Here is a 57671-nt window from a genome sequence, read left to right on the forward strand (position 1 = left end):
AAAACCCCGCTCAGACAGCGGGGTTTTTTGTATTTAGAATCCGGCGGTTTTACTTCGCGTAGAGTAGTACAGTGAAGCCGGGGTTTAGAGAAGCCAACAATTTGGCTTCGCTCCGGCTGAGCACACCCGAAGCTCTGCGAGGGTGCAGACTCAAACGAAGCCACCCGCACCTCCTCGCAAATTTCAAAAAGTTAAAATTCGTCCTCACTCCTCGACAAACCCAGCTTCGCCGTTAACACTCAAAAGTCTAATCTGGAGAGTATGATCGTGATGGAATTGCTGAAGAACTGGTTAACTCGCCGCCCATTTGCCCAGTCTATGGCGCTGTTATTGCTTTTTGCGAACGGCGGATTGGCGATCATGCTGCTGCTTGCTGTCCAGGTATTACCCGTTCCTTTTAAAACCTTTATGTCTGTTGGCATTCCAGCATGCCTGATGCTCAATCTTGTCTCAGCTGTTTTATGGTATTTCGTTTACGAACACAGTGCTCAGCAGCATAGCCAACAGCATATGATCACTGAGTTAACCAGCAGAGTAGATGATTTACTGCAGGACGCCTATTTACCGGTCAGTCGCGATACCAGCTTACCGGACCGGTTAACGTTGCTGCGCCAGAGCCTGCAACATCAGGTGCGACGCGAGCAGGAAATTCGTCAGTTGGTGCGGGTGCAGGGCTTGGTTGACCATGAGCTGGCCATCGGCAATCGCATCTATTTTGAAAGCAAACTCCAGCATTATTTGTTAGATCCGGCTGAACCTCAGTCCGGCGCGTTATTTTTGATCCAGCTGAGTCACCCGGAGCTCAGTGTCGGTCCCAATGACGCGGTGCAGCGGCTTGCCGGTAGCGCCGACTTAGTCCAGCAGTTGGTGAATCACTTACCACTCATAGTGTTAGCCCGGGTGGCCGACGCCGATCTCGCGTTATTGGTTCCGGGTATGGAACAAAAAGATGCTGAACAGCTGGGGGACCGGCTGGCGATGGTCTTAAGTCGCGCCAGCTTTTTTGCCGGTTATGAAGATTTTGATTTGGTACATCTGGGATATGTAATTTATCAGCAAGGCCAAACTGGCTATCAAGTCATGTCCGAAGCAGATATGGCGCTGAAAACCGCGCAGTTGCAGGGGCCTAATGCCGCCTTTGGTTTTTATCCTGAGCACAAGCCAAAGATTAAAGGCTCGGTCTGGTGGCGGACAGAACTGGCCAATGCGTTGAAAGAACAGCGGTTTCTACTCAGTTTTCAGCCGGTTTTTTCCTGGCAACAACACGATATTATCCAACATGAAGTGTTAGTCCGCTTACAGACCAGCGATGGCGATAAGTTAGCGGCTGCGGTATTTTTGCCGATGGCGGTGAACTGTGGTTTAACGGCTCAGCTTGATCAATATGTGCTGACTAAAGCGGCGCGGTTATGCCAGCTGGAACAAAAAAACGGTCTGCGCTGTAGTGTGAACCTGACAGTTGAATCATTGTTAAATCAGGATTTTATGCATTGGTTACAGCAAAGCCTGCAAAATGGCCAGCTACAGGCATCACAGCTGGCGCTGGAAGTGGATGAATACCATCTGATTAAACAGTATAAAAAGCTCAAACCGAAGCTGCTCAAGCTGCAGCAACAAGGTTTTAGTCTGATCATTGACCATGTAGGTTTGAATATCAGCCCTTGTCAGTATTTGACAGAACTGCCGGTTGATGCGGTGAAGCTGCATGCCTCTGTGGTCAGGCACATTGAACGACAGCTGGAGCAACAGTTGTTTATCCGCGGTTTGGTTGCAAGCCATCAGAGTAAAGGCGTCAAGGTCATAGCCACCGGCGTTGAGTGTCAGGAAGAATGGCTTTGTTTGCAGAAATTAGGCGTCAGTGGGGCGCAAGGGTATTTCTTCAGTCAACCGCTCGCCGAACTGATGCCACAGGCGCAGCTCAGCTGATTTAAGCTGTTGATATTGCTCTGATGAAATGAGCTGTTGTTGCTGCAAACCATCCAGTCCCTGTAACCCGCCGGTATGAAAAAATACTATGCGCTGGCCGGGCGCAATCTGCTGTTGTTCCAGTTGTTGCAACAATGTGCGGAAAGCTTTGCCGGTATAAACCGGCTCTAACGGCAAATTCTGCCTGCTCAGTTCCAGACAAAGCCCGAGCGTGGCCTGATCGAAGCGACCATAACGGCAGCCGCTGCAATCTGGCAGCAGTTGCCAGTTATGTTGCTGTGGCACCAAAGCGGTGATCTGAGCCGCAAGCCCCGGATCCTGCACCACACTGACGCCGAGTACCGGCAGGTGCGGATGCCCCAGCGCCAGACCAGCAACAGTGCCGCCACTGCCGGTGGCGCAACAAATCAGCTTTGCAGGACCATTTGGGGTTTGCGCCAACTGCAGTTCAGCGACACCTTGTAAACCCAAAGCGCTGGTGCCACCTTCCGGCACTATCAGCCAATTCGGAAATTGTTGCTGTAATGTCGCCAGATATTCAGGCTGCTGGCGTTGCCGGTACACTTGCCGGTTAACGAAGCTGAGTTGCATGTCATGCGCCTGACATGCGGCTAAAGTCGGGTTGGTCACCACGCTGTCGTGTCGTACTATCGCATGCGTTTGAAAGCCAAAGGCTTTTCCTGCAGCAGCGACGGCTGCCAGGTGGTTGGAGAAAGCCCCGCCGAAGGTCAGAATTCCCGTTTTTTCATATTGTTGTATATGCTGGATATGGTACTTTAGTTTTAACCATTTATTACCCGCGATCGCAGGGACCAGACAGTGCAGGTGGCAGACCCACAGCTCGGTCTGAAATTGCTCCAGCAATGGCAGAGAAATCCGTTGCCAGTGTTGACGATAAAACGGTGAATTCACAAATGCAGCCAGACCCGGCAAAACCAGATCAATAAGGTGTCAGAGTGTTTGCATGATACAGAAATTTGCGTTTAAGTTCCGCAGTTCAGCCGGCCGCCCGCGTCAGGCAACGCAGATCGCCGCGATTTATCTGCAGGCTGAGCAGCTAAAGCTGGTGTTGGTCCGAAGCATCGATCAGGTGGTATTAAAAACCGAAACTGTGCGTCTGGTGGATAGCCAGCAACGCGTCAGTGCCTGCAGTCAGCTGGCCCGTGAATTACCGAAAAATACCGCGCTGTGTCTGGTACTAAGTGCCGACAGTTATCAGCTGGTGCAGCTGGATAAACCGCCATTGGCCGAAGCCGAAATGCGCCATGCTTTACCCTGGCAAATCCGTGATTTGGTCAGCATCCCGACCGATGATTTAATCGTTGATTACTGTGACGTGGCAGAGCCCGCCAGTCAGCAACAAGCCAAAATTCAGGTGGTTGCCAGTTCACGCAGCCTGCTGGCGCCTTTGTGTAAAGTGTTGCAGCAAAGCCCGGCGCAGCTGATGAATATTCAACCGGATGAATGGCTGGCCCGAAATTTATTACCTGTTCAACCGCAAGCGGTGTTGTTACTGAGCCATCAGCCGGGCCAGGAACTGAGTATCCAGATTGTGCGAAACGGCACCTTGTATGTCAGCCGGAAACTGCGCGGTTTTAATCGTATTGATCAAATGAGTTACAGCGACCTGAGCCTGGGCTTGCTCGACAATCTGCTACTCGAAGTACAACGTTCACTGGACTTTTTCGAAGGGCAGATGCGACAAGCACCGGTCAAAGAGATTCTGTTTTTATTACCGAGCCCGGAGTTACCGGCGATCCTGCAGTATTTTGTGCAAAATGGTTTCACTCAGGTGCGGGCTCTGGATGTATCCGCCTACATGCCGGGTAGCAGCCTGGCCGAACAGGCGGATTATTGGTTGCCGCTGGCCGGCGCTTTGGAGTTATTGCTGAGCGCGGAGACATCCATTGAAACAACGCATTAATCTGTATCAGGCTGGGTTACAGCCGGTGCCGCAGCGCTTCGCGTTGCCAACATTATTGCGTAGCTGCGCTCTGGTGCTGCTGGTGATTGCCGCTACCGCAGGAACTTTGCAATATCAATTGCAGCAGCAACAACTGCAAACCAACAAAATCCAGGCCGCGGTGCAGCAAAAGTCGGAAGAGTTAGCCAATTTACAACAAGCGCTGGATAACCGGCAGCCTGAGCAGGCGCTGTTGCAGCAGGTGGAACAACTCAACACTGAGATCGGACAAAAACAACAACTGTTGCAGTATTTAACTGCCGACCAACAAGCGCAGCCGCCGCAATACGCCGCCGTACTGCAACAACTCAGTGCACAGGATTTACCGCAGTTCTGGTTGCGCAGCTTCCGCCTCGGCAAAGCGGGCGTTGAATTTGATGGCGTGACCCGGGATGCGGCACTGGTACCACAGTGGTTACGCCAGTTAGGGCAAAGCCCGCAGTTTAGTGGCCAGCAATTCTCTGCCGTGTCTTTTCAGCCGTTGGCGCAGGATTATCTGCAATTCCGGGTCAGCAGCAGCGATGTTGCTGTGGCTGCGGAGGGCATGCGATGAGTCAGTGGCAACAACTGTGTGAACAGTATATGCAGCTGCAACTGCGCGAGCGTCGGCTGATTTTTTTCGCCGCGCTGGTCATGTTGCTATGGGTCGGTACTATCTCTGTGGCTGAACCTTTGTGGCGGTCGCTGCAGACCAGCAAACAACAGCAAAAAATGACGCTGGGCCAGATGGCGCAACTACAACAGCAGGTTGATGCGGTCTTGCAGGTGCTGAACAGCGACCCCAATGAACAAGTGCGCAGCCAAATTAGCGAACGGCAGCAACAGCGGGAACAGTTAAACCGTCAGATTAAACAGCTGACGGGTCGTTATGTCAGCCCAGAGCAAATGTTACCGCTGCTACAGGACGTGCTGAAAAGCAGCCCCGGCGTGAAACTAACCCTGCTGCGCAGCCTGAAACCCGAAGTGCTGCAAATCGGCGCCGCAATTCTAACTCAAACTTCAACACCAACTTCGACTCCGGCGCCTGTGGCGCAGGCCAATACCGCGCCGGCCGCTGCAACACCTCAGCTGTATCTGCATAAAACCGAAATCATTTTCAGCGGCCAGTACGCGCAGTTACAACAACTGCTGCAACAGCTGGAACGCTTGCCCTGGCAGCTACACTGGCATCAGTTAGAGTACAAAGTATCAGAACACCCTCAGGCGGAATTGCGGCTGGAATTGGAGACTATCAGTGAACAAGCTGAATATCTGCGGATTTAGTCTGCTCTGTAGCAGTATGCTCAGCCTGCCGCTGTGGGCGGCGGATCCGACCGCGCCGGAAGCCGTGTTGAGCGATAGCACTGGCGTCAAAACAGAGGCACAGCAGGTCCCGAAACTAAGCCTGATCCGGCTGGAAGGCAAAGAACGGCTGGCGATTTTAGACGGACAGCCGCGCCGGGTTGGCGCTATGCATGGCAGTTATAAAGTGGTTTCTATCGGGGCAGGTCGGGTGATCTTAGCGCAGGGGCAACGTCAGCTGACGCTGCAATTATTTCCTTCAATGACAAAGTAGCGGATTTTATGGCGAAACCCTTTTCACTGATCGCAGCGCTGGTGCTGCTGCAGGGCTGTAGCATCACGTCAGAATCTGATGTGCTGGCGCGATCGCAGGCTGAACTGAATAAAGCGCAACAAGCGCCGGCCAAACCTAAACCGCTGCAAATTCCGGCGGCGGTCAGCGCGGATGTGTTAAGTGCCAGCGCCATGCCGCTACAAAACGCGCCGGTGTTGCCGCGCTTTAATCTGGCAGCTGCTGCGGTGCCGGCGGCGGACTTTTTCGCGTCCTTGGTGACAGACTCGGATTTTAGTATCGTGGTGCATCCGGATGTGCGCGGCACCGTCAGCCTGCAGCTGAAGCAGGTCACACTGCCGGAAGTGATGGCGGTGGTGCAGCAGATCTATGGTTTTGATATCCGCCAGTCCGGGCTGATTTATCAGGTCTACCCGGCAGGGCTTCGCACTGAAACCATTCCGGTCAATTATTTGCTGATGCAGCGCAATGGTTTATCGTCGATTGCAGTGAACTCCGGTGGCGTGTCGCAGGACCAGCAAAATAACAATCGCAACGGCAATCAAAATAACCAAAACAACAATCAGCAGAATCAGAATATGGACGGCCAGAATGGCCTCGGCGGCAATAATCAGCAGCAATTTAACGGCAGCATGATCCAAAGCAGCAGCAAAACTGATTTCTGGAAAGATTTACAGGAAGCGGTGCGCGGTATTTTAGGCACTCTGCCGCAGCGTTCTGTGGTGGTGTCACCACAGGCTGGTCTTGTGACTGTGCGCGGCATGCCGGATGAAATCGCCGCGGTGCGGGCCTTTTTGCAACAAACCGAACAACATCTGCAGCGGCAGGTGATCCTCGAAGCCAAAATCATTGAAGTCACATTAAGCGATGACTACCAGCAAGGCATTAACTGGCAAAGCGCGCTCGCCAACATCGATTCCACCAATCTGACGCTGAGTAATACCGCCGGCAGTTTTGGCAATAAAATCAGTGGCAGTCTTGGCGGATTAACTTCCATCGCCTTTGAAAATGCCGATTTTGACGGCGTGATTAGTTTGTTGTCGACCCAGGGCGATGCGCAGGTGCTGTCGAGCCCGCGCGTCACGGCGGTGAATAACCAAAAAGCGGTGATTAAAGTCGGGCAGGACGAATACTTTGTCACTGATGTATCCAGCAATACCACCACCGCAACCAACGGTGTGCAAAACACCACACCGAGCATCACTTTGCAGCCGTTTTTCTCTGGCATTGCTTTAGATGTGACGCCGCAAATTGATGCCAATGGTCAGGTGATTTTGCATGTGCATCCGTCGGTAACCGAAACCGCCGAGCAGGTCAAAACCATTCGTTTGTCGGAAGAAGAAGTGGTGTTACCGCTGGCGCAAAGTAATATCCGCGAGTCTGACACTATTATCAAAGCCAGTAACGGCGAAATTGTGGTGATTGGCGGCCTGATGCAGACCGTGATCAGCGACCAGGAAAGCGGCGTGCCGGGGCTGCGTTCGTTACCGCTGCTCGGCAATTTATTTAAGTCGACCAGCAAATCAGAGAAGAAAAAAGAGCTGGTGATTTTGCTCAAACCGACGGTCACCGGTGCTGAAGTCTGGCAACAACAAATTCAGCAGTCCAGCCTGCAAATGCAGGTCTGGCAACAACGGCGCTGATGATGTATCTGGCACACTTTCAGTTGCAGCAGTACCCGTTCAGCCTGACGCCGAATACCGGTTTTTATGTCGGGTTGCAGGGGCACCAGCAAGCCATGGAAGTGCTGCAAACCGCGTTAAATCATGGTGAAGGGTTTATCAAAGTGACCGGCGAAGTCGGGACCGGTAAAACCTTGCTGTGCCGCAAGTTGTTAAATGAAGCGCCGGCGCACTGGAGCCAGGCTTATATTCCCGACCCTAATCTGAACCCGCAGCAGCTACGCTGGGCTTTAGCGCTGGAGCTGGGGCTGAAGCAATCCGACAATATCGACCAGCTGCAGCTGGCACATTTGTTACAGCGCCAGTTATTGTTGCTGGCCAGCGCCGGCCGACAGGTGGTGCTGCTGATTGATGAAGCGCAGGCGCTGCCGGACGACACACTGGAAGCACTGCGGCTTTTGACCAATCTGGAAACTGAACAACGCAAACTGGTGCAGGTCGTGTTGTTTGGCCAGCCAGAGCTGGATAGACGCCTGGCGCAGCCGGGGTTTCGGCAGTTGCGTCAACGTATCAGTTTCTCTTATCAGCTGGCGCAGTTACAGCAACCGGAAGTAGCGGCTTATCTGCGTCAGCGTCTGCAAATCGCCGGTAGTGCGCTGATGTTATTCAGCCCGCTTGCCGTCCGGTTACTCAGTTATTACAGCAGAGGCATTCCGCGGCTGATTAATGTGCTGGCGCACAAAGCGCTGTTGCTGGCCTATGGCGCCGGGCTGCCGCGCGCCGGCTGGAAGCAAATGTATCTGGCGGCAGCCGACACCGAAGATGTGCAGCATCCGGCGTTGCACTGGCTGTTGGTCGCTACGGCGACGCTGGCGCTGTTATGGTATCTGGCACCATCGGCTTTGCTGAGCTGGAGTCTGCGATGAGTGTGATCAACCAGATGCTGCGCGATTTAGACAAACGCCAGGCGGCAGATCAGGCGCTTTTGCGCACACCGGCGCTGACGGTCTCACAGCAGCGGCGTTGGTATTGGGCGCTGTTGTTGTTACCGGCTTTATGGCTGGGCGTTGAGATTGGCCAGTTTGGGCAGAAACCGGCACCAGAGGTTGCTACTGCAAAGCCGCAAGCTGAACCCGAAGCTGCGGCCGTGAGCCCCACCTCCGGGGTTGCACCAGCGACGGCGGTCGCAGCCAGTCCAGAACCTGTCCGCACAGCACCAGACAGCAATGAAGTTGCGTCTGCCGCTGAAATCAAAGTTCCAACGAAATCAGACAGCACACCTCCGCAGCGCGAGGCGGTCGTGCCAATAGCGCAACAGCCACACACTGCTGAGCAACACGAACCTGAACCGGTCAAGACTGAAATTGTCGCCGGGTCTGATGCCGTCGCTGAGGCCTATGCGCTGGCAGACTCTGATGCGGCGTTTTTGGCCGAGTCTGAGACAGTAGCAGAGCCTTTAGCAGAATCACAGTCAGCCGCGCCAACGGTAAAACCACACATGACCATCTCCGCAGCAGATCCACAGCGCGTCGCACAGCAGCAACAGCGCGATTTGGCCGCGTTGCAATGGGCCCATATTCAGCAGCTTGCCGGCATGCAGCAGTGGCAAGCGCTGTTAGATGCGTTGACGCCGGCCTTAGCACAACAATATCCACAGCAGGTGCTGGCGCTGGAAGCGCACGCCGCGCAGCAAACCGGTCAGACGGAGCGGGCGCTGCAGGCGTATCAGCGCTGGAGCCAGTTAATGCCAGAGGACAGCAGGCCCTGGCTTGGGCTCGGTACTATGCTGGACCAGCGCGGTCAGTGGCCTGAAGCGCAACAGGCTTATCAGCAGGCCTTGCAACTGGGCGGCTTGAGTCCGGTCAGCCGGCAATTTATTCAACAGCGCCTTGCCAGCGCCACCGGACAATAATATGCAAAGACCCCGTTTAAAAATGCGTCTGGGTGACCTGCTGGTGCATGAAGGCATCGTCAGCGACCAGCAACTGAACAACGCCCTGGCGGCGCAAAAACAAAATGGCCGTAAACTTGGCGCCACCTTAATTGAGCTGGGTTACCTGACTGAAGACCAGTTGCTGCAATTCCTCTCGCAGCAGCTGAATGTGCAGTTTCTCGATATCGCGCAGCGCCGCATCGAACCGCGCGTGGCACAAATGCTGCCGGAAGTGCATGCCCGCCGGTTGCGCGCTTTAGTGCTGGAAGACCGCGGCGAATCTGTATTGCTCGGCATGAGCGACCCGGCGGATTTATCCAGCCTGGACCAAATCGCGCCGCTGCTCGAACCCAAGCTGATTGAGATCGCCGTAGTGCGCGAAAGTCAGCTGATTGAAGCCTTTAATAACCTGTATCGCCGTACCCAGGAAATTCAGAGTTTTGCCCACCAGCTACAGGAAGAATACGAAGAAACCGAAACCATCGACTTCGCCGCGCTCAGCACCGAAGGCGAGCAGGACAACACTATAGCGCGGCTGCTGCAGTCGTTATTTGAAGACGCGGTGCAAGTGCGCGCTTCGGATATCCATATCGAACCGGACGAAAAAGTGCTGCGCATTCGCCAGCGCGTCGACGGCGTGCTGCAGGAAAGTGTGTTGCAGGAAACCGGCATTGCGCCGGCGCTGGTGCTGCGGCTGAAATTGATGGCGAGCCTGGATATCTCGGAAAAACGCTTGCCGCAGGATGGTCGTTTTCAGATGAAAATCAAAGGCCGCACTATCGATGTGCGGATGTCGACGATGCCGGTGCAACACGGCGAATCTGTAGTGATGCGTCTGCTGGACCAAAGCGCCGGTTTACTCAGTCTGGAAGAAACCGGCATGCCGCCGGCCATCGCTGCGCGCTTGCGCCGTATTATCCAAAGCCCACATGGTATGGTGCTGGTCACAGGCCCGACCGGTTCCGGTAAGACCACCACGCTGTATGGTGTGTTGTCGGAGCTGAATCAGCCGGGCGTCAAAATCATCACAGTGGAAGATCCGGTGGAATACCGGCTGCCGCGGATTAATCAGGTGCAAATCAACCACAAAATCGGCCTCGATTTTGCCGGTGTGCTGCGCACCAGCTTACGGCAGGACCCGGATATTCTGATGGTCGGTGAAATGCGCGACCAGGAAACCGCCGAAATGGGCCTGCGCGGCGCCTTAACCGGTCACCTGGTATTGTCGACGCTGCACACCAATGATGCCGTCACCAGTACGCTGCGGCTGATTGATATGGGGGCGGCGCCTTATCTGGTGGCCAGTGCGCTTAGGGCTATTCTGGCGCAGCGGCTGGTGCGACGCGTTTGTCTGCATTGCAAACAGCCATATCAGCCCGATGAGCTGGAACAAACCTGGCTGAAACATTTCCGCGCGCCGGCCGGCTTGCAGTTCTGGCGTGGCCGCGGCTGTCAGTCCTGTCATTACTCCGGTTATAAAGGCCGGATTGGTGTGTTTGAATTACTGGTGCTGGACAAACCGCTGGCGGATGCGCTGCGGCGTAACGACACTGAAGAATTCGCCCGTATCGCTTACAGCTCGGAGAATTTCAGCACGCTCGGCACTATGGCGCTGGATTATGCCCAGCAGGGTATCACCAGCCTGGATGAAGTGATCCGGGTGTCGGAATATGTTGATTTAGACGCTATGGCAGGCTCTGTCTGATGGCCAGTTTTCGCTATAGCGCCCGTGATCCGCAGGGCCGGCTTCAGTCCGGTGAGATTGACGCGCCAAGTGAAAGTGCAGTAGCCGACCAGCTGCAGCGCCGGCAACTGATCCCGCTGAATATCAGCGAAATCGCGCCAGAACGGCAGCTAAAGCTGGACTTGTCCGGCTGGTTTGGTCCTGTGGTGCGGCTGCCGGAACTGATAGTGTTTGCCCGGCAAATGTATTCGCTGATGAAAGCCGGTATTCCGATCATCCGCGCCATTCGCGGCCTGGCTGAAAGTACCAGTTCGAAAGCGCTGAACACTGTGTTGCTGGATTTAGCCGAGCAGCTGGAAAAAGGCCGTAGTTTGTCGGTGGCGATGGCCAGTCACCCGAAAGTGTTTAACCGGCTGATTGTCAGTATTGTGCATGTCGGCGAGAACACCGGCCGGCTCGATGATGCTTTTGCCCAGTTGTCGGATTATTTTGAACAGGAAATGGAAACCCGCCGCCAGATTAAACAGGCGACGCGGTATCCGTCTTTTGTGCTGCTGGCAATTGTGGTGGCGATGGTGATCCTGAATATCTTTGTTATTCCGCAGTTTGCCGCCATGTTCGCCCGCTTTCATGCCGAATTACCCTGGACCACGCAAGTGCTGATTAGTACCTCGGCGTTTTTCGTTAACTATTGGCCCTGGTTATTGTTGGGTCTGACGGCGGCCGGTTTTGCGCTGTACCGCTATCTGCAAACCGAGCAGGGCCGCTATCGCTGGAGCCGTTACAAACTGCGTTTGCCGCTGATGGGCGACATTATCAACCGCGCCACTTTAGGCCGTTATGCCCGCAGTTTCGCGCTGATGCTGCGCGCCGGCGTGCCACTGACCACTGCGCTGAGCTTGGTAGCGGAAGCGGTCGACAACGATTTTATGGCGGACAAAATCCGCGAGATGCGGCGCAATATTGAACGCGGCGAAAGCCTGGTGCGTGTATCGGCGCAAAGCGGTTTGTTTACGCCGTTGGTGATGCAAATGCTGGCGGTCGGTGAAGAAACCGGCCAGATGGATGACATGTTGCAGGAAGTAGCATTGTTTTATGAACGGGAAGTCGCTTTTGATCTGAAGTCGCTGACAGCGAAAATCGAGCCTATTCTGATCACTGTAGTCGCAGTGATGGTGCTGTTATTGGCCCTGGGGATATTTACCCCGATGTGGGACATGCTCAGTGCTTATCAAAAAGGCAAGTAGGTGAGCTTGGCAATCGCCAGAAAAGCTGTCATTAATTAGTGTAATCAAAACTATAAACTATTGATTTAAGCCCCGGAGAACTGAGTATGCGTACTATCTCAAGACAGCAACAAGGCTTTACCTTAATCGAATTAGTCATTGTCATTATTATCTTAGGTTTATTGGCCGCCACGGCGTTACCAAGATTCCTTAATGTCACTGAGCGCGCGGAAGATGTTTCAGTGGAAGCAACGGCCGGCGGTTTTGCCTCGGCAGTGGGTTTAGTGCGTGCGGGCTGGGAAATTGCCGGCCGGCCGAATAACAACGTCGCCGCCAACCAAACCCGAGTCGAATACGACAATGTATTTATAGGTGTCGATGGCGCTATCGGTTTTCCTTCTGGCGACCCAACAGCTGATACCCGAGCTACGGCAGTAGACGCCGCAGATTGTGTGTTTTTGTTTAATAACCTGTTTCAACAAGCCGGTGCCGCCACTGTCGATGCGACTTTTGATGCGACAGACGATTTCTTTGCCCGGGCAACGGCCAACGTTTGTGAGTACCACCAGACTGCAGGTTTAGCTGCGGCGCCAGCAGCGGGCGTCGGTGCGACGAATGGCTTTACCTATGCCCCTGCAACAGGTAACGTATTGTCTTTCCTGAATAAACCTAATTAATCGAGTGATGTGATGCAAAAGAGTAAAGGTTTTACCTTAGTTGAACTGGTCATTGTGATTGTGATACTCGGCATTCTGGCCGTCACGGCCGCGCCGAAGTTTTTAAACCTGAGCAGTGATGCAAAAATCAGCACTGTGAATGGCGTGAAAGGCGCGCTGCAATCGGCTAACGCGGTGCTGTACAGCAAAGCGGTGCTGGCGGGCGAGCATAAAAAAGCGTCAGGTTCCGTCACGGTTGATGGTGTGGCGATTGCGCTGGTCAATGGTTATGTTGCTGCAACTAAAGCCGAAGTGGATAAAGTGCTGGACCTGGAAGGTGGTTTTACCGTGGTTCAGGGGACTGCAAACGCGACAATCGGCGTTGCAGCGACAGATGTTGTAGTTTATACCGGTACTGCACCAACAGGCAGCTCAGCGCTGACAGATGTATGTTTGTTTATCTACACCGCAGCTGCAAACAACACGTCTAAACCAACCTATACGTTAAAAACTGACGGTTGTTAACAACCATGCAGCTCTGCCGCCGGGCCGGTTTTACCCTGATAGAACTGCTGGTGGTGATCCTGCTGATTAGTATTCTGGCGGCTACGGCCGCCAGTCGTTTTTTTACTACCGACGAATTCCAGCCGCAGCAGCAACGCGATGCGGTGATTAATTTACTGCGCCAGGTGCAGATGCAAAGTATGCAGGACAGCGCGGTCATAGATGCCGACGGTAACTACACCCGCTGCGCCACTGTGTTATTGCAAGCTAACGTCGCCGGCATCGCCCGGCAAAATGCCTGTGATGCTACTGCCAGTTTTACTGTAGACAGCAGTGATCTCAGTCAAATCGACCTCAACGGCAGTGCTGTCAGTAGCAGTTCCGACAGCCTGCCTTTGTATTTACGCTTTGACAGCTGGGGCAAGCCACGCAGCAGTTGCAACAGCGGCTGCACTATCAGCTTTGCTGCTGGCGGCGTGACCAGCCGCCTCTGTATTGAAGCCAGCGGTTATATCGGGGCCTGCTAAATGATGAAAAGCCCAGGCCCATTCCACCGCCGCCAAAATTGCCGTTCTCAGTCCGCAGCCATGCTGCAGCGTGGTTTTACTCTGGTTGAACTGGTGATTGGCATGGTGGTGCTGGCGATTGCACTGACACTGCTGACCGGCGTGTTGGCGCCGCTACACCGCGATTCCGGCGCTATCTGGTTACAGGTCAGAAGTGCTGAACTGGCGCAAAGCCTGCTCAGTGAAGTGATGGCGCGCTCCTTTGATGAAAATTCCAGCCGCAGTGGCAGTCCGCTGCGCTGCGGTGAAGCCGGCGCCGGCAGTTGTGCCGCCAGTCTGCCGGCTTGTCCGGTCAGCGGTATGTCTGCAGTGACCGAAGAAGCCAACCGGCAGGATTATGACGACGTCGATGATTTTCATTGTCTGCGTGCTGATGCCGCGACCTTAACCGATGTGCTTGGCACCAGCCTGGCCAGCCGTTACGCCAATTATCAGTTGGCGATTAATGTCAGCTACGACGGCGTTAACGCAGGCGCGGCCAGCAATAATCTGGTTAAACGCATCACGCTCAATATCACCGCGCCGGACGGCACTGTGCTGACGTTCAGCGCCTTAAAGGGTAACTGGTAATGCGCCGCCGTCCTGCTAATTCCCGTGGCTTCACTTTGGTGGAACTGATCACTGTGCTGGTATTGCTGGGTATTAGCGTGGTTGGCTTGTCGACTTTGCTCGGCAATATGTCCGGAATTTATCTGCAATCGGCGCAGCGTGAACAGTTGCTGGGGCAAAGCCGCTTTGTACTGGAGCGACTGAACCGGGAACTGCGTGATGCGGTGCCAAACAGCTTGCGGGTCAGCAACAGCAACAGCTGGTCTTGTCTCGAATTTGTGCCTTTTAGCGCTGTAGTGCGGTATCGCACTATAGCGCTGCAGCCGGATACGCAGACAACTATGGATGTGGTGAGCCTTGAGCCGAATTTTGCTTTAGCCGTCAGCGCCGGACAGTGGCTGTTGGTCTATCCAACCAGCCCGGCGGATATTTACGCGGCGTCAGCGCAACCAGCGCAAAAAGTACAGCTGCGTAACACACCACAGCCTGATGACGGTGATAACAATAGCGCCACCCGACGTTTGCAGTTCAGTCAGGCCTTTGGGTTTGGCACCGCATCGCCGGCCAGTCGGGCTTATTTGTTAAACAGCCCCGTCAGTTTTTGTGCGCTCGGCAATGAAATTCGCCGTTATGAAGGCTATGGGCTACAAAGCAGTCAGCCACTGCCCGGCAGCGGGCTCAGTAATGGCGCGCTGATGGCGCGTCAAATCAGCAATGATCTGGCAACGCGGCCGGTGTTTGAGCTGGCGCCGGATGCGCTGACCCGCAATTCTCTAGTGCAAATACAACTGGAGCTGACGTCGGAGCAAGACAGCGGTACCGTGCTCAGTTACAGCCATTTAGTGCAGGTGAGTAATGTCCCTTAAGCTGCATCTTTTACCACAAAGCGCCAAACATCGCCGCCAGTCTGGCAGTGCGCTGGTGATCGCCGTATTTGTGCTGTTATTCGGCAGTCTGATTTTGCTGGCATTGGCCCGGCTTAGTACGGCGTCCGGCACCTCACTGATTTATGAAGTACAGGGCCAGCGCAGCTATTGGCTGGCAAAATCGACGCTGGAATTAGGTTTAGTGCAGCTGTTTCCGCTTAATCAGACCGCACAAAGCTGTGCCGCCGTGAACACCGGCATGCGCAACTGGAACAGCAGTGACTGGGTGGGTTGCCAGAGCCAGCTTTCCTGTCGCGAAGATACCATAGACAGCAAAAAATGGTTCCGTTTGGTCAGCACTGCGCAGTGCGGCGACGGCGACTTGCTGACCAGCCGGGTGCTTAGTGCGGAGGCCAGCGAATGAAGTGTGGCAATATGTCTGCCTGCCTCTTAAGCCTGTTGCTGATATTCAGCGCCGGGGTTTGGGCGGTTGATCCGCAATGTGATACCAGCTGGACGAAAACGGCGACCACTTGGACTTGTACCGGTAATGGTCGGGTTAAGTTTGATAAAGGCACCAGTTTTGTCCCGGCGTCGAATCTGACACTGATCGCAAACAACGGCTTTGAAGTGCGCGAAGTGACGGTGGGCAGTGCCAGCGTGCGGGTCAATTTTCAGTCAGATTATGGCGCCTACGACATTCGGGATAGCCGGGTGTTTGGTGATTTATCAGCCTCAAGCGCTGTGTTTGACGTTCGCACCAGCACTATCAACGGCACCATCAATACCGGCGGGAATATTGCGTTAGACACATCAACAGTCACGGGCCTGGTGACCAGCAGCAGTAATACCATCACAGCAACCAACACTAATCTGCAGGGCGGCCTGACTTCGCGCTCTGGTATTACGCTCAGTGGCGGCACCGTCAATGGCGCTATTACCATGACAGCACTGAATATTGTCCGGTTGACCGGTGTGACTATGCCAACCGGCAGTATCAGCGGGGCCAGCCATGTTTATCTGGATAACTCGGACCTTGGCAGCGCGTCATCGAAAGTCAATGTCACCACCGGCAGTAACGATATTTATGTGCAGAACGGTTCGGTGATTTATGGTGATCTGTCGGCGGCGGTGAATTCCAATGGTACTGTTCAGGTGCAAAGTGGGTCTGTCTATGGCCAGTGCCTGCCCAAATCTAATCCAGTCAACGCCTGTAATGCCACACCACCAGCCACTGTGCATCATTATGAACTCAGTTACGCCAGCCCCGGAGTCACCTGTGAAGCGGAGCCCGTGACCATAAAAGCCTGTACCAACGCAGCTTGTACCACGCTCTATAGCGGCACGACATCAGTGACGCTGGCGGCCAGCAATAGTGGCAGCTGGAGTAACAGCAGCCCGACCTTTAGCGCCGGTAGCGCCAGCAGTGCTTTGCGTAAAACCAGCACCGGCAGTTCTGTCATCAGTTTAACTGCGGCCAGTCCAACAGCCAGTAACGCGCTGGAGTGTAAAAATAGCGGCGTGATCGACAGCAGCTGCAGCATCAGTTTTGCTGATACCGGGCTGAAAATAGTCGCCACTGATGGCGCCAATCAAATTGCCGGCCAGGGTTTTAACGCTGAGCTGCGGGCCATCCGTACGAATACCAATACTGGTGCCTGTGAGGCCAGAGTGCAGGGCAGCCGGCCGGTCAATCTGGCTTATCGCTGCGTAGATCCGACCAGTTGCGTCAGCTTGCAGCGGCTTAATATCAATGGCACTAATGGCGCTGGCGGTACTAACCTGGATGGCACTGCAGCGGCAAGCTCGCTGGTCTACAAAAGTGTCACTTTGACCTTTGATGCGTCCGGCAGCGCGCCACTTGGGCTGTATTACCCTGATGTCGGCCGGATTGAACTGAATGCAAATCTTAGTCTGGCGGCCAGCGGCACTGAGCCGGCTATCACATTGACGGCGCCAGTCAGCGCTTTTGTCATCAGGCCTTATGAGATCCGGGTCAGTGCAGTGACCCAGGCCACCGGCACCGCTGCGAATCCAGCCACCACCAACGCAGGCCAGGGGTTTCTGGTGGCAGGTTCCCCGTTTAAGGTCCGGCTGGACGTGCTGAACAAAGCGGGCAACTTCACCCCCAACTTTAATAAAGAAATCACCGCAGAAACCCTCAGCGTGGAGTTTGTCAGCCTGGTGTACCCGTCCGGTGGCGCCGGCAATAGCAGCAGTCTGTTGGTCAATGGTGGCAATTTTACCGCGGTCAGCGGGACTCCCGGCCAATTTGAAAATCTGCAACTGCGCTGGCAGGAAGCCGGCAGTATTAAACTCAGAGGCAAGCTCAGTGATAACAGTTATCTGGGCTCCGGCGATGTCAGCGCCAAGCCGGACAGCGCCATTATAGGTCGGTTTTATCCGCGGCATTTTGTACTGAGTAACCCCAGCAGCGGCAATTTGTGTGGCAGCGGCAGTGCTGCGTTTAGCTATATGAGCCAACCGGGCGTGCCGCTGAATTTCACTCTGGAAGCAGTGAATCTTGATAACTCACGGTTGCTGAACTACCACAGTTCCAGTGACAGCGCTAATTATGTCGGCGCTGCCGGGATTGGTCTGGTGGCGGAAAACAATGGCAGCAGCCATACAGCAAGTCTGGAAGGCCGGCTGAAAGGCCAACCGAGTCCGACCTGGCAACAAGGCCGTTATCAGTTCAGCGCCAGCATTTTGCAGTTGGAGCGGGGCAGTAGCACCGATGGCCCTTTCCTGAATTTTCAACCAGGCGTTAAAGTGTTGGCAGAAAGAGATAGCCGCAATCTGCAAAGCACAGACTTGACGATGAACGCTGCGACCAGCGGCACTTGTGCCGGCACCGCCTGCGATGCTGCAAAACTTGGCAATGAGCTGAAATTTTATTATGGCCGCCACCGGCTGGAAAACGCCTATGCCAATGCTTTTCAGGCGGCTTCTGTGGTGCTGAAAGCCGAAGTCTGGAATGGCAGTCAGTTTGTACTGCATAGCGCCGACAGCTGCAGTGATGTACTGCCCGCAGCATTAACAGCAACAGGGTCGCCAGCGCTGACCGTCACCGGCAGCAATACCAAGCTTGCGAGTGGTGTCAATCCAATCAACACCCTGTTGCTGTCCGCGCCGGGGCAAAATGGCAGCTGGGGCCTGCAATATCAGGCGCCGGTTTGGCTGAAATACGACTGGAAAACCAGCACTGCAGGTGATGAGGATCCGTCAGCCACCGCGTTATTTGGCCGCTATCGGGGCAACGACCGGCTGATTTATCAGCGCGAACAATAACACCGCGTTTACAGCAGCGCTTATCCCCTTACGCTTAGCGCAATTGCAGCTTGGTTTCAGTGGCGAAAAGTGTAAGATAAAGCTATCCACCCGGCGCATTGTTACTTAAAATGTGCGCAAAATTTTGTCGAGTAAGAACCGGAGCCTCAATCGCGCAGGCGCAGCCGGTTTTTGCTGTTGTTGGCGCCCCATTCAGAAGGATTAACACTGTTCATGTTAAAAAAATTACGTGGTTTATTTTCCAACGATCTGTCGATTGACCTGGGCACGGCCAACACCCTGATTTATGTCAAAGACCAAGGCATAGTGTTGAATGAACCTTCAGTGGTTGCGATCCGGCAGGAACGCGCTGGCGGTCCTAAAAGTGTCGCCGCCGTAGGCCACGCCGCCAAACGCATGTTAGGCCGCACCCCGGGCAATATCAAAGCCATCCGCCCGATGAAAGACGGTGTGATCGCCGATTTCTACGTCACCGAAAAAATGCTGCAGCATTTTATCAAACAAGCCCACAGCAACAGCTTCCTGCGGCCAAGCCCACGCGTATTGGTCTGTGTGCCTTGTGGTTCTACCCAGGTGGAACGCCGTGCTATTCGTGAATCTGCGCAGGGCGCCGGTGCCCGTGAAGTGTATCTGATTGACGAGCCAATGGCCGCCGCCATCGGCGCTGGTTTACCGGTCTCAGAAGCCACCGGTTCTATGGTGGTCGATATCGGTGGTGGTACCACAGAAGTTGCGCTGATTTCGTTAAACGGCGTGGTGTATTCCTCTTCTGTGCGCATCGGTGGCGACAAATTCGACGACGCCATCATCAACTACATCCGCCGTAACTACGGCATCCTGATTGGTGAAGCTACCGCTGAGCGCATCAAGATGGAAATCGGTTCTGCTTACCCAAGCGATGAAATCCTCGAAATCGAAGTGCGCGGCCGTAATCTGGCCGAAGGCGTGCCACGCAGCTTCACCATGACCAGCAACGAAATCCTCGAAGCGCTGCAGGAACCTTTGGCCGGTATCGTCTCGGCCGTGATGGTGGCGCTGGAACAATCGCCGCCAGAGCTGGCGTCAGATATTTCTGAGCGCGGCATGGTACTGACCGGCGGTGGCGCTTTATTACGTGATTTAGACCGCCTGTTAATGGAAGAAACCGGCATTCCGGTGGTGGTCGCTGAAGATCCGCTGACCTGCGTCGCCCGTGGCGGTGGTAAAGCGCTGGAAATGATCGATGTACATGGCGGTGACGTGTTCAGTTACGACTAACTGAACCTGTCCGGCGGCCGAGTACATGAAACCTATTTTTGATCGCGGACCCTCACTGCCGCTGCGCTTATTTTTTGCGCTGCTGGCCAGTGTGGGTCTTATCACATTAGATCACTACACCAGCAGTTCAGCCCAGCTGCGCAGTTATCTGACCGCAGCCGTCAGCCCTTTGTTTTACCTCGCGAATTTACCGCAAGACCTGATGTTCGGTGCCTCCGAACAGTTTAAGTCGCAACAAAAAATCCTCGAAGAAAACCAGACCTTAAAAGACACTTTGCTGCTGCAAAACGGCCAGCTGCAACGGCTGCAGTTTTTACAGCAGGAAAACGACAAGCTGCGGGCTTTGCTGGGCGCCAGTCCGGTCACCGAAGGCAAACGGCTCATCGCTGAAGTGCTGGCGGTGTACAGCCATCCGTTCAGCCACCAGATTGTGCTGAACAAAGGCAGTAAAGACGGCGTCACTATCGGTCAGCCGCTGATTGATGATTTAGGTGTTTTGGGGCAGGTGGTCAGCGTAGGGCCAACCTCGAGCCGGGCTATTTTAATTGCCGACAACACCCATGCCATTTCTGGCCGGATTGAACGCACCGGTTTAAGTGTGGTGGCCGAAGGCATAGGTCAGGCCAACGCGCTGCGTTTAATCCATTTGCCACATAGTACAGATGTGGTCGAGGGTGATCGCTTACTGACGTCGGGCCTCGACGGTGTATTCCCGGAAGGCTATCCGATTGGCCGTATCAGCAAAGTCTATCGCGACGCGCGTTTGCCGTTTTTACAGGTCACCGCTGAACCTTACGCCAAGCTGGACCGCATCCGTTATGTGCTGTTGGTGTGGCCACATCAGGGCACCACCGCTGCTGACCCGGAAATCGTCAACCCACCGGAAGCCACAGAGCCGGAGCAGAAATAATGCAGTCAAACTGGCGTTTTTTATGGATCCATTTAACGCTGCTATTGGCGTTATTGCTGGCGGTAATGCCGTTACCGGCCGAAGTAAAACTATTCCGGCCGGACTGGCCATTGTTGGTGTTGTGTTATTGGATACTGGCACTGCCGCACCGTGCCAGTATTGGCACTGCTTTTGTCATGGGTTTTCTGGTTGATGTGATGGTCGGCACAGTGCTGGGTGTCAATGCGCTGGGTTATTCAGTGGTGACTTTTATCGTCGCAGCCAATTATCTGAAGATCCGGAACTTTTCTATTCTGCAGCAAGCCTTATTAATCGGCATGTTGCTGGCGTTGTACCACTTATTGCTGTTCTGGCTCAGTCATTTCCTGACCGGTGTGTACTTCCGCGCAGCATATTTATGGCCTGTGCTGACCGGTATGTTAGTCTGGCCATATATTTTCCTGTTTTTGCGCCGGATGCGCCGCCAACTGAAGATCCAATAATATGACCCGCATTGCGCTTGCTTCCGCTTCACCGCGTCGCCGTGAATTGTTATCTCAGCTTGAGGTGGATTTTGTCGTGGTGCAGGCGCCGATTGACGAAGCGGTGTTGCCAGGCGAGGCGGCAGCAGATTATGTATTGCGGCTGGCCAAAGCCAAAGCTTTGGCCGGTTATCTGGCGCAGCCGCAGCCATTGCCGACTTTGGGCGCGGATACCATTGTCGTCGTTGACGGCGAAATCCTCGGCAAACCGCTGGATCAAGCTGATTTCCTGCGCATGATGCGGTTACTGCGTGGCCGTGGCCATCAGGTCTATACCGCAGTGGCGCTGTGTCGCGCAGCGGCTTGCGAGCCACAGGCCGTGACAGTGGCCACCGACGTCTGGTTTGGCCCTATGACTGAAGCGCAGATGCTGGCTTACTGGCACAGCGGCGAGCCGGCCGACAAAGCCGGTGGTTATGGCATTCAGGGCCTCGGTGGTCGTTTTATTGAAAAAATTCATGGCAGTTATTTTGCCGTCGTCGGTTTGCCATTATTTGAAACTGCCGCATTGCTGGCGGACTTGCCGGAGGCTGTATGAGTGCCGAACTGCTGATTAACGTCACGCCCAGTGAAACCCGGGTGGCGCTGATTGAAAATGGCGTGTTGCAGGAAGTCCATATCGAGCGTCAGGCGCGGCATGGTCTGGTCGGCAATATTTATATCGGTAAAGTCAGCCGGGTATTGCCGGGCATGCAAGCGGCCTTTGTCGATATTGGCCTGGATAAAGCGGCATTTTTGCATGCGTCTGACATTATCCAGCGCGATGCCAATGATTTAGAAGTGAAAGTCGCCGCGGTCAAAGACATCCGCCTGCTGGTGCACGAAGGCCAGTATTTGCTGGTGCAGGTGGTGAAAGATCCACTCGGCACTAAAGGCGCGCGGCTGACCACTGACATCACTTTGCCTTCGCGTTATCTGGTATTTATGCCGGGTTCGCCGCATGTCGGCGTGTCGCAACGCATTGAATCCGATGAAGAACGTCAGCGCTTAAAAGACATCGTCTCGACTTGTCTTGATGACGACAACGGCGGTTTTATCGTCCGCACTGCGGCCGACGGTGCCTGCGAAGTCGAGCTGCTGCAGGATGCGCGGTTTTTGAAAAAACTCTGGGCGAAAATCCAGAAGCGCAAACAAAAACACCGCAAAGAAGCGATGTTGTACGAAGATTTGACGCTGGCGTTTCGCATTCTGCGTGACTTTGTCGGCAGCGATTTAGAGCGGGTGCGGGTCGATTCCAAACTGACCTGGCAGGCGCTGCACGCCTTCACCGAAGAATTTATTCCGCAGATGACCGAGAAGCTGGAGTATTACCCTGGTGAGCGGCCGGTGTTTGACCTGTTTGACGTCGAAAATGAAATTCAGCGCGCGCTGGACCGTAAAGTACCGCTGAAAAGCGGTGGGTATCTCATCATCGATCAGACTGAAGCGATGACGACTATTGACGTCAATACCGGCGCTTTTGTCGGCCACCGCAACCTCGAAGAAACCATTTTTAATACCAATATCGAAGCGACGCAGGCGATCGCCCGTCAACTCAGATTGCGTAACCTCGGTGGCATTATCATTATTGATTTCATCGACATGCAAAGCGAAGAGCATCAGCGTCGTGTGTTGCATAGTCTCGAAATCGCCTTATCGCGCGACAAAACCAAAACCAATATTCATGGTTTTTCCGCGCTTGGTCTGGTCGAAATGACGCGTAAACGCACCCGCGAAAGTCTGGAGCATGTGCTGTGTACTGAATGCCCGGTCTGCGCCGGCCGTGGCTCGCTGAAAACCGTTGAGACCGTCTGTTTTGAAATTATGCGCGAAATTGTCCGGGTCAACCGTGCATATGCGGCCGACAAGTTTGTCGTGTATGCGTCACCAGCGGTTAAGGATGCTTTAATCAACGACGAATACCATAACCTGGCTGAGCTGGAAGTCTTTATCAGCAAGCAGATTAGTGTCGTGATTGAACCGCAATATACCCAGGAACAATTTGACGTGGTGATGATGTAGTGGCGCGGCTTCAGCGTGCCGGTTGGTTTTGTCTGCACAAACTCTGGCTGCTGTTTGCGGTCGGTGTGGTGCTGCTTGCCACGCTGGTGACGCTGCTGCGGGTGGGCTTGCCTTATGCCACCGGCTACAAAACCGATATCGAACAACTTATCGCCAGCCAATATGGCGCGCCGGTACGCATCGGTCAGCTCAGCGCGGCCTGGCAAAGTACCGGACCGGCTTTGTTGCTGCAGCAAGTGGCGGTGCAATCGCCGGCCGGTGACACCTTATTGCAAGTCGCCGAACTGCGGGTGCGTCTCGATTTCTGGGCCAGCCTGCGTAGCCTGCAACTCAAAGCCGATGATTTTGAATTATCCGGCCTGCACCTGACCATCGACAGCCAGCGCCTGCTGCAACAAAACGCCGAGATGCCGGCGACAGATCCGGAACCGCTGTTCAGCGCGGTGGAACAACTGCTGTTTCAGCAACTGAAAAACTTCACGCTGGTCGACAGCAAACTGACGTTGCGTTCGCAATATACCCCGCCGATTGAGATGCAAATCCGCCGGTTGGCCTGGCTCAACGCCGGCGAGCGCCATCAGGGCTCCGGTGAAGTGGAAATTGCTGGCGTCACCGGTAATGCGCTGGCGTTTGTACTGGATTTAACCGGCGACAGCCTGGCCAAAAGCCGTGGCCAGCTGTATCTGTCCAGTAACGATTTAAACGTGTTGCCCTGGTTTGAAACCCTGTTGCCGGAAAGCCGCAAACTGGCGCGCGCCGATATTAATTTCCAGGCCTGGGGCGATATTGCCGGTGGCACTTTGCAGCAGATTCAAATTGCGCTGGCAGAAAACCGGCTGATGTGGCGCCAGGACGACCAGACGCAACAACTGAGCCTCGGCAAAGGCCAGTTATTGTGGCAACCGACCCAAGACGGCTGGCAGCTGTTATCCAGCCAGCTGACGCTGACATCGGGTACACAAAGCTGGCACGACTTCCAACTGCAGCTGGTCAGTCAGCAAGGTGTTTATTCCGGCTCACTGCAACAACTGCAACTGCAGGCGGCGGTGCCGTTGGCGCAGTTATTTGCCGAAGACTCGGCAGCGCTGCGGAAAATTCTGTCATTTCAGACGGATGCGCGTATTACTCAGCTCGGCATGCAACTTAATGACAAACAATGGTTTGTCAGTGGTGACTTTATCGATTTTAACTCGGTTCCGGTAGACGATGTGCCGGGCCTCAGGGGGCTTACCGGCCATTTCAGTGCCAGCCCCAATTACATTCTGTTGGATTTACAAGGCGTGGATGGTGCCCTGAGCTGGGGCGAAGCCTTTAGCCGGGCCACGCCATACCAGAGCCTGCAGACACGCATCGAAGTACTGCAGCAACAAGGGCAGTGGCGGGTGCAAATTCCGCGGCTGGCACTGCGCCATCCGGAGATCGAAGCCGACGCCCAGTTGGTGCTGGAACTGGGCGACAAGCCCGGCATGACGCTGTTGGGTGAACTGCGCAAAGTGCCGGTGGCCGATGCGCGGCATTATTTCCCGACCCGCCATATGCCGGAATCGGTGATCAACTATCTGACGCCGGCGCTGATCAGCGGCCAGGTGCCGGTGGCGCGGGTGCTGTGGCATGGCGCTTTTAAAGATTTTCCTTATGACCAACACAACGGCATTTTCCAGGCCCAGGCTTTTATCGCTGACACTGAATTTTCCTTTGACCCGCACTGGCCGGTGATTAAAGGCATGCAGGCTGAACTGCTGTTCGAAAATGCCGGCATGCTGATTCAAAGCCAGGCCGGCCAGCTGTTTGATGTGGCACTGGAAAACGGCGTGACGGCGCGTATTCCGGACCTGTTCCAGGCCGAGACTTTATTGATCGACATCGAGCGTCAGACGCAGGCCGAAGGTGTCACCGGGCTGATGCTGGCGTCGCCGCTCAGCGATTCGGTCGGCGCGACGCTGGATTATTTGGGTGTCAGTGGGTTGGTTAACGCCAAAGTTCAGCTGCAGATTGGCCTGAAAAAAACCGGTGTGCGGGCGCTGGGTGACGTCGAGTTTTTTGCCAATCAGCTGCAGATCCGCGCACCCGCCGTCGCGGTCGAGCAGCTGCAGGGCCATCTGCAGTTTGATAACGACAAAATCGACAGTGAGCAGCTGATGTTTGTCAGCCACGGCGTACCGCTCAATGCCACTTTGCACGGCGCGCAGCAGGACGGGCAATATCAGGTGCAGCTTAAAGCGCATGGTGAACAACAAATCGACCAGCTGCTGGCGCTGGTGTCAGAGGAGTGGCAGGGGCTCGGCAAAGGCCTGGCTAATTTCAGCTGGGATTTAAATATTCAGTTGCCCAAAACTGGTTTCAGTTATCAGTCCACCGCACTGATGGATTTAGCGGCAGCCGAGCTGCAGCTGCCGGCGCCTTTTGGCAAAACGCCGGCTGATGGCGCCACGGTGCTGCTGCAAAGTTCCGGCAACGAAAATGCGTCCAGCATTGAAATGCGTTATGGCGACCAGGCGCAGCTGCAGGCGCGGCTTGATCAACACAGCGGCAAAATTACCGGAGCTTTGCTCAGTCTCGGCTTGCCGAGCAGCGAGCTACGGGATGGCTTTTTTATCGACGTGAATTTAGAACAGGCGGACCTCGCGCCCTGGATTAGTTTGTTACAGCACCAGCTGGCGGCGATAGAACCCGGCGAAGACCCGATGTTTCCGCCGCTGTCGGCCGTCAATGGCCGGATTAAACAGCTGACATTGTTTGACGATGTGTCGCTGAATCAGCTGAGTTTTCAACTGAAGCCTGAAGCTGATAGTTATCAGCTGAACTTGAATGCCAATGAAGCCGAAGGCGACATCTGGTTTGCCAAAGCGCTGAAAGAAACCGGCATCAAGGCCGATTTGGCGCGTTTACAGCTGATTTTTGCCAATCAGCAAGCTGCCAAACTGGCCGCCGCTGAATTAAAAGCCCAGCAGTTGCTGGAAGCGGAAGCGGCGCAAAAGCCGGATTATGCCGCGCTCGAAGCTGAAGCTTTTGCCAGGCTGACCCCAATGCCCTGGCTGGCGGACTTACCGCCGATAGCGCTGCACTGTGGCTCCTGTAAAGTCGGTGACTATGATCTGGGTGAAGTGAATGCTAAATCCCACAGCGATGGCGTCAGCTGGACCCTCACCGAGTTCAGTTCCAACCGCGACGGTCACCGCTGGAATTTAACCGGCAGCTGGCAAAAAGATGACGGTCTCGGCGAAACCCGCTTAAGCGGCACTTTGCAAAGCCCGGCGCTTGGCCAGCTGATGCAGGAATATGATTTAAGCCGCAGTATGAGTGGCAGCAAAGCTAAAGTGACGCTGAACCAGCTAAGCTGGCAGGGCGCGCCTTTCCAGTTTAACCGCCAGACCTTATCCGGCGGCATCGCCTGGGATTTAGGTGAAGGTTCATTGGTGGAAGTCAGCGACGGTGGCACCCGGATTTTCTCGTTATTCAGCCTCGATTCGCTGGTGCGTAAATTACGGCTGGATTTTCGTGATGTGTTCGCCAAAGGCTTTTTTTATAACAAGATGCGTGGGTCTATGCAGATCGACGCCGGTGTTGCCAGCACCACAGATACCAAAGTGGACGGTGTGGCCGGGGATATCGAAATGTCCGGCAGTGCGGATTTAAAAGCGCGGCAGATTGATTATCTGATGGCGTTTAGTCCAAAAGTGACGTCCAGTCTGCCGGTGATCCTGGCCTGGATGGTCAATCCGGTGTCCGGCGTTGCCGCTTATGCGCTCGATGAGATGTTCCAGTCGGCCGAAGTGATTTCGAAGATTAACTTCAGCGTCAGTGGCGATTTGGACAACCCGACAGTGACTGAACTGGAACGGAACAGCAAACAAGTGACCATTCCGGCGGATGCATTACCCAAACCTGTGAAGCCGCCATTGGCGACGGCGCCGGCCGTTGCCGAAGAGCCTGCTGTTAGCGAGTCGGTGCAGTTAAGCCCGCTGCTGCCGCCTGATACGCCAGCTGAAGCCGCCTTGCCCCCAGAGCGGGTGATGCCGGAAGCCAAGCCAGAAGCGAATCCACCCGAAGATACGCCGGTGATTGATGCGGCAGGAGCTCAAAATGACTGAGACCAGCATTTGGCAACTGACGGCGCTGCAACTGTGCAGCAGCCCGGATCCAGCTGACAATCTGCGTCAGATAGCTGATTTACTGCAGCAACTGCCGCCGGCCCGGCCACAGTTGGTCGCATTGCCGGAAGGCGCTTTATGTTTTGCCGGTGCGGATGGCGCGAACCTCGCCATTGCCGAGCCGTTATGCGGCCCAGGTGCGTCGCTCAATGCGCAACAACCGCTGCAGCAGCAACTGAGTGCCTTGGCGCGCCTGCATCAGATATATCTGCTGGTCGGTACTTTACCGACGCTTGCTGTCGAGGCCCAAAGCGACGAGCGAGGCCGCTTCAGTGCCAGCAGTCTGTTGTTTGGCCCGGACGGTAGTTTATTGAGCGATTATCAGAAAATTCATTTATTTGACGCGGATGTCAGCGACAATACCGCCAGTTACCGTGAATCGGCCACGACCAAGCCGGGCGACAAAATCACTGTGGCGGATTTAGGCGCAGTGAAAGCGGGCCTCGCCATTTGCTATGATGTGCGTTTTCCGGGTCTGTTTGCCCAGCTACGCCAGCAGGGTATGAACCTGCTGTGCCTGCCGTCAGCTTTTACCACAGTGACGGGCGCCGCGCACTGGCATACACTGCTGCGGGCTCGCGCCATCGAAACCCAGAGTTATATGCTGGCACCGGCGCAAACCGGCACTCATGCCAATGGCCGCCAGACTTATGGCCACAGCCTGATTATTGACCCCTGGGGCCAGGTGCTGGCCGACGCTGGCACTGAACCCGGGTTGATTTCAGTGCGTATCGACTTGCAGGAAGTGGCCAAAGTCCGCCAAAAGATGCCACTGGCGCTGCATAATCAATTTATCTGTACCCAAATGACTAGTGAGAAGCTATGACCAATATCGCGATGCTTAATGCCGTGGAACAAAATCTGATCGCAGCCAGCGATCTGACCGATCAGGACGTGGCACAGAGCCTTGGTTTCCTGTTCGCGCACCAGCTGGACTACGCCGATTTGTATTTTCAGTCCAGTGTGCATGAATCCTGGGTACTGGAAGACGGTCTGGTTAAAGACGGCTCTTTTAATATCGAACGCGGTGTTGGTGTGCGTGCGGTGACTGGCGAAAAAGCCGGTTTTGCTTACGCCGATACCATTTCCAAACAAGCGCTGCAAACTGCAGCCACTGCAGCGCGCGGCATCGCAGCACATGGCCAGCAAGGTCAGGTCAAGGCATTCAGCAAATCGGCCAACAGTGCGATTTATTTGCCGTGTGAGCCGCTGCAAAGCCTGAGCAATACCGACAAAGTCGCGCTGCTGCATCAGATTGAAGCTTTTATCCGCACGCTGGACAGCCGCGCCGAGCAGGTGATGGTGAGTCTCTCCGGTGTGTATGAAGAGATGCTGGTGGCCGCCAGTGACGGTACTTATGCCGCTGACATCCGCCCGCTGGTGCGGCTGAACTGTTCGGTGCTGCTGCAGCACAATGGCCGGCGTGAGCGCGGCGGTGCCGGTGGCGGCGCCCGCACCAGCTACGCCTACTTCAGCGAAGATTTTGACGGCGAACCGCGCTGGATGAGTTATGCCCGCGAAGCGGTGCGTCAGGCCCAGGTCAATCTGACCGCCATCGATGCGCCGGCTGGCATGATGCCGGTGGTACTGGGTGCCGGCTGGCCTGGCGTACTGTTACATGAAGCGGTTGGTCACGGTTTAGAAGGCGACTTTAACCGCAAAGGTGCTTCGACTTTCTCCGGCCGTATTGGCGAACAAGTGGCGTCGAAGCACTGTACTATTGTCGACGATGGCACTTTATCCGGCCGGCGTGGCTCGTTAAACATTGATGACGAAGGCACACCGGGCCAATATAACGTGCTGATCGAAAACGGTATTCTGAAAGGTTACATTCAGGATAAACACAATGCGATGCTGATGAATGTACCGGCAACCGGCAATGGCCGGCGCGAATCTTTCGCGCATCTGCCGATGCCACGGATGACCAACACTTATATGTTGGCCGGTGATTATGCGCCGGAAGAAATCATTGCCTCAGTGAAAAAAGGCATTTATGCGCCGAATTTTGGCGGCGGTCAGGTCGACATCACCTCAGGCAAGTTTGTGTTCTCCGCCAGTGAAGCTTATCTGATTGAAGATGGCAAAATCACCGCGCCAATCAAAGGTGCGACGCTGATTGGCAACGGCCCGGAAGCGATGCAGAAAGTGTCGATGGTCGGTCACGACCTGAAGCTGGACGCCGGCGTTGGCGTCTGCGGCAAACAGGGCCAAAGCGTGCCGGTAGGCGTCGGTCAGCCAACGCTGAAACTGGACAGCATGACCGTCGGCGGCACGGCCTGAAGTATTACCGGCTGATCAATCCGGCACATTTGTATCACAGGGCTGAACCGCTCAGCCCTGCAGTGCCAGCTCAAATCAATGTGCGTTGCACTGACCACCTTCCACCCAGACATAACGGTATTCGTCGCGGCAGTTGTAATATTCAACGGTGCTGCCGGTTTTATAAAGATGGCTTTGGTTACTCAGCAGATATTGCGCCCAGAACTCCGGTGAACCCGCGCCCAAAAAGGCACTGCGCCGTTCCACCTGAGAACAGCTGACATGACCACTGTGTTCCAGTGTCAATGACGCCGGAAAATACTGGCTGCCATAGGCATTGCCTTTTTGATAACTACAGCTGGTGTAAGGCGTTTGGGTGGGTACCTGCCGCTCGTCACAGACCTGCACCAGCCGCTCGGTCCAATACCCACATTGCGCATTACTAATCGCCCGATCGGCCAGCTGGCTATGCGTCAGCTGCGATTTCAGATCGGCTTGCGCCAGAGCGATGCTGCTGAACAAACTGATCCCCAATAAATATAATGCTTTCATCTTGTTGTCCTCTGTCATAGTTGTTGATCCGACATGGATCGGCCTAGCTTGAAGTGAAAATGACAGCGTTGTCTTTTTGCAGATCTGATGAAGTCATGATGAATTGATGATTTTTGCTTTGACGACTGTGTTGCAACAACTTGTTGCAGGCAATTTTTGCCTGTCGCGGGAGTTTGCCGCATAATACCGGCCGAATCAGCTGCAGATTATAGAGAGACCGGTCAAAGCAACCGGCCTGAACCCAGGGATCCACGGACCTATGTTAGAACAGATGTTGAACAAACGCCGGCTGGCTGCGTTACCGGCGACGGCGTTTGAAGCAGCCGCAGTGGAAGTGTTATGCCACGCGACTGAATACAAAGACAAAGTGCTGGCGCTGATTGCCTCTGCACGCCGTCGTATTGTGCTGACCGCGTTATATCTGCAGGCCGACGAGGCCGGTGAAGCCGTGTTACATGCCTTGTATCAGGCCAAACAACAGAATCCACAACTGGATATCCGGGTTTATGTCGATTTCCACCGGGCGCGCCGGGGTCTGATTGGCCAGAGCGGGATGAAAACCAACGCCGATTTTTATCGTGAAATTGCCGCGCAGTACCCGGTACCCATTCAAATTCTCGGGGTGCCGGTCAAACGCCGTGAACTTTTTGGTGTGTTGCATTTAAAAGGCTTTGTATTTGACGACACGCTGCTGTACTCAGGCGCATCGCTGAATAACGTTTATATGGGCGTGCCGGTGCGTTATCGTGCCGACCGTTACCTGCTCATTCATAATGAGCCGCTGGCCGATGCATTTGTCGCCGGTCATCAGCAAATTCTCGACCAGGAACAAGTGGTGCAAAGTCTGTTATCAGACGACCCGCTCTTGGCACAACATTACAAACCACATCACCGCAGCTGGCTGAAACATGCCCGCGCCAATCGGTATCCGCAAAGCGGTAAATCGTCGGCACCACTGCGCGCGAGTTTATTGATGGGCATGGGGCGGTTGAAGAATCAGCTGAATCAGACCTTGCTGGCCATACTGGCGCTGGCAGAAAAAGAAGTGCTGATTTATACGCCGTATTTTAACCCGCCGCCGGTGCTGGCGCGGGCGCTGCGTAAATGCCTTAAACGCGGTGTCAAAGTGACTATTGTGGTCGGTGACAAAACCGCCAACGATTTTTATATTCCACCGACGCAGAAGTTTAGCCGCATCGGCGGTCTGCCTTATTTGTACGAAACCATCCTGCGTAAATTTGTGAAGCGTAATCAGAGCTTTATTGACCATGGCCTGCTGGATATCCGGCTGTGGAAACATGAAGACAACAGCTATCACTTAAAAGGCGTCAGCGTCGATGGCCGCCGTCATCTCTTCACCGGCCACAACCTGAATCCACGTGCTTTTGCGCTCGATTATGAAAACGGCATTTTGGTCGAAGACGAGCTGGGGCAATTGCAGGCCCAGCTTTCACACGAGCAGCAGCAAATTTTCCTTAACACCCAGCGGATCAGTCATTTCAGTCAGATTGAAATGATGCGCGATTACCCGGAGCCGGTGCAAAAGCTGCTGGCGAAAATCAAAGGGGTGGGCGTGGATATGGTGCTTAAACGGCTGATCTAGTCTCCTCTTCGCGTGGATAAGGAGTTCGGCGATGCGACATCTCACCACTATCTTCTACCGTGGCCTGATAGCAGGTATTGCCCTGTTACTGGCCGGACCGGTACTGGCAACCACGCCGGTATTGCAGCTGGATACAGCTGCGCTGGACAAAGCCATGCAGCCGGCTGGTCCACGGGCACAATTGCCGTTCAGCGGCATCGTATTGATAGCGCAGCAGGGTAAATTGCTGTGGAACTTCAGCCACAAAACCACGCCGGTGACGGCGCAGCGTCAGTTCATCATCGGTTCGCAGTCCAAGCAAATCACCGCAGCGCTGGTGTTGCAGGCTGTGGATCAGCAACGGCTGACACTGACAGACCCTTTGTCGAAGTTTCTGCCGGAGCAGCGCGAACGCTTTGGCGATGCCATCACGATCAAACATTTACTTGAACATAGTTCTGGCCTGGGCCAGGGTGGCACAGCGCCCACCGGTCAGCCAGGCAGCACTTTTGCGTACACCAATGCCGGTTATGACCTGTTAGGCCTGGTGCTGGAGCGGATTTATGGCGAGCCTTTTGCGGCGCAGGCGGCACGACTGTTCCGGCGCTGTGAGATGACCCATAGTTTTGCGCCGTCCAAGCAGCAGCTGACCTCCCAAGCACCGTTGCTGGTCGCTGGCCTGCTGGAGCGGGCTGGCAAGCTGGTCGCAGCGCCGCTGGATGTGCCTTTTAGCAACAATCCTTCCGGCCGGCTGGTCAGTTCGGCCGGTGATTTAATCCGCTGGCAACAATGTCTGCATCAACAGGCGTTACTGACACCGGCCAGCTATCAACAAATGACCAGTCCACAAATGCTCCGCCCACACCGCTGGGGTGCTTTGGGTTATGGTTTTGGTCTGCAGATCAGCAAAGCCGATGGGCTGACCGAATACAGCCACAGCGGTTTTGTTGAAGGTTATATCAGTACCACTTTGTATTATCCGCAGTTTGCGACAGGTCTGGTGTTGCTGGAGCCGCTGTCGCTGGACCCGGCCGATATCTCGCGGGCTTTTTATTATCATGATCAGGTGCGTTTGGCACTGCGTATGCAGTTGCTGGCGGCTGGAGCTTTGCCACAATGAAACTGGAACTTTATCAGGTCGACGCTTTTACCAATCAGCTGTTTGGTGGCAATGCTGCCGCCGTTGTGCCGTTACCGGATGAGATGGCCGGCTGGCCGGCAGAGCAGCTGATGCTGCAAATCGCTGCCGAAAACAACTTGTCGGAAACCGCCTTTCTGAAAAAACTGGCGCCGGCGCATTATCAAATCCGCTGGTTTTCGCCGTTATGCGAAATCGACTTTTGCGGCCATGCCACGCTGGCGGCGGCTTTTGTGTTGTTTTCACGCGAGCCGGCTGCTGAACTCAGATTCAGCACACTGAAAGTCGGCGACCTGACAGTGCAGCAGGGCCAGGACGGCTGGCTGGAAATGAATTTCCCCAAGCGGCCAGCCACGGTGCAGGCCGAAATCCCACCCGCGTTATTGCAGGCGCTGAATCATCAGCCAGCCGAAGTGCTGCGCAGTGATCAAGCCTGGTTTTTAATTTACGACGATGCCAGCAAAGTACAGCAATTGACGCCAGACCTGGCGCAGCTGAAAACGTTGTGGCCTTTTGATGTGGTGGCGACTGCGCCCGGTCGGGGTTTTGCCGACGGCCAATATGATTTTGTCAGCCGGTATTTCTGGCCGGCCAACGGCGGTGATGAAGATCCGGTGACCGGCTCTATTCATGCTGGGCTTACGCCATATTGGGCGCAACAGTTGGATAAAACCAGTTTGCTGGCCTATCAGGCATCGAGCCGGGGCGGCGTGCTGCGCTGTGCCTTGCAGGGCGATCGGGTGCAGGTCAGCGGTCAGGCTCGGTTATATTTGCAAGGCCAAATTAGCCTGCCGGCATAAGCCGGACCGACCAGCCAAGAGTTATCGCGTGCTATGCTGGTTTAGAAAAGTGCGGATCCAGGGAGACCATCAATGAGCAAATATTTAACGCAGCTTGGTTTGTTGCTACTGGCGTTAGGCGCTGCACAGGTTAGTGCTATGCCAGGCCAGGGCCAGGATAAAGCGCAGCATAAAACCGCCAAACATGCGGAAAAAGCGCAAAAAGCTGCACAGAAAGAACAGAAATTTCAGCAATCTAAACCGTCGATGCAACAGGCGCAGCAGCAAAGTGGACTGCAGCTGACCATAAGCTCTGCCGGGATCTCGGTGACCGATGCGCGGCAACTGGTCCGGCAATATCAGGTCAGTGGCGGCCGGCAGTTACCGCCCGGTATTCGCAAGCAACTGGCGCGCGGTAAACCGCTGCCACCGGGCATTGCGAAAAAGGTCAGTCAACCTGAGTTACTGGCGCATTTGCCGCGCCATGACGGCTATGAATGGCAGATTTGTGGCTCAGATTTAGTGCTGGTGGCGGTCGCCACGGCGGTTATTGCCGACGTGTTATTTGATGTGTTCTAGCAAGTTTCTGTAAAAAAACAGGCCGCAATTGCGGCCTGTTTTTTTAATCGCGAGCAGGGATTTTACTCGCCGAGGATCGCCGGTTTAATCAGCTGGAACAGCTCACGGTAAGATTTCGCCGGCTGGTTTTTTTCCTGCTCTTTTTTCGCGTTGCGGATTAAAGTCCGCAGCTGCTGAATTTCGACCTGCGGATACTCAGCGATAAATTCGGTCACTGCATCGCTGTTGGCGATGAGCTTGTCACGCCAGTCTTCGATTAAGTGGAATTTGCGGGTGGCCGCCTGATTGGTATTGCGCACTACGGCTAAGGCGCGTTCAATCGGTTCTAAATCGGTGCCGCGCATGATTTTGCCAATAAACTGCATATGGCGGCGGTAGGCTTCGTGTTTTTTCACCAGCTTGTCAGCCAGTTTTAACGCCTCGACCAGGTCGTTATCCATTGGGAGCTTCGCGCGGGCTGCCGGGCTTAATGCCACCAGCTCTTCACCAAGTGCCTGCAGGGCATGCATTTCTTTTTTGACCTGCGTTTTGCTTTTGCCTTCCTCGCGGTCCCAGTCGTCGCCGTGGGTAAAATCAGTAATATCTGCCATAACTTCAGTTTTGTTGCCGGAAATCCGCACAGTATATCAAAGATGGCTGTGAAAAGCCGCGTCAGCGCGACAACAGCCGCAGACTTCTGTGCTTTTTCGGCGGCTGTGGTAAGCTTGCCAGTCTGCAACCCTGAGGATTTTCAGCCCGTTATGAGTCAAGCCATGCCGACAATTCAGCAAGAAATCGATGAAGTTAAAGCCGCCGTCAGCCAGGTGCTGGCGCATGCCCGTCAGTTGGGGGCCAGCAGTGCCGAAGCGTCGATGAACCGCACGCGCGGACTGAGTGTCGAAACCCGTCACGGTGAAGTGGAAACCATGGAGTTTAATCAGGACGGTGGTCTTGGCATCAGTGTTTATGTCGGTCAGCGCAAAGGTTCAGCTTCCACCGCAGATTTAAGCCCGGCCGCGCTGAAACGCACTGTCGAAGCCGCTATTGATATAGCCCGTTATACCTCAGAAGACCCCTGCGCTGGCCTGGCAGAGGCGAGTTGGCTGGAATTCAGCCCACCGGATTTAGATTTATTCCATCCGGCAGAAGTCAGCACCGAGCAGGCCACCGCCTGGTGTGCCGCCGCAGAGGAAGCAGCTTTTGCCGTTGACTCACGCATCACCAATTCTGACGGCGCCTCGTTTTCATCGCATCAGGGCTTAAAAGTCTACGGCAACAGCCATGGCCAGCTGGTGGGTTATCCAAGTAGCCGCCATAGCATGAGCTGCTCAGTCATTGGCGAAGACGGCGACGATATGCAGCGCGATTACAGCTACACGGTCGGCCGGCGCTTGCAGGATTTAAAAGATGCAGCCGCTATTGGCCGCGAAGCCGCCGCCGAAACCGTGCAGCGCTTAAACAGCCGCACGCTGCCGACGCAAAAAGTGCCGGTGATTTTCCGCGCCGATGTCGCCAGCAGCCTGTTTGGTCATCTGGTATCGGCCATCAGCGGCGGCAGCATTTACCGCAAATCGAGCTTTTTACTGGATAAACTCGGTCAGCAGGTGATGGCCTCGCAGCTGAATATTCTGGAACGGCCGCATGTGCTGCAGGGCCTGGCGTCCAGCCCCTTTGACAGCGAAGGCGTCAAAACCACCGATCGCCAAATCATCACCGACGGCGTGTTACACAGCTGGATCACGTCGAGTTATTCCGCGCGTAAACTTGGCATGGCAAGCACCGGCCACGCCGGTGGTATTCATAACTGGTATGTGCAACATGGCGATGCCGATTTAGCGCAGCTGCTGCGGGATATGGGCACAGGCTTGTTAGTGACTGAACTGATGGGCCAGGGCGTAAATGGCGTCACCGGCGATTATTCGCGTGGTGCGGCGGGTTTTTGGGTCGAAAACGGCCAAATCCAGTTCCCGGTCAGTGAAGTCACTATCGCCGGCAATCTGACGCAGATGTTTATGGATATCGCTGCCATCGGTAACGATGTCGACCGTCGCGGTGGTGTACTGACTGGCTCAGTGCTGCTGAATCAAATGCAAATCGCCGGGCATTAAGCCTGTCGGTTTGCCTGAACAACGCCTGAGTGCATCACTCAGGCGTTGTTGTTTATGACCAGGGATGGTCGGTACGCCGCAAATGCAGGAGCAATTTGTGGCGATTTTCACAGCTCCCACTCTGCAACTTTGACCACCACATCAATAGGGCAAACCTGCACGCAGGTAGGTTCTGGATAAAAACCTTCACATTCAGTGCAAAGATTGGGGTCTATCTGGTAAATCTTTTTGCCGGAGGTGATGACCTGTAATGAAATAGCGCTGTTCGGGCACTCAGGCCCGCACATGTCGCAGTTGATACAGCTGTCGAGAATTTTTAACGCCATCAGGCACAACCCTGGCTGCGGTTTTCGGCCTGGGGTAACTCGCGAATGAGCAGCACAAAGTCTGGTGCCATGCCTTGCGGCAGGTCGATTTGTACCCGGTGGCCGGCGCCAGGGGCACGTAATGTCAGTTCGCCTTTGGCATTCCACAGCTGTTGCAGGCAAATCTGCTGATTGCCATTTGGAGCCATCAGCACCAGCATATCACCGACGTTAAACTGGTTTTTCACCTCGACCCAGGCCCGGCCGGTTTTGGCATCGAGGCCTGTCACTTCGCCAACAAACTGCTGCTGATCGCTGCCGGAGGCGCTTTTTTCGTAGTTTTGCAGTTCATGGATTGGGATATGCCGACGCAGAAAACCTTCGGTGTATCCGCGCGACGCCAGCCCATCCAGTTCGGTTAGTAGCTGCGGATTAAAAGGCCGGCCAGCGACGGCGTCTTCTATCGCACGGCGATAAATCTGCGCGGTGCGGGCGGCATAATAAAACGACTTGGTGCGGCCTTCGATTTTCAGGCTGTGCACTTGGGCACGCGTCAGACGGTCGACGTGCTGAATAGCGCGTAAGTCTTTGGAATTCATAATATAAGTGCCGTGCTCATCTTCAAAGGCCGGCATTTGTTCGCCCGGTTTTTGCGGGTCAGTCAGCAGGATAATATCGTCGACTGGCTGATGCTGGTGAAGTGACAACGCCGGTTCGGCAGCGGTAGTAGGTGCTGCGGGCACAAACTGACCCACTTCGTTTTCAGTGGCGGTGGTGACCTGATAAGGCCAGCGGCAGGCGTTGGTGCAGGTGCCCTGGTTCGGGTCGCGTTTATCCATGTAACCTGATAATAAACAGCGGCCGGAATAGGCCATACAAAGTGCACCATGCACAAACACTTCCAGCTCCATCTGCGGCACTTTGCCGCGGATTTGTTCGATCTCATCCAGCGCCAGTTCACGCGACAAAATCACCCGCGAAATACCGTTTTGCGCCCAAAACTGCACGGCCGCCCAGTTCACCGTATTGGCCTGCACCGACAAATGCAGCTCCATCTGTGGAAAATGCTGACGAATCAGGTGAATCACCCCCGGGTCGCTGACAATCAGTGCGTCAGGCCCGAGCGCCACTACTTCGGCGATGTCGTCAATCAAGGTGTCGAGCTTGGCATTATGCGGTGCACTGTTCAGCACGCAATACAACTTCTTGCCAAGCGCATGGGCTTCCTGAATACCAAGCGCCAGCGTCGGTATATCAAATTCGTTGTTGCGCACGCGCAGGCTGTACCGCGGCATACCGGCGTACACCGCATCAGCGCCATAAGCAAAGGCATAACGCATGGCCTTCAGCGTGCCAGCCGGCGACAGCAATTCAGGGCGGAAATGATGAACTGCCGGTTGAGTCTGAGTTGAGGTAGAAGTCATGGCGCCGCTCCGGAAAAAATGGCGCGGATTATGGCGCAACAGTGGCTGGTTGGTGTTGATCTGGCGCAAGCTTTTAGGGTTTGCTGCTCCATATAACTATTCGCGATAGACTCAGCTGATTATTTATATACCAATGAGTACAAAACTGGTAAACTCCTCAGTGTACTTAATTGGAGTGAGCCAAATGTCAGAGACTTTACGTTTATTATCATGGCGTTATGCCGCTAAAAAAATGGATGCCACTCAGGCCGTCCCAGAAGAGAAAGTTGCACGGATCCTCGAAGCGATTCGCCTCAGTGCCAGTTCCAGTGGTTTGCAGCCGTATCAGGTGCTGGTGATCACCGACGCGGAAACTAAAGCCAAAATTCGTGCCCATGCCTGGGACCAGAGCCAGGTCACAGATGCCTCGCATCTTTTAGTGTTCGCCGCCTGGGACCACTACAGCGCGGAGCGGATTAATTTGATGTTTGACCTGGTCAACGAGCAACGTGGTTTTCGCAATGAAGGCTGGGAAGCCTACCGCCAGAAATTACTGAGTTTTTATCCAAACCGCACGCCGGAAGAGAACTTCCAGCACGCCGCACGTCAGGCCTATATCGGCCTTGGCAGTGCTTTGATTGCTGCCGCGGAAGAAGGTGTCGACAGCACACCGATGGAAGGTTTTGAACCTGAAGTGGTCGATGAGATCCTGAATTTAAAAGCACTGGGCTTGCGCTCGGTGTTGTTGTTGCCGCTGGGCTACCGTGCAGCCGAAGGCGACTGGCTGGTGAACTTACAAAAAGTACGCCGCAGTACTGAAGATTTTGTGATCCGCCGTTAAGATTCCTGCGCCAGCGGCCGGGTGTAGCTTCTTCAGGTGCCCGGTCGTTGGTTTTTTCCGTTCCCGCCGGCAGTTATAGCGCTATACAGCAGTTAAGGTTCTGTCTACACTGGTTTTTTGCCGTACCGGGAGAGAGCCATGAGCCAGCTGAATCTGAATCGCCCTGATGAATTACAACGCGACTGTGTTGATGATTTCTTTGAAGATTTTCGTGACGCTTACGAGCAATGTGAAGCCACTTTAATCGAGCTGGAACAACATCCGCAGCAGCCGGAATTATTACACGGCATCTTCCGTGTGGTGCATACCATCAAAGGTAACCTCGGATTTATCGGGCTATTTTCGTTAATCCCGCTGCTGCAAAGCCTGGAAGATGTGCTCGACGACATCCGCAAAGGCCATATGGCTTATGACAGCTCGCTCTGTGATGTGATCCAACTGACTTTAGACCGCACGCAACAATGGGTCGAAGCCAGCATCGCTGATACGCCAAAACCATTAACCCCGACCGAATTACAACAAATTTGCCAGCGCCTGACTGGCCTGACCAGTGCCGACGCGCGCTCACGCGGTGTGCGCATTCGCCAGGTGCTGGGTTTATTAGATCCGACGCATGTTCAGGCACTGGCGATCAAAGATGATGTACCGGAAGTGGTCAACAGCACTGTTACCGCCGAACCGAAAGCGTCTTCTGCCGTCGACGCCTGCCGCCGGTTGCTGCAGTACTACCGCATCCGGATGGACGCCGACCTCGAATTTTTTATCCAGTTGTTGCCGGCACTGGAACAACGCCACCCGCGCTGGCAGGGCAGGTCCGCCCGGCAGTTATTTCTGGCGCTGGAAATGAACCGGCTGGCCGGCAATAAACTGGACCAAATCCAACTGGCGGTCGCGGTAATGCTGCACGATTTGGGCATGTCGTTTTTACCGCTGCAAATGCTCGACGCGCAGGGGCGGGCCGACCCGGAACAACTCAGTGTCTGGCAGCGTCATGTCGAAATGAGTGCGTCCTTAGTTGCCAGTTCCCCGCGCTGGCAGGACGCAGCTGCAATGATTTGGCAACACCACGAACATCAGGACGGCAGCGGTTTCCCCGATGGTCTCGAAGGCGAAGATATCAGCGAAGGCGCCCGCCTGTTGCGTGTCGTTGATGAGTTTGACCTGCTGACCAATCAGCATGAACAACAGGAAGCCAGCAACCGGCAGCTGATCACAGCGCTGGTTGAGATCAGCAAAGCGGCCGGCACTAAGTTTGATCCGTTCTGGGTTGGTTTGCTGAATGAGGCCGTGAAGCAACATAAACAACACTTTCAGCGTTAAGGTTTCTGTACCTTTTTGCACTACGATAGTGCAAAAGCCGGGAAGCTATATCGGTTAAGAAATTTGCTGGTGCATTGAATACGTATTCATGTTGTTCTTGCACCAATGCTGGTCAATTAATGTTCGTTGCATAACAACATTACATGGCCAAGGATGTGCAGTTGATCCCGGTCCATGTTCACTGACCGGGAAGACATCATGTTCAGAAGCAAACTCAGCGCGATCACGCTGGCGTTGGCGGCGGCCGGCTGTGCGGTAATGCCTGCATGGGCTGCACAACAGACAGCGCAACAAACCGCACAAGACACGCCACCAGCTGTCAGCAATGCCGCAGACGCCAAAGCCAGTAGTAAAAAACCAACCAAAGAAGATATCGAAGTGATTGAAGTCAAAAGCTATTCCGGCTCTTTGATCAAATCGCTGAACCTCAAACGTTTTAATGACACAGTGTCGGAAACCATTTCGGCCGACGATTTAGGCGCTTTGCCGGACGTGTCGATGGCGGATGCCTTAACGCGTTTGCCAGGTATTTCTGCAGTGCGCACCGGTGGTCAGGCGGCGGAGATTAATATCCGCGGTATGTCCGGTGGTTTTGTGTTTTCGACGTTAAATGGCCGTGAGCAGGTCAGTACCAGCGGCAGCCGCAGTATTGAGTTTGACCAGTATCCTTCCGAGCTGATTTCATCGGCAGCCGTCTACAAGTCACCAAAAGCTTCGCTGATTGAAGGCGGCGTGGCCGGTACTGTTGAATTGCAAACGGCCAGCCCGCTGCGTAACAGCGAACAGCATACTTTCACCGTCAATGCGCGTGGCATGTTTAACGACCGCGCCAACGAAGTGCCGGACGGTCAGGAAATGGGCGACCGGTTCAGTTTGTCGTATCAGGGTAAATTTGCTGACGACAAGCTCGGCGTGGCCTTAGGGTACGCCCGGCTGTATCAGCCGTCAGTCGCGACGCAATTTATTGGCCTGGCGTATAACACCAGCATGGATGTCGACGGCATCAAAGAAACCGTGCCAAACGAATTTGTCAGCGAAGGGTTTGAGATGCAGCACAAAGGTGGCGAAGAAGTCCGCAATGGCTACATGGCCGCGCTGGAATGGGTGCCGCACGATGCCTTTACCTTAAAAGCCGACGCTTTTGTCTCCAAGTTTGACTCTGAAGCTTTTGCCCGCGGTTTTCGGGTCAAACTCGGTGGTGCCAGCGCCGCAGTCGCCAATCCAATCTTAAATGGTAACTCTGTGATTGGCGGCACTTTTAACCGCACGAAAAATAGTTTTACCCGGGTTGAGATCGTCAACGACGACAACCAGGATTTTGATCAGGTACAAAGTTTTGGTGTCAACGCCGACTGGGATGTCACCGAGAACTTTAAGCTGAATCTGGATTTATCACACTCAGCCGCTGAAAGTGATTTCCGCAACGGTCTGCTCTGGTCTTTGGTGGCCAAAGACGCCAACGCCGCCACACCGGTGTTTGACGATAACGTGTCGATTTCTTACAAACTCAACGGCCTGAACCTGCCGGATTTAGGCCTGAATCAGGCGGCAGCATTTTCGGATATCAACCGCGTGATGCTGAGCAAATACGGCATTTATCCCTATGAAAACAAAGACCGGGTCGATGCGGTGCGGTTAGATGCGACCTGGCGGCTGGACAATCCGGTGATCGCTTCACTGGAAGCCGGTGTACGGTATTCCGACCGCGAATACAGCAACGACCGCTCTGTTTATGAATACGGCAATGACGGTGCTTTATCAGCCACACAAAAACCACTAAAACTGACTGCAGACATGGTGCAGGTGGTGAATTTTAAAGGCGATTTCAGTTATTTCCCTAGTTACCTCGCCATAGATCAGCAAAAAGCGCTGGCGGCCTGGTTCCCGAATGGTATTCCGCAGCCAGTGAAAACCTGGGGCACCGGTAACAGTGGTGTGCTGGCCAGTCAACGCGTCACCGGCGGGCCGGACACCGGTTGGACCATGCTGGAAAGCGGTGAAGTGTACGAAAAAGTGCTGTCGGCTTATCTGATGGCCAATATCGATACTGACCTGTGGAGCATTCCGCTGTCCGGTAACTTTGGTGTGCGGATGGTAGAAACCGACCAATCGGCGACGTCACTGCAAAATGTCGGTGGCGACCCGAAACTCGGCGCGCAGAATATTGTCGACGATGCTGGCCTTATCAATAACCAATACGCACCTTCGGTATTGGGCGAAACCTACCGTGATTATTTGCCACAGCTGAACCTGAATTTCCGCGTCACCGACGATGACCAGCTGCGGTTTGCCGCCGCCCGCGTGATGTCACGACCGCCAATCAACCGGCTGGCTTCAAATACCAGTACCAACATCAATAACGACGGTATTCTGTCCGGTTCCAGCTCAAACAACCCGTATTTACGGCCGTTTTACGCTGACCAATACGACATCTCCTGGGAACGGTATTTCACTGAAACCGAAGGCGCTTTGGTTGCGGCGTTGTTCTACAAGGACATTAAGTCTTTTATCAGCACTTTCACCATTGCCGAGTTTGATTTTAAAGGCGCCGGTTTTTTTGTACCGGACGTAATTATCAACCCGGAAAGCGGTGTACCGGTGCCGGTGACTAACGGTAGCTACACCACGGCAGTCAATAACAGCAGAGGCGGTTATATCCGCGGTGCTGAGTTGGCTTATACACAGGTATTTAAGTTCCTGCCTGGGATCTGGCAAGGCCTGGGCGTCAGTACCAGTTATTCCTTCACTGAAAGCGAAATTCAGCAGCAGACCAGTCTCGGCGGTTCGACGGTTGATATCAGCCTGCCCGGCCTGTCGGAAAACGTCTTTACCGGCACTGTGTTCTGGGAATACCAAGGTTTTGAAGCGCGCGTCAGTGCCCGTTACCGCGACCCCTTTGTGTCGGAGCAAGTGGCAGTGAACGAGCAAATCGTTAACTTCGACGGTGAAACTGTGGTCGACATGCAGACCTCGTATCAGGTCAACGACCAGTGGAGTGTGCTGTTTCAGGTCAACAACGTCACCGACGAGCCGACCAAAAGCTATTTCGGCGATGAAACACAGACCGGCACTATTCAGTTCTTTGGCCGGCAGTATTTCCTCGGTGTGACTTACTCAATGTAAGGCGCTGCAGCTTCTATGGAGAATAAATTTATGTTGAATATCAAAACGATGCTGCAGACGCTGGCCGGTGCCGCGCTGCTGCTGACGCTGGCTGCCTGTGGTGGCAGCGGCGGGGATTCAGTGTCCGCGGGTAAAACCTTATTGACCTGTAATGTGCCGCAAGTACCAAACGAAGCCGGCACCGCGTGTGTCGCGCCAAAACCTATTAAGTGCCCGGCGCCGACAGTGCCAGATGCACGTAATGAAAGTTGTGTCATCGGTGTAGACCCGAATGCACCAGCACCGTCAGTGATGGCTGGCGCCGGACAAGCAGTGTTGTACTTCAAAAAAGCCGATGGCAATTACGACGGTTACCGGCTGCATACCTGGAACAACGAGACCTGCAATGCCTATCAGGACAGCTCGTTGGCGGCCAGCTGGGACAATGGCCTACAAATCACCGGCGTAGACCCAAACTACGGTGCTTATTGGCTGCTGAATCTCAAAGCCGGGGTTGGCAGTAAGGCCACTGATTGTGGCAATTTCCTCATTCACATCGGCACCGATGATGCCGGCAAAGAGTTAGGCGGCAGTGATATGCAACTGCCACTGGGTCCAAAAGATGTGGCGAAGTTCGCGCGGATGGGCTGGACCTTCTCAGGTGTGCCTTCGGTATTTGCCTACCCTGTGGTGTCGCTTGGTGTGCAAATCAGTGACAGCGCTGCGCATTGGCTGGACCGCAATACGCTGGTCTGGAATGCGCCGGCTGGAGGTGTTGCCAAGTGGAAATTGCACCACTCTGCCGCTGCTGATTTAGCGATTGACTCAGATACGCTGACCATCAACGGTGAAGCCGTCGAAGCCACGCCAACCAGCTTAACCGATGCACAAAAAGCCAAGGTGCCGCATCTGGCCAACTGGCCGGCGTACAAGCTGAACCTGACTGCTGAGCAAGCCAAAACCATGGCAAAAAATCAGCTGGTGCTGGCGTCTTATGACTCTGCCAATAAGCTGATGGCCGCTTCGCATGTGCAGGCGGGCAAAGTGCTGGATGACCTGTATACCGCAGGCGCGAACGATGCTAACGAAGCCACTTTAGGTGTGGTTTACGACGGTAGTAACATCAAAACCTCGGTCTGGGCGCCAACTGCGCGCAGCGTGAAACTCAAAGTGTTTAATGCGGCCAAAGCGGTAACAGCCACCAATCCGATGACGCTGGATGCCAATACCGGCATTTGGAGTTACAGCGGCGCCAAAGCCACACTGGACCGTCAGTTCTACCGCTTTGAAGTGCAGGTTTATCACCCGCTGACGAAAAAGGTCGAGACTATTGAAGCGACAGATCCGTATTCGCTGAATACCTCGACCAATGGCCGCTACAGCCAGTTTGTCAGTCTTTCTGATGCCGATACCAAACCAGCCAACTGGGACAGCCATGAAGTGCCGGTGGTGGCCAATGCTGAAGATATCGTGATTTATGAAGGCCATATCCGTGATTTCTCGGTGCGTGATACTACGGTCAGCGCCGCCAACCGCGGCAAGTATCTGGCGTTTACTGAGATGGAATCTCAGCCGGTTAAGCATTTAAAAGCCTTAGCGGATGCCGGTTTAACGCACTTCCATTTATTGCCGGCAACCGACATGGCGACCGTCAATGAAGATGCCACTAAACGGGTGGATTTAACCAATACCGTGGCCGACTTGTGTAAGGTGAACGCCAAAGCGTCGGTCTGTAACCAAAGCGCGTCTGCCAAACTGGAAGATGTGATGAAAGGCTTCCAGGAGTCTGGTGAAAACGCGCAAACACTGGCCGGTGAAATGCGGGGGACCGACAGCTTCAACTGGGGTTACGACCCGCAGCACTTTAACGTGCCGGAAGGCTCTTACGCTTCAACGCCGGAAGGTGTAGTCCGTATCAAAGAAATGCGCGCAATGAACCAGGCGTTGCATAGCATTGGCCTTCGCGTGGTGCTGGATGTGGTGTACAACCATACCTCTTCATCTGGCCTGTTTGATAACTCAGTGTTCGACAAAATCGTGCCGGGTTATTACCACCGCTATAACCCAACCACCGGCAATATCGAGCGCTCCACCTGCTGTGAAAACACCGCGACAGAACATGCGATGTTTGACAAGTTTGTCGCTGATTCGCTGGTGATTTTGGCCAAAGAGTACAAATTTGACGGCTTCCGTTTTGACATCATGGGCCATCATCCAAAAGCCTCGATCCTGGCCGCGCGCGATGCGGTGCGTAAAGTCGATGCTGACACCTACTTCTACGGTGAAGGCTGGAATTTCGGTGAAGTGTCAAACGACGCGCGTTTTGTTCAGGCACGCCAGGCCAATATGGCTGGTACTGAAGTGGGCACTTTTAACGACCGTGAGCGCGATGCGGTGCGTAACGTCGCACTGTTTAGCGGCGACAGCGATGTCGGCAAACTGAAAGATCAGAACCTGATTGAGATTGGTCTGGCCGGCACGTTAAAAGACTTTGTGTTTAAAGATTATCAGGGCAATACCGGCAAAGCTTCAGGCCTGAACTGGAACGGTCAGCCAGCTGGTTATGCCACAGATCCGGCCGACATTATCAACTATGTGTCGAAACACGATAATGAATCGCTGTGGGACAAACTGCAGTTTGGCTTAAAAGCCTCCGTCAGCATCGACGACCGCGTGCGTATTCATAACATCGCACTGGGTATTCCGTTGTTGTCACAAGGTATTCCGTTCCTGCAGATGGGCGATGATTTACTGCGCTCCAAATCGATGGACCGCAACAGTTATGACGCCGGTGACTGGTTTAACTTTGTTGATTTCAGTAAACAAAGCAATAACTGGAATGTGGGTTTGCCATTGGCACAAGATAACCAGAGCGCGTGGGACAGCATCAAAACCATCGCCAATAACCCGAATACCACGGCGTATCCGGAGCATATTGAACTGGCTGGTGCTGTGTTCCAGGATTTCCTGAAAATCAGACATTCCAGCAAGCTGTTCCGCTTAACGTCTGGTCAGGATGTGATGGACCGGGTGGGTTTCCACAACATCGGTAAAAACCTGACGCAGGGTTTGATTGTGATGAGCATTGACGATGGTGTCGGTCTGACTGATTTAGACCCGGCGTTTGACGCTGTAGTGGTAGTCATTAACGGCACTGCCAGCGAAAAAACGCATAAAGTGCCGACCGCTCAAGGCTTTACCCTGCATGAAGTGCAGCAGGGTTCTGCCGACAGCCGTGTCAGTGACTCCCGGTTTATCATGCAAGGTGCCGATGGCAGTTTTGTGGTGCCGGCTTATACCATGGCGGTGTTTGTCAAAGCACAGGCGGGTGCTCAGGGCACTGGCCTCAAAGCAGATGCCACGATGGGCGCACCGGATATCGCGCCATATGGCCTGACCAAAGTCTTTGTGCGCGGTGGCATGAACGGCTGGGGTGAAGTCGACGCCTTTGAATATGTCGGCGCTGGTCTGTATCAGGCCAAAGTCAGCATCGGTAGCAGCGGTAGCCAGGAGTTCAAAATTGCCTCCGGTGACTGGTCAACTGTTGATTTTGGTGCCAAGAGCGGCGAGCAGGATGTGCAGTTTGGCGTCGCGCAAACACTGCAACGCTCAGGTGCCAATATGCGGGCGGCCTTTAATGCCGGTACTTATGTATTCACCTTAAATGCAGCGGTACCAACAGCGCCGGTGCTGACGGTGTCCGAGTTTGTGCCTTACGGCGCCACCAAAGTGTTCCTGCGTGGCAGCATGAACGGCTGGGGCGAAGCCAGTCAGTTTGTCTACAGTGCTGGTTTGTATCAGTTCAGCATCCCACTGACGGCCGGTGACTATGAGTTTAAGTTCGCCTCCGCCGACTGGTCGACCGTCAACTACGGCGCCGGCAGTGATGGCCAGGCCGTGACTGTAGGCCAGAATAAAACGCTGGCCGCCAGCAACGACAACCTGAAAATCAATATTGCGGAAGGTGGCACTTATCTCTTTACCGTCAATGCCGCCACACCAACAGCGCCGGTGTTGAAGGTGGTGAAACAATAACTGCGGTCGAATAAAGCTGCTTTGCAGCATAGAAAATCCAACGCCGGCTTTTGCCGGCGTTGTTGTTTTGCTGGGCATGAATGGTACGCCGATGATTCCGCAGTCATGGGTACTGATTGGATCTGGTCTCTGAATGAATTTGTATCTTTATTAAACAAATTGCTGTCAGTTCTATTTACATCTTTAATACCTTAATTTGTAACTTTATGTAATTATTTGGTTTTTATGTTGGTTTGAATATTGCATTTTTGTTTCTTTGTCGCGTGTGGGCAGAAAAGCTCCAGGCAAAGAAATCAATCTTTTCACTCCGAGGATCTGCATGACATTCCGTTCCGTTTCCCCTTTATTGCGTATCAGTATTTTGTGTGGTGGTTTGCTGGCTGGTTGGTCAGCCCAGGCCACCGTGGTCAGCCCGTCGGGTCTGGGTTTTCTGGATCTCGGAAAAACTACCGTCGATCAGACCACAGGCCTGGAATGGCTGGACCTGACCGAAACCCGCGGTCGTTCCCTGCAGGACGTCATGACAGATTTGACTGACGCGGGTGGCCAGTTTAAAGCGCAGGACCGCTGGCGGGTTGCCACCAAGCTGGATTTCCGTAGCCTGATGTCGAATTGGTTTGGCTTAAATTATCAGGGATATCATTATGATACCAAGGTCAGCACTGTCCCTCTGATCCAGTTATTGGGGGATGTGGCAGACGCTGAGCTGGATGCGGAGAATTTCTGGGCGGATTTCGCGGATGGTTCTGCAGGATTTGCCAGCGGAATATTGGCTGATGAGTTTAATGTCTGGGGTGTATCGACTCATCGTTCCCTTGCGATTGTTGTTGATTACCACGTTGTCTATCGGAAAAGCCGTAAGTTTGTTGAAGACCATGTCGATTATATCGATGACTATGGCTGGGGTGATCTGAACATTGCTGATGACAGAGCTGGTGTCTATTTGTACCGTGAGTACCAGTCACAAACGAATACAGTCGCAGCTCCTGCGACCTGGTTAGTCGGGGTCTTCGGTTTAGGTCTGCTCGGCTGGTGTCGTCGGGCGCGGCGCTGAACCAACAGCTTGCGGGTTTTCCTGGCATGGAATGGCTGTCAATCCATGCCCCGGTTCAGCCCGCTGTTCCCACCAGTCGTCCCAGCTGTGACCGACGAGCCTCCCGCAGTGTTATGCTGTTTTAGCATCGGCATTGAGGTATCTATATGAAAAACAGTTGTATTTTTTTGCTGGCTTGGATGGCAATGATGACTGACGCCCATGCGGCTGACTCACAGACTCAACAGCTGGACATTGCTGTGAGCAGAATGTGGCAGGCGATGTCGCATGCGCCGGGTGTGGCGGCCGATGTTGCGGCATTAAAGCCGTTATTTCACCCAGACGCTGTGGTGGCAGGCGCCCGGCCTGGCGGGGCGCTCAGTCAGCAAAGTGGTACGGCTTTTTTGCAGAGCCTGCAACAAAGCAGGCCCAAAGGCTTTTATGAATGTGAGATTGGCCGTGAAGTCCGTTGGTATGGGCAGTTCGCCACAGTGCTGAGCCTGGTGGAGTCAAGGCCGGATCCGACGCAAAAACAGGCCGACTTCACCGGCATTAACAGCTTACAGTGGTATTTTGATGGCAAGCAATGGCAGCTGATTGCCTTGTATTATTATCTGGAACAAAAGCCCGGTGAGCTGCAGCAATGGCCATTAGCGGCGGATGCCCGTCGCGCCCCCGCCGGTACTTGTTTGTAATTCGGCTGCTTGTCTGTGATCATGCAGATGGCTTGATTAATCCGGCAAAGCGCTTCAGGATAAAATCATCCTGAAGTTGCGGCTGTTCAAGTCGCGGTTGTATAACCAGAGTATTCCGATGATCCTTGCCCAAGCCCGTGACCTGCTCGCCCAGGTGTTGCATCCATTAAGTTACGAGCAATTTTTCCAGGAAGTGGTCAGCCGCCGGCCGCTGTTATTGCCGGCTGATACGGCACTGCCGGCGCGACAGTTGCTGGGCGACGATCCGAAGTCTTTGCTGCTCAGTCACTTTGCCGAATACGCCGCTACGCTGACTTGTCATATCCGCCAGGCGCAGGTACCGGCGCCAAAACCCCGTGCTGTGCCCGACGCTGCTGCATTTGCCGCGTTACTCAATGAATATCACGCCAATGATTACACAGTGCGTTTTCCCGATGTCACCAACGCCACGCCAGCGCTGGCGCAGTTGAACCGGGCGCTGACGCTGCTGTTTGGCAATCCGGCCAGTACCGTATTGTTCTGGAGCCTGACCGGTGCCGAAGCGCCGGTGCATGATGATGAAGTCGACGTCATCGCTATTCAGCTGGTCGGCACTAAACGCTGGTTTATCTCCGACGAGCCGCCAAAACTGCCGAATAAGTGGAAAGCTTTGGGCGCCAGTGTGCCGCCGCTTGGTGCGCACCGCGTCTACGACGTCAAACCCGGCGATTTATTGTATCTGCCACGTGGCACCACCCATACAGTGCAATCGACCGGCGAATCGCTGCATATTTCGATTGGTTTTGTGCCTGTCACTATTCGCGAAGCCATCAGCAGCGCGCTGGACTATATGGCCGATTTTGAAAAACCGCTGCGCGCCAATCTGACCGGCCGCGCCGATGCGCTGTCGCATGGCCAAATGCTGGATGTGGCCGGCGCGCAAATGCGGGCTGGTCTGGAGCGGCTGTTACAGCTGTGTCAGCAACCCGGTTTTGTCGAAGCGGCACTGGCGCACCGCCAGGCCCGCATGTTGCTGGAGCTGGCTAAACTACCCAAGCCCACCGCAGCCATGCCGCCACTGAGCCGTGACACTAAGGTGCAACACTCGCCGCTGGCGATAGGCCAGGTCAATCTACTGGCGCATATTCTTGATTTTCGTTTCCCCGGCGACCAGCTGCTGGTACATCCGGCGGTGGCTGAGAGCATGGAATTTGTCCGCCAGACGCCGCAGTTTGCAGTCAAAGACATTCCGGGCCCGATCGGCGACGATGTGCGTTTAGTGCTGGTGGAAAAACTACTGCACAGCGGGTTTTTGCAGCTGAGCTGATGGTTGAGCCGCATTAGCCGCCATTGCCTGCCGGCGCTGCTCAAGCAGGCGAAAAATAGCATCAACCACCACGCCGGGCATCTGTTCCTGTACCCGATGATTCGCCACCAGCGTTCGGACTTCAGCCTGCGGATAGATGTCGTTCATGCGCTGCTCTGCGGCTGCGGGGTCGAGTGCCCAGACGCCAAAATCTTCGGCATAAATAACGCCATTCAACAGATTTTTCACTAAGCCTGCTGATTTTGGTTGCGGCGTCGCTGTTTGCGTCACCAGCCGAATCATCGGTTTGTTGAAGGGCTGTGGCTCCTGCAGCAAATATCGGCCCATGTCGTTGATATTGGCGATTTCCTGACGGGTCGCTTGTGGCGCAAACAGCCATAAACCAGTTCGGGTGTACCAGGGAAAATCAGTGGCAGGCTTGACCAGGCCAAGCGGCAGCGCGTCGACAAGTAACAAGGCGTCCACCTGCTCTGGATAGCGTTTGGTAAACACCTGCGCATACTGGCCGCCAAGCGAATGCCCAATCAGCACATAAGGCGGTGTTAGTTTTTGTTGTTGCAGCAACTGTTGTAACCTGGCCGCCGATAACGCAGGGCTGAGCACTTCTTGTTCTGATTCACTGTGTCCGACGCCAGGGCGATTGTAAAACAGTAAATTACAACAATGGTTTAAGCCTTGCGCCACAGCTTCCCAAGTCTGCAAATCAAGCATCAGGCCATTTTCAAACACCAGTGTGGCGCGGGGGTTGGCAACGCGAAGGGCGGCATATTCGATTTTTTCGCCGGCCAGGTCGGTGATTTTTGCCTGCAACAGAGGTTCTGCGGCCTTGATGGACTGAGTTTGCCCCTGTGTTGGCGGTGTCGCCACGGCACTGGAGCAAGAAATAGTCGTCAGCCACAATACCAATAAACAGCCGAAACTTTTGCCGGCAGCCATCCATTTGTGCTTTTGCGCGGCGTTATTACCTTGTGTGTTTAAGTGCATAAAAAATCCTGATTTTCCCAACAGAAACAGCGACATCAGCCCGGCGGGTGCCGCTTGCTGCAACGCCCGACGACTCTGACCATGTCTGCCTGGTTATAGTTTCTGCCGCGCAAAAAACTGCCAGATCAGTTCCGGGCCATTCGGCGCCATCGGCGAGGGGCCCAGCAGTCGGGGTCGTTGCCAATAAGGCTGTGGCATGCCATGCCCGCCGCCGACAATAGTGACCAGTTCGACCTCAAACCTGCTTTGGTCCTGCCATTTCAGACGTTGCACATTGTGACTGTCAGGCTGTGGAACTTCAGATCTCGCACTCTGTGGCAGCTGATTTTGTGCGACAAAAAACTCTGCCGACGCTGTGGCAGATCGCACCTGGCCGTTTTGGAAAAACAGACCCAACAACGACACCTCGCCTCCGGCATAAGGTACTAAGGGGTCTGCGGTGCCGTTCATCAGCAGCACTGACGTACCTTGTGCCATCGGCTTACATTTGAAATTACCGGCTGCCGGTACATTGGCCGACACAGCGGCGACGGCGCGAAAACGGGTTGGCGATTCCAGCGCCAAACGCAAAGCCATAAAACCGCCTGCTGACACGCCGGTCGCAAATACCCGTTGTGGATTAAAACCATGCGCGGCCACCAGCCGGTCGACCAAGGTATTCAGATAGTGCAGGTCATTGGATTCATGGCCGTTGACCAGAAAGTCGCCGGTTTTGCTGCAGTCGTTCCAGTCAAAGGCTTTGCCGCTGGGATAAACCACACCGAAGCCATGTTGGTCGGCGAGGCGTTCAAAGCCATAACCGGTTTCAGTGCGGATTTGCGCACCGTTTTGCCCGGAGCCATGCAACACCATCACCAGCGGCGCGTTTCGGGTTAAGCCTTTTGGCAGATATAAGCGGTAGGTGTAAGTTTCACCATCGAGCGTAAGCGTGGCTTTGGTCAGTGTTCCTGTCAGCGCCGGCATAGCAGGCTCTGGTGTGTAAATCAGGTAACCGAATAAACCGGCAGCGCTTACGAGCAAGACGATGAGGCCGACCAGAATAAAGCGTAGGATTTGTTTCATGGGTCAGCTTGCTCGCTGTTGCGGGTTGCGCCAAGGCGTACCCGGCTGTTTCACATAATGCTGCCAGATATAAGACCAGGGCAGCACCAGATAAACCAATACCACCATGCCGATCGCAATCACATTCGGCATTAATTTATCGTCGAAGTTGCCACTGAGATACAAAGGCAATGGCACTGTGACCAGCCAAATCGTTTTCCAAATCAGTTCCCACAGCAGGATAGGCAACATCTGTAATGGATAACGCACGCCTAAGGCGCACAGTAACCAGAACGCACCCAGCATACTTGTCTGTACCGTTTGGGCATTGCCCCAGCTGGCGAAGGGTTTTTCTGCCGTGAAAACATCAGGCCAGACACTGAGTGCCAGTCCGATAACCACCAGTAAATACATAGCGCGCAGCGCATAAATCCGATATTTGGATACTTCATTCATGATGTGATTCCTCTAGGTGCCAAAAATGCTCGGGGCAGTAGTTATTTCGTGCCGAAGCCCGGGTTTTTAGTATCAGTATTTTTCAGTTTAGCTAATTGGATTTGCGCATCTTCACGGGCTTTTTCTGACAATGCGGGCGTGAAGACCAAGGCTTGTTCAAATGCAGACACCGCTTTGGTGTTATCACCCAACGCCTGCCAGGTTTGGCCGAGCCGGTAATACACCGCCGCGGTGGCATTGATTTGCAAAGACTGTTCTAACGCCGGCAAAGCCTCCGCTGCTTTGCCTTGCTCCAGTAATGACCGGCCAAGACCCAGATATGCAGGAGCAACATCGGTGTGGCGCTGGATGACTGCGGCAAAGATTTTTTCCGCCTCAGCAAACTGCTTTTCTCTGTTTAAGGTCAAGCCAATATCCACTAACAGGTCGCGCTGCAGTTTCAGCAGCGTTGCGTTGTTGCTGATATTCACAGTCAAAGCGCCGGCGCTGGCTTTGGCAAATTCTTCGTCGTATAAATCGAATTTGGCCTGCAGCAATTTCGCCGCTTCGGGGTTGATTTGTTGAGTGCTGCGGATCAGCTTTTTCGCACTGGAGGTGCTGCCACCCATTAAACCCGGCACTTCCAGATAAAACCCCAGCAGCGACACCGTTGCATTGTAGTTGGCCGGGTCCAATGTAATCGCCTGTTTAAACGCATCGCGAATGGTGCCTAGTGAGCCAACAGCAGTCATGATGTCGCCTTGTTCCGCTTTGGCGCTCAGCACATTGCCAATCGACTCATGACATTCCGAATTTTTCGGGTGATGCCTGATGCATTGCTCAGCCATGCTGGCGGCCTCGTCAAAACGCTTGATGTTGCTCTGTAGCAGAATCAAATCAATGCTGGCGACCAGCGCATCGGCATTATTTGGCTCGACGGCGAGTTTGGCAGCGACAGCCGTCTCAACTTCGGCATACTTTTTTGCATCAAGCTGCGCGCTGTATTCGTGCGCGTTTGCTGACTGCAGGCCTGAGGTGGTGCTCAGTAACAGTGCACAGACAACTGCCTGGCTGACAAAGGATGGAAGGGAAATAGATTTGTACATAGCAAGATGTTTCCAAAGCGACGTAATTGCATAATTTCAAAGAGTCCAACCGCTTAGGTTGTCTCTTTGCCAGGTCTTTGATAGCTGCAGTGTCGCTGTTCGGCATAGCGGCAGCAATCAGCAGGGGACGACCGACGGTTTGGCAGTCCTAAACGACGAAAAAACGCGATTGGGTGGCGAGGGGAAGCCAGTTATTGAGTAAGGAAACTAAACCGGTGGATCTGCGAAAACTTATATAGCTTGAAACGACAAAGTGGGATTCGATATTCCTGAATCTGAAATAGTTTTGCCCTGTGTTAAGTTCAGTTTATCGCGACGGTATTTGGGACCATTTCAAACTTAGTAAGTGACCTAGTCATTCTAAAAACCTGAATACCAAGTCTGTTGCATATCTCTCGTAATTGAATTTCATTTTCAGGCGTTATATCCGTTCCGACATACACACATTTCGCAGGTGAAACCTTGAATTTTTGCGAGGTATCTAAGATCCCATGTGGAAATAAGAGTCTCCATTCCTTTTCGTAAGACCAATCCACTGATTTTACTAAGCCAGCCTTGCTTAAGTACAAGTTATTAAATGATTTATTGTCTTTTCCTTTAATGAAAAATTCGGTTGCATCAAAGAAATCAGTCGCATATTCAACTGGATATAAGAGTCTTCTCATATGGCTATTAGGCATATGAGATTTAATGTCATATGCAATACAAAAACCGCGATGGGAATCGGCATAATGTGCCCACATGAGAGGGCTATTCAAACGTTCTGTAAATGAGCAAAGCTTGAATGATTGGCGAACCCTGTCAGAAAATTCATGTTGGATAATTTCCATCCGTTTCTCAAAGACGTGTCGCAATACGTCAAGGTCACCGCCAATAGTACCGTCTTTGTTGAAAACATCGATAAAACAGTCAATGAAACTTTTTTCTTCTCCAATAAATGATTGATTTAAATCAGTAAGTTGTTGTTTTGTGAGCGTGTTGCTAAGTGATGGGAGATCATTGGATGATTGTTTCATAATGAACCCTGGATCGATACGGTGTGCACAATCAAAGGGGTCATTTAACGTAAGCGGGTCTGCTAGCCAGACATAACCTTCTTCCAGATTGCTAAGGGAACGACCTTCCGTGTCAAACGTTCTGAATTTATAAATTGTATCAGGGATAAATTGTTCTTTAAGTTGGTATGCTTCTTCGATTTCTTCCAGTGATGGTGCTTCAAGAGAAAACAGCTTATTCATGAAATCTGGCAACCAATCCATTGTTTTTACTCCTTTATTCCAATTAGAAAATCAGAGTGGAATCTTGGCTGTATACCCACTCAAAATAAAGCACTTACGCTGTGACAGCACTGAGGAAAGTGTTGCGTCTACTGACTCCTACTTCTTTTGCGCGCCAGAACCAACCCTTCCACCTACATCTGCTTAAAATGGTGCAGGTAACTTCGGCTGACCGGCAGGTTTTCGCTGCGGCCTTTTAAGTAGGCAGTGGCGGTTTCGTTGTCACCGCGAATGATGTGACTGACGCGGTCGAGATTGACCACCACTGAGCGGTGAATTTGCACAAAGTGGCTGCTATCGAGCTGCTCAATCAGCTCTTTTAATGGCGTACGGATCAGCGCAACGGCCGCTTTGCCTTCATGGTCACGCCAGCCGACCAGGGTGTATTTTTCATCGGAGCGGAGAAAATCAATGTCGCTGACCGCGATCATCCGCACCGACTGGCCAATCGACGCTTTGATCCAGCGTAATGGCTCCGGTGCGGCTTTTTTCTGTAGCCGTGCTTCTAATTTGTCCAGCAGTTGCTCGATGTCCGGCGCTTGTTGTGCTGCGCCCAAGCGTTCGCGCAGCCGCAGCACCGTTTCCGCCAGTCGCTCGGGGACCACAGGTTTGACCAAATAATCCAACGCACCCTGAGTAAAAGCTTCGACGGCATATTCGCTGTAAGCGGTGACAAACACCAGATGCGCACCACGGCCAATCTGACGGGCGGCTTCAATACCGGACATGCCCGGCATGTGGATGTCGAGGAAACAGACGGTGGGTTTGTGCAGCTGATACTGTTCCAGCGCTTCACGGCCATTGCGCGCCTGCGCAACGATAGTTAATTCCGGCCAGCTCGCGGCCAGCATCCGCGCTAAAGCACTGCGCAGCAAAGGTTCATCGTCGGCAATCAGTGCAGTGGGCTGGGGAAAGGTCATCTTAGTCTCCTGCAATTGTGACAGTCATTGCCGGGCTTGATGGCGCCGGAATACTGATATTGACACAAAAACCGTGCGGCTCCAGCGCGGTCAGGCTCAGCTGCGCTTCTCCGGCAAACACCAGCTGCAGGCGTTCGCGCAAATTGGCGAGGCCTGTGCCTAAACCCTGACTGGTCTGCTGGCTGCTGAGCCCGCCATGTAGCCCACCGCTTAACCCAACGCCGGTGTCTTTCACTTCAGCCAGACAACGCCCATCTTGTATTCGCACCGAAACGTCGATTAAACCGCCTTCTTCACTCGGGTCTATGCCGTGGCGGATGGCGTTTTCCACCAGCGTCAGCAACGTCATCGGCGGACATGGCACGGCAAGGGCCGCCGGTTCCGCATGGATAGCAAACTGCAACCGGTCGGGCATGCGCATATGCATTAATTCCAGATAAGCCTGCACCAATTCCAGTTCTTGCCCTAAGGTGGTCGCACTGTGATGTAAATTGGGTACTGCTGCGCGCAAATAAGTGATGAGACTGCCCAGCACTTCAGAGGCCTGCGGCGAGCCGGCATCAACCAGCTCACGCACATTGGCTAAGGTATTAAACAAAAAATGTGGTTCGACCTGCGCCTGCAATAACCGCAGCCGTGAATCCAATGCGTCCCGGGCTAATTGGCTGCGTTCCAGCGCAAACGACAACGCCTGCTGCTCGGCCTGGCCGTTGATATGGCGGTACAGCGCCGACATGGCAATCCAGGGCGACACTAACAAACCTGCAGCGGTTAAAGTACCAAAGCCAAACAGTTTTTTCGGGTCGGCGGACCACACTTCAGGCAGCGAAAAAGTGGTCAGGGAATAAATCAACGCCACGGCAAAAGGAGTCACCACCGCGACGGCAATCACCTGCAATACCCAGCGCGCCACCCAGCGTGGCAAACGCTTTGGCCAGCGTTCAACGATACCAAATGCCAGCAATTGCACGCAGCCGACAAACAACACCCGGGTCGGTGGCAACAGCCAGCTCGATTCAAAAATCGGCAGCCATAACAGCGTCAGCACCAGGCTGGCCAGCAGCACGACGCGCAGGCGTGACCAGCTAAACAGCGCTGGTGTCGCTGGTAAAACGGGCGGAAGATCAGCGTGTGGCATCTTTTTTCCAATGTCGACAAAACAGCAGCACTTGCTGTGTCATGGCCGCGGAGCAGCTATCAGGTTGCAAGATGCTCTAGCTTACACTGCAAAGCGCAAACCGGGTGGCCTGAGTTGATGGCCGACGCACCGGTTGGTGTCAATGACGTTATTGGCAGATAAATGACTGGGGCTTGTAACAAGGCCGGCGTTGTCGTCGCCGGTCTGGCCATATCGTCGTCAGGCCAGTCCAATCCGTCATTCAGCCTGTTCGCGGCAAACAGACGCCGCTGATTCGCTTATGCTGCTGCCATCAACTCTATATCGAAACAAGGTGCTGTATGACGTGGATCCATATTCTCGCGGGTTTAGTGGCCATTGTTGCCGGCGCATTAGCGATGATCGCCACCAAAGGTTCGCCGCTGCACCGCAAAGCCGGCAACCTGTTTACGCTGTTGATGCTGGTGATGACCGGCAGTGCTGCCATCGTTTCATTTTTCCTGCGCACCGACCATGTCACCGGCGTGGTCGCTGTGGTTACCGCTTATCTGGTGGCGACGGCCTGGCTGGTGGTGA

Annotated in this window: 50 protein-coding genes (1 of these 50 running past the window's edge); 38 read left to right on the forward strand and 12 right to left on the reverse strand. The window is 54.1% G+C overall.

Going from position 1 to position 57671, the window contains the following annotated elements; all coding sequences use genetic code 11:
* The first annotated feature begins 435 nt into the window (after positions 1-435).
* On the forward strand, positions 436-1926 hold the full coding sequence (locus ABNT34_RS06515; RefSeq protein WP_348729894.1) for an EAL domain-containing protein: 1491 nt from the start codon (positions 436-438) through the stop codon (positions 1924-1926).
* Here the strand turns inward: ABNT34_RS06515 and ABNT34_RS06520 are convergent.
* Positions 1849-2838 (reverse strand): pyridoxal-phosphate dependent enzyme, encoded by a 990-nt coding sequence (locus tag ABNT34_RS06520; protein WP_348729895.1) that lies wholly within the window; start codon positions 2836-2838, stop codon positions 1849-1851. The two genes, ABNT34_RS06515 and ABNT34_RS06520, sit on opposite strands and share 78 nt — an antisense overlap.
* A gap of 52 nt (positions 2839-2890) precedes the next feature.
* On the opposite strand from ABNT34_RS06520, the gene ABNT34_RS06525 reads away from it, so the two are divergent.
* The 24 genes from ABNT34_RS06525 to tldD all read left to right on the forward strand — a co-directional run bounded on the left by ABNT34_RS06525 (position 2891) and on the right by tldD (position 29479).
* Positions 2891-3850, forward strand: a complete 960-nt coding sequence (locus ABNT34_RS06525) for a hypothetical protein (protein WP_348729896.1) — start codon at positions 2891-2893, stop codon at positions 3848-3850.
* A complete protein-coding gene (locus tag ABNT34_RS06530; RefSeq protein WP_348729898.1) occupies positions 3834-4442 on the forward strand; it encodes a PilN domain-containing protein in 609 nt (202 codons plus the stop codon). Before ABNT34_RS06525 ends, ABNT34_RS06530 begins: the two co-directional genes overlap by 17 nt.
* On the forward strand, positions 4439-5152 hold the full coding sequence (locus ABNT34_RS06535) for a hypothetical protein (protein ID WP_348729900.1): 714 nt from the start codon (positions 4439-4441) through the stop codon (positions 5150-5152). Before ABNT34_RS06530 ends, ABNT34_RS06535 begins: the two co-directional genes overlap by 4 nt.
* The gene (locus ABNT34_RS06540; RefSeq protein WP_348729901.1) at positions 5124-5444 is read left to right on the forward strand and encodes a hypothetical protein; all 321 of its coding nucleotides are present in this window, start codon (positions 5124-5126) and stop codon (positions 5442-5444) included. Before ABNT34_RS06535 ends, ABNT34_RS06540 begins: the two co-directional genes overlap by 29 nt.
* Before the next feature lie 8 nt (positions 5445-5452).
* On the forward strand, positions 5453-7105 hold the full coding sequence (mshL, locus tag ABNT34_RS06545; RefSeq protein WP_348729903.1) for a pilus (MSHA type) biogenesis protein MshL: 1653 nt from the start codon (positions 5453-5455) through the stop codon (positions 7103-7105).
* 2 nt (positions 7106-7107) lie between these two features.
* Entirely contained in the window at positions 7108-8010 is a 903-nt protein-coding gene (locus ABNT34_RS06550) for an AAA family ATPase (RefSeq protein ID WP_348729905.1), read from the forward strand.
* Positions 8007-8996 (forward strand): tetratricopeptide repeat protein, encoded by a 990-nt coding sequence (locus ABNT34_RS06555; protein ID WP_348729906.1) that lies wholly within the window; start codon positions 8007-8009, stop codon positions 8994-8996. Before ABNT34_RS06550 ends, ABNT34_RS06555 begins: the two co-directional genes overlap by 4 nt.
* A gap of 1 nt (position 8997) precedes the next feature.
* On the forward strand, positions 8998-10722 hold the full coding sequence (locus ABNT34_RS06560; RefSeq protein ID WP_348729908.1) for an ATPase, T2SS/T4P/T4SS family: 1725 nt from the start codon (positions 8998-9000) through the stop codon (positions 10720-10722).
* Entirely contained in the window at positions 10722-11948 is a 1227-nt protein-coding gene (locus ABNT34_RS06565; RefSeq protein WP_348729910.1) for a type II secretion system F family protein, read from the forward strand. Before ABNT34_RS06560 ends, ABNT34_RS06565 begins: the two co-directional genes overlap by 1 nt.
* A gap of 86 nt (positions 11949-12034) precedes the next feature.
* Positions 12035-12604: a prepilin-type N-terminal cleavage/methylation domain-containing protein gene (locus ABNT34_RS06570; protein WP_348729911.1), complete on the forward strand. Its 570-nt coding sequence runs from the start codon at positions 12035-12037 to the stop codon at positions 12602-12604.
* A 12-nt stretch (positions 12605-12616) separates the two neighbouring features.
* Positions 12617-13108 (forward strand): prepilin-type N-terminal cleavage/methylation domain-containing protein, encoded by a 492-nt coding sequence (locus ABNT34_RS06575; protein WP_348729913.1) that lies wholly within the window; start codon positions 12617-12619, stop codon positions 13106-13108.
* Between the two features lie 5 nt (positions 13109-13113).
* Entirely contained in the window at positions 13114-13614 is a 501-nt protein-coding gene (locus ABNT34_RS06580) for a prepilin-type N-terminal cleavage/methylation domain-containing protein (protein ID WP_348729914.1), read from the forward strand.
* Complete coding sequence (locus ABNT34_RS06585) at positions 13615-14223, forward strand: type II secretion system protein (protein WP_348729916.1); 609 nt, start codon at positions 13615-13617, stop codon at positions 14221-14223.
* Entirely contained in the window at positions 14223-15068 is an 846-nt protein-coding gene (locus tag ABNT34_RS06590; RefSeq protein ID WP_348729918.1) for a prepilin-type N-terminal cleavage/methylation domain-containing protein, read from the forward strand. The genes ABNT34_RS06585 and ABNT34_RS06590 overlap by 1 nt, the downstream gene beginning before the upstream one ends.
* Entirely contained in the window at positions 15058-15492 is a 435-nt protein-coding gene (locus ABNT34_RS06595; protein WP_348729920.1) for a type II secretory pathway component, read from the forward strand. Before ABNT34_RS06590 ends, ABNT34_RS06595 begins: the two co-directional genes overlap by 11 nt.
* Positions 15493-15503: 11 nt before the next feature.
* On the forward strand, positions 15504-18359 hold the full coding sequence (locus tag ABNT34_RS06600) for a DUF6701 domain-containing protein (RefSeq protein WP_348729922.1): 2856 nt from the start codon (positions 15504-15506) through the stop codon (positions 18357-18359).
* 213 nt (positions 18360-18572) lie between these two features.
* On the forward strand, positions 18573-19616 hold the full coding sequence (locus ABNT34_RS06605; protein ID WP_031568148.1) for a rod shape-determining protein: 1044 nt from the start codon (positions 18573-18575) through the stop codon (positions 19614-19616).
* Positions 19617-19641: 25 nt separating this feature from the next.
* Positions 19642-20526, forward strand: coding sequence for a rod shape-determining protein MreC (mreC, locus tag ABNT34_RS06610; RefSeq protein WP_348729924.1), 885 nt, complete (start codon positions 19642-19644; stop codon positions 20524-20526).
* Positions 20526-21008, forward strand: a complete 483-nt coding sequence (gene mreD / locus ABNT34_RS06615; protein WP_348729926.1) for a rod shape-determining protein MreD — start codon at positions 20526-20528, stop codon at positions 21006-21008. The genes mreC and mreD overlap by 1 nt, the downstream gene beginning before the upstream one ends.
* A 1-nt stretch (position 21009) precedes the next feature.
* A complete protein-coding gene (locus tag ABNT34_RS06620; RefSeq protein ID WP_348729928.1) occupies positions 21010-21585 on the forward strand; it encodes a Maf family protein in 576 nt (191 codons plus the stop codon).
* On the forward strand, positions 21582-23048 hold the full coding sequence (rng, locus tag ABNT34_RS06625) for a ribonuclease G (protein WP_348729929.1): 1467 nt from the start codon (positions 21582-21584) through the stop codon (positions 23046-23048). Before ABNT34_RS06620 ends, rng begins: the two co-directional genes overlap by 4 nt.
* Complete coding sequence (locus ABNT34_RS06630) at positions 23048-27139, forward strand: YhdP family protein (protein WP_348729931.1); 4092 nt, start codon at positions 23048-23050, stop codon at positions 27137-27139. The genes rng and ABNT34_RS06630 overlap by 1 nt, the downstream gene beginning before the upstream one ends.
* Positions 27132-28025 carry a carbon-nitrogen hydrolase family protein gene (locus ABNT34_RS06635; protein ID WP_348729933.1) on the forward strand — a complete coding sequence of 298 codons (894 nt, stop codon included), beginning with the start codon at positions 27132-27134 and terminating at the stop codon, positions 28023-28025. The genes ABNT34_RS06630 and ABNT34_RS06635 overlap by 8 nt, the downstream gene beginning before the upstream one ends.
* Positions 28022-29479, forward strand: coding sequence for a metalloprotease TldD (gene tldD, locus ABNT34_RS06640; RefSeq protein WP_348729935.1), 1458 nt, complete (start codon positions 28022-28024; stop codon positions 29477-29479). The genes ABNT34_RS06635 and tldD overlap by 4 nt, the downstream gene beginning before the upstream one ends.
* 75 nt (positions 29480-29554) lie before the next feature.
* Here the strand turns inward: tldD and ABNT34_RS06645 are convergent, their stop codons facing one another.
* Complete coding sequence (locus ABNT34_RS06645) at positions 29555-30010, reverse strand: hypothetical protein (RefSeq protein ID WP_348729937.1); 456 nt, start codon at positions 30008-30010, stop codon at positions 29555-29557.
* A gap of 259 nt (positions 30011-30269) precedes the next feature.
* Between ABNT34_RS06645 and pssA the strand changes: the two genes are divergently transcribed.
* From pssA to ABNT34_RS06665, 4 genes are all read left to right on the forward strand, one after another.
* Complete coding sequence (gene pssA, locus ABNT34_RS06650) at positions 30270-31613, forward strand: CDP-diacylglycerol--serine O-phosphatidyltransferase (RefSeq protein WP_348729939.1); 1344 nt, start codon at positions 30270-30272, stop codon at positions 31611-31613.
* A 31-nt stretch (positions 31614-31644) separates the two neighbouring features.
* Positions 31645-32712: a serine hydrolase domain-containing protein gene (locus tag ABNT34_RS06655; RefSeq protein WP_348729941.1), complete on the forward strand. Its 1068-nt coding sequence runs from the start codon at positions 31645-31647 to the stop codon at positions 32710-32712.
* Positions 32709-33530, forward strand: coding sequence for a PhzF family phenazine biosynthesis protein (locus ABNT34_RS06660; protein ID WP_348729943.1), 822 nt, complete (start codon positions 32709-32711; stop codon positions 33528-33530). Before ABNT34_RS06655 ends, ABNT34_RS06660 begins: the two co-directional genes overlap by 4 nt.
* Before the next feature lie 72 nt (positions 33531-33602).
* Positions 33603-34088, forward strand: a complete 486-nt coding sequence (locus tag ABNT34_RS06665; RefSeq protein ID WP_348729945.1) for an anti-virulence regulator CigR family protein — start codon at positions 33603-33605, stop codon at positions 34086-34088.
* A 62-nt stretch (positions 34089-34150) separates the two neighbouring features.
* Here ABNT34_RS06665 and yjgA read toward each other — a convergent pair whose 3' ends face one another.
* Positions 34151-34678, reverse strand: a complete 528-nt coding sequence (gene yjgA / locus ABNT34_RS06670) for a ribosome biogenesis factor YjgA (protein ID WP_348729947.1) — start codon at positions 34676-34678, stop codon at positions 34151-34153.
* A 150-nt stretch (positions 34679-34828) separates the two neighbouring features.
* Here yjgA and pmbA point away from each other — a divergent pair, with 150 nt between their 5' ends.
* Positions 34829-36175: a metalloprotease PmbA gene (gene pmbA / locus ABNT34_RS06675; protein ID WP_348729949.1), complete on the forward strand. Its 1347-nt coding sequence runs from the start codon at positions 34829-34831 to the stop codon at positions 36173-36175.
* A gap of 107 nt (positions 36176-36282) precedes the next feature.
* Here the strand turns inward: pmbA and ABNT34_RS06680 are convergent, their stop codons facing one another.
* Together ABNT34_RS06680 and yegQ are read right to left on the reverse strand one after the other, a co-directional pair.
* The gene (locus tag ABNT34_RS06680) at positions 36283-36501 is read right to left on the reverse strand and encodes a YfhL family 4Fe-4S dicluster ferredoxin (protein ID WP_348729951.1); all 219 of its coding nucleotides are present in this window, start codon (positions 36499-36501) and stop codon (positions 36283-36285) included.
* Positions 36501-37904, reverse strand: coding sequence for a tRNA 5-hydroxyuridine modification protein YegQ (yegQ, locus tag ABNT34_RS06685; RefSeq protein WP_348729953.1), 1404 nt, complete (start codon positions 37902-37904; stop codon positions 36501-36503). Before yegQ ends, ABNT34_RS06680 begins: the two co-directional genes overlap by 1 nt.
* Before the next feature lie 184 nt (positions 37905-38088).
* On the opposite strand from yegQ, the gene ABNT34_RS06690 reads away from it, so the two are divergent.
* The 7 genes from ABNT34_RS06690 (at position 38089) to ABNT34_RS06720 (ending at position 50215) form a co-directional block, all read left to right on the forward strand.
* A complete protein-coding gene (locus ABNT34_RS06690; RefSeq protein WP_348729955.1) occupies positions 38089-38724 on the forward strand; it encodes an NAD(P)H-dependent oxidoreductase in 636 nt (211 codons plus the stop codon).
* Positions 38725-38862: 138 nt separating this feature from the next.
* Positions 38863-40044 carry an HD domain-containing phosphohydrolase gene (locus ABNT34_RS06695; protein ID WP_348729957.1) on the forward strand — a complete coding sequence of 394 codons (1182 nt, stop codon included), beginning with the start codon at positions 38863-38865 and terminating at the stop codon, positions 40042-40044.
* A 198-nt stretch (positions 40045-40242) separates the two neighbouring features.
* Complete coding sequence (locus ABNT34_RS06700) at positions 40243-43167, forward strand: TonB-dependent receptor (RefSeq protein ID WP_348729959.1); 2925 nt, start codon at positions 40243-40245, stop codon at positions 43165-43167.
* Between the two features lie 30 nt (positions 43168-43197).
* Positions 43198-47181, forward strand: a complete 3984-nt coding sequence (pulA, locus tag ABNT34_RS06705) for a pullulanase-type alpha-1,6-glucosidase (protein ID WP_348729961.1) — start codon at positions 43198-43200, stop codon at positions 47179-47181.
* Positions 47182-47500: 319 nt separating this feature from the next.
* The gene (locus ABNT34_RS06710) at positions 47501-48235 is read left to right on the forward strand and encodes a hypothetical protein (protein ID WP_348729963.1); all 735 of its coding nucleotides are present in this window, start codon (positions 47501-47503) and stop codon (positions 48233-48235) included.
* Between the two features lie 248 nt (positions 48236-48483).
* Complete coding sequence (locus tag ABNT34_RS06715; RefSeq protein ID WP_348730266.1) at positions 48484-48909, forward strand: nuclear transport factor 2 family protein; 426 nt, start codon at positions 48484-48486, stop codon at positions 48907-48909.
* 118 nt (positions 48910-49027) lie between these two features.
* On the forward strand, positions 49028-50215 hold the full coding sequence (locus ABNT34_RS06720) for a cupin domain-containing protein (RefSeq protein ID WP_348729965.1): 1188 nt from the start codon (positions 49028-49030) through the stop codon (positions 50213-50215).
* On the opposite strand, the gene ABNT34_RS06725 is transcribed toward ABNT34_RS06720, so the two are convergent.
* The 7 genes from ABNT34_RS06725 to ABNT34_RS06755 form a co-directional block, all read right to left on the reverse strand.
* A complete protein-coding gene (locus tag ABNT34_RS06725; RefSeq protein ID WP_348729967.1) occupies positions 50183-51199 on the reverse strand; it encodes an alpha/beta hydrolase in 1017 nt (338 codons plus the stop codon). The genes ABNT34_RS06720 and ABNT34_RS06725 overlap by 33 nt on opposite strands.
* Positions 51200-51292: 93 nt before the next feature.
* The gene (locus ABNT34_RS06730) at positions 51293-52261 is read right to left on the reverse strand and encodes a PHB depolymerase family esterase (RefSeq protein ID WP_348729969.1); all 969 of its coding nucleotides are present in this window, start codon (positions 52259-52261) and stop codon (positions 51293-51295) included.
* A gap of 3 nt (positions 52262-52264) precedes the next feature.
* Positions 52265-52696, reverse strand: a complete 432-nt coding sequence (locus tag ABNT34_RS06735; RefSeq protein ID WP_348729970.1) for a hypothetical protein — start codon at positions 52694-52696, stop codon at positions 52265-52267.
* Between the two features lie 41 nt (positions 52697-52737).
* The gene (locus ABNT34_RS06740) at positions 52738-53781 is read right to left on the reverse strand and encodes a tetratricopeptide repeat protein (protein WP_348729972.1); all 1044 of its coding nucleotides are present in this window, start codon (positions 53779-53781) and stop codon (positions 52738-52740) included.
* Positions 53782-54083: 302 nt separating this feature from the next.
* The gene (locus tag ABNT34_RS06745; protein WP_348729973.1) at positions 54084-55040 is read right to left on the reverse strand and encodes a DUF2971 domain-containing protein; all 957 of its coding nucleotides are present in this window, start codon (positions 55038-55040) and stop codon (positions 54084-54086) included.
* Between the two features lie 152 nt (positions 55041-55192).
* The gene (locus tag ABNT34_RS06750; protein WP_348729975.1) at positions 55193-55978 is read right to left on the reverse strand and encodes a LytTR family DNA-binding domain-containing protein; all 786 of its coding nucleotides are present in this window, start codon (positions 55976-55978) and stop codon (positions 55193-55195) included.
* 1 nt (position 55979) lies between these two features.
* Positions 55980-57116 carry a histidine kinase gene (locus ABNT34_RS06755; RefSeq protein ID WP_348729977.1) on the reverse strand — a complete coding sequence of 379 codons (1137 nt, stop codon included), beginning with the start codon at positions 57114-57116 and terminating at the stop codon, positions 55980-55982.
* A 320-nt stretch (positions 57117-57436) separates the two neighbouring features.
* Here ABNT34_RS06755 and ABNT34_RS06760 point away from each other — a divergent pair, with 320 nt between their 5' ends.
* On the forward strand, positions 57437-57671 hold the 5' portion of the coding sequence (locus ABNT34_RS06760) for a hypothetical protein (protein WP_348729979.1). The gene runs 440 nt beyond the window's last position; only the first 235 of its 675 coding nucleotides appear in the window; it begins with the start codon at positions 57437-57439; the stop codon falls past the right edge of the window.

Origin of the sequence: Rheinheimera texasensis (assembly GCF_964031785.1) — a bacterium.
Classification (GTDB): Bacteria; Pseudomonadota; Gammaproteobacteria; order Enterobacterales; family Alteromonadaceae; genus Pararheinheimera; species Pararheinheimera texasensis_A.

Excerpts from the sequence above, each read along its gene's own strand:
- mreC (WP_348729924.1), top strand. The coding sequence starts at position 19,642 with ATGAAACCTATTTTTGATCGCGGACCCTCACTGCCGCTGCGCTTATTT.
- ABNT34_RS06620 (WP_348729928.1), top strand. The coding sequence starts at position 21,010 with ATGACCCGCATTGCGCTTGCTTCCGCTTCACCGCGTCGCCGTGAATTG.
- pssA (WP_348729939.1), top strand. The coding sequence starts at position 30,270 with ATGTTAGAACAGATGTTGAACAAACGCCGGCTGGCTGCGTTACCGGCG.
- ABNT34_RS06645 (WP_348729937.1), bottom strand. The coding sequence starts at position 30,010 with ATGAAAGCATTATATTTATTGGGGATCAGTTTGTTCAGCAGCATCGCT.
- ABNT34_RS06745 (WP_348729973.1), bottom strand. The coding sequence starts at position 55,040 with ATGGATTGGTTGCCAGATTTCATGAATAAGCTGTTTTCTCTTGAAGCA.
- tldD (WP_348729935.1), top strand. The coding sequence starts at position 28,022 with ATGACCAATATCGCGATGCTTAATGCCGTGGAACAAAATCTGATCGCA.
- ABNT34_RS06660 (WP_348729943.1), top strand. The coding sequence starts at position 32,709 with ATGAAACTGGAACTTTATCAGGTCGACGCTTTTACCAATCAGCTGTTT.
- ABNT34_RS06635 (WP_348729933.1), top strand. The coding sequence starts at position 27,132 with ATGACTGAGACCAGCATTTGGCAACTGACGGCGCTGCAACTGTGCAGC.
- ABNT34_RS06755 (WP_348729977.1), bottom strand. The coding sequence starts at position 57,116 with ATGCCACACGCTGATCTTCCGCCCGTTTTACCAGCGACACCAGCGCTG.
- ABNT34_RS06720 (WP_348729965.1), top strand. The coding sequence starts at position 49,028 with ATGATCCTTGCCCAAGCCCGTGACCTGCTCGCCCAGGTGTTGCATCCA.
- ABNT34_RS06580 (WP_348729914.1), top strand. The coding sequence starts at position 13,114 with ATGCAGCTCTGCCGCCGGGCCGGTTTTACCCTGATAGAACTGCTGGTG.
- yegQ (WP_348729953.1), bottom strand. The coding sequence starts at position 37,904 with ATGACTTCTACCTCAACTCAGACTCAACCGGCAGTTCATCATTTCCGC.
- ABNT34_RS06550 (WP_348729905.1), top strand. The coding sequence starts at position 7,108 with ATGTATCTGGCACACTTTCAGTTGCAGCAGTACCCGTTCAGCCTGACG.
- ABNT34_RS06575 (WP_348729913.1), top strand. The coding sequence starts at position 12,617 with ATGCAAAAGAGTAAAGGTTTTACCTTAGTTGAACTGGTCATTGTGATT.
- ABNT34_RS06570 (WP_348729911.1), top strand. The coding sequence starts at position 12,035 with ATGCGTACTATCTCAAGACAGCAACAAGGCTTTACCTTAATCGAATTA.
- pulA (WP_348729961.1), top strand. The coding sequence starts at position 43,198 with ATGTTGAATATCAAAACGATGCTGCAGACGCTGGCCGGTGCCGCGCTG.
- mreD (WP_348729926.1), top strand. The coding sequence starts at position 20,526 with ATGCAGTCAAACTGGCGTTTTTTATGGATCCATTTAACGCTGCTATTG.
- ABNT34_RS06665 (WP_348729945.1), top strand. The coding sequence starts at position 33,603 with ATGAGCAAATATTTAACGCAGCTTGGTTTGTTGCTACTGGCGTTAGGC.
- pmbA (WP_348729949.1), top strand. The coding sequence starts at position 34,829 with ATGAGTCAAGCCATGCCGACAATTCAGCAAGAAATCGATGAAGTTAAA.
- ABNT34_RS06715 (WP_348730266.1), top strand. The coding sequence starts at position 48,484 with ATGTGGCAGGCGATGTCGCATGCGCCGGGTGTGGCGGCCGATGTTGCG.
- ABNT34_RS06710 (WP_348729963.1), top strand. The coding sequence starts at position 47,501 with ATGACATTCCGTTCCGTTTCCCCTTTATTGCGTATCAGTATTTTGTGT.
- ABNT34_RS06595 (WP_348729920.1), top strand. The coding sequence starts at position 15,058 with ATGTCCCTTAAGCTGCATCTTTTACCACAAAGCGCCAAACATCGCCGC.
- ABNT34_RS06585 (WP_348729916.1), top strand. The coding sequence starts at position 13,615 with ATGATGAAAAGCCCAGGCCCATTCCACCGCCGCCAAAATTGCCGTTCT.
- ABNT34_RS06655 (WP_348729941.1), top strand. The coding sequence starts at position 31,645 with ATGCGACATCTCACCACTATCTTCTACCGTGGCCTGATAGCAGGTATT.
- ABNT34_RS06725 (WP_348729967.1), bottom strand. The coding sequence starts at position 51,199 with ATGCACTTAAACACACAAGGTAATAACGCCGCGCAAAAGCACAAATGG.
- mshL (WP_348729903.1), top strand. The coding sequence starts at position 5,453 with ATGGCGAAACCCTTTTCACTGATCGCAGCGCTGGTGCTGCTGCAGGGC.
- ABNT34_RS06515 (WP_348729894.1), top strand. The coding sequence starts at position 436 with ATGCTCAATCTTGTCTCAGCTGTTTTATGGTATTTCGTTTACGAACAC.
- yjgA (WP_348729947.1), bottom strand. The coding sequence starts at position 34,678 with ATGGCAGATATTACTGATTTTACCCACGGCGACGACTGGGACCGCGAG.
- ABNT34_RS06590 (WP_348729918.1), top strand. The coding sequence starts at position 14,223 with ATGCGCCGCCGTCCTGCTAATTCCCGTGGCTTCACTTTGGTGGAACTG.
- ABNT34_RS06560 (WP_348729908.1), top strand. The coding sequence starts at position 8,998 with ATGCAAAGACCCCGTTTAAAAATGCGTCTGGGTGACCTGCTGGTGCAT.
- ABNT34_RS06535 (WP_348729900.1), top strand. The coding sequence starts at position 4,439 with ATGAGTCAGTGGCAACAACTGTGTGAACAGTATATGCAGCTGCAACTG.
- ABNT34_RS06605 (WP_031568148.1), top strand. The coding sequence starts at position 18,573 with ATGTTAAAAAAATTACGTGGTTTATTTTCCAACGATCTGTCGATTGAC.
- ABNT34_RS06735 (WP_348729970.1), bottom strand. The coding sequence starts at position 52,696 with ATGAATGAAGTATCCAAATATCGGATTTATGCGCTGCGCGCTATGTAT.
- ABNT34_RS06525 (WP_348729896.1), top strand. The coding sequence starts at position 2,891 with ATGATACAGAAATTTGCGTTTAAGTTCCGCAGTTCAGCCGGCCGCCCG.
- ABNT34_RS06695 (WP_348729957.1), top strand. The coding sequence starts at position 38,863 with ATGAGCCAGCTGAATCTGAATCGCCCTGATGAATTACAACGCGACTGT.
- ABNT34_RS06750 (WP_348729975.1), bottom strand. The coding sequence starts at position 55,978 with ATGACCTTTCCCCAGCCCACTGCACTGATTGCCGACGATGAACCTTTG.
- ABNT34_RS06700 (WP_348729959.1), top strand. The coding sequence starts at position 40,243 with ATGTTCAGAAGCAAACTCAGCGCGATCACGCTGGCGTTGGCGGCGGCC.
- ABNT34_RS06680 (WP_348729951.1), bottom strand. The coding sequence starts at position 36,501 with ATGGCGTTAAAAATTCTCGACAGCTGTATCAACTGCGACATGTGCGGG.
- rng (WP_348729929.1), top strand. The coding sequence starts at position 21,582 with ATGAGTGCCGAACTGCTGATTAACGTCACGCCCAGTGAAACCCGGGTG.
- ABNT34_RS06730 (WP_348729969.1), bottom strand. The coding sequence starts at position 52,261 with ATGAAACAAATCCTACGCTTTATTCTGGTCGGCCTCATCGTCTTGCTC.
- ABNT34_RS06740 (WP_348729972.1), bottom strand. The coding sequence starts at position 53,781 with ATGTACAAATCTATTTCCCTTCCATCCTTTGTCAGCCAGGCAGTTGTC.
- ABNT34_RS06565 (WP_348729910.1), top strand. The coding sequence starts at position 10,722 with ATGGCCAGTTTTCGCTATAGCGCCCGTGATCCGCAGGGCCGGCTTCAG.
- ABNT34_RS06600 (WP_348729922.1), top strand. The coding sequence starts at position 15,504 with ATGTCTGCCTGCCTCTTAAGCCTGTTGCTGATATTCAGCGCCGGGGTT.
- ABNT34_RS06555 (WP_348729906.1), top strand. The coding sequence starts at position 8,007 with ATGAGTGTGATCAACCAGATGCTGCGCGATTTAGACAAACGCCAGGCG.
- ABNT34_RS06690 (WP_348729955.1), top strand. The coding sequence starts at position 38,089 with ATGTCAGAGACTTTACGTTTATTATCATGGCGTTATGCCGCTAAAAAA.